This is a genomic window from Clostridium sp. N3C (genome assembly GCF_900095445.1).
In the GTDB taxonomy this organism is placed as follows: domain Bacteria; phylum Bacillota; class Clostridia; order Clostridiales; family Clostridiaceae; genus Clostridium_AU.
On the sequence record NZ_FMJL01000031.1, the window covers coordinates 1 to 42,479 of the forward strand.

Genomic DNA, 42,479 nt, shown 5'->3' on the forward strand with positions numbered 1-42,479 from the left:
ATTAAAGATATGCTCTCGCATATCTTTAGGTAGCCTATACGAAAGTTTTTCCCAAAATTCTTCAAATTTATCTTCAAGTATACTTTTAATAGTTATCTTACTCATAGAAATAATCACCCAATTTAATACTCCTATAGGTAATTTATCGAACTTATCCACAATTTCTTAAATATATAATTTCCTATAGAGTAAAAAAATTGCTGCAATTTCTTAAATTGCAGCAATTTCTGATTTTATAATCACCTTGTCATCTACTACATCAACAGTAACCTCTGAGCCTTCCTTTATCTTTTTCATTAAGTATGCATCGGTAATTTCATCTTCTACATACTTTTCAATAGTCCTTCTTAAAGGTCTTGCTCCATACTTTGGATCATATCCCTTTTCTAATATAAAGTTCTTCAAGGCCTCTGTAAAGTTCACTGCTATTTTTCTTTCTCTTGCTTCTTCTGCCACTTCTTTTAGCATTAAGCCAATAATTTCGTACAATTCCTCTCGCTTAAGAGGATTAAATACTACTATATCATCCACTCTATTTAAGAATTCCGGCTTAAATATTTCTTTCAAAGCATCCTTCACTTTAGCTTCTATAACAGAGTAACCCTCTTGAGCAAATCCTATACCATAGGACTTATAGTTTGTGCCAGCATTAGAAGTCATGATTATAATAGTGTTTTCAAAATATACAGTCCTACCCTGACCATCTGTAAGCCTTCCGTCTTCTAAAACCTGTAAAAGCATATTAAAGACATCTGGATGAGCCTTTTCAATTTCATCCATTAAGATTACAGAATAGGGCCTTCTTCTTACCTTTTCTGTGAGCTGTCCGCCTTCATCATAACCTACATATCCTGGAGGTGCTCCAATTAACTTAGAAACGGTATGCTTCTCCATGTACTCTGACATATCTACCCTAATCAAAGCATCTTCGGTACCAAATAGTTCTATAGATAAAGCTCTTGCTAATTCTGTCTTTCCTACCCCTGTAGGTCCTACAAATATGAAGGAGCTAGGCTTTTTCTTCTTTCTGATTCCAAGACGATTTCTTCGGATTGCTCTAGAAATATTATTTACTGCTTCATCTTGGCCAACAACTCTACTATGAAGCCTTTCCTCTATATTCATGAGTCTTTGAGCTTCTTCCTCTGTAATTTTTTGCACAGGAATCTTTGTCCATGCCTCTATAACATAGGCAACATCCTCTACAGTTAAATCAACAAAGGCACTTTCCTTCTCAATAGCAGCTATTTTTTCTTCTAACCTACACTGATCCACCTTATATTGAGCCGACTTTTCAAAATCATTGTTAAGAGAAGCTTCTTCAATTTTTGCAGTTATCTTTTCTAGCTCATCCTTTAAGGATCTAAGCTCAACTAAGCCCTTGTTCTTTAGGTTAGCTCTTGAACTAGCTTCATCTATAATATCTATAGCCTTATCAGGTAAATATCTATCATTTATATATCTCTTTGATAAATTAACGGCAGCTTCTATAACCTCATCAGAAATTCTTACCTTATGATAATCCTCATAGTAGCCTCTAATACCCTTTAATATTTCTATAGCTTCTGGTACAGTAGGCTCTTCTACTATAATAGGCTGGAATCTTCTTTCTAAAGCAGTATCCTTTTCTATGTGCTTTCTATACTCCTCCAGGGTAGTAGCACCAATTACCTGTATCTCTCCTCTAGCTAAAGCGGGTTTTAATATATTAGCAGCATTTAAAGCTCCACCTTGAGCCTCTCCAGCGCCTATAATGTTGTGAACCTCATCAATAACTAGAATTATGTTCCCAAGTTCCTTAGCTTCATCAATAATAGCCTTCATTCTTCCTTCAAACTGTCCTCTGAACTGAGTACCTGCCACTACTGCTGTTAAATCAAGCAAATACACCTCAACATCATAGAGTTTTTCAGGAACTTGTTTTTCCGCTATACGAACAGCTAAACCTTCTGCAATAGCAGTTTTACCTACACCGGGCTCACCAATCAAAATAGGGTTGTTTTTTGTTCTTCTATTAAGTATTTGAATTACCCTATCAATTTCTCTATGTCTGCCTACAACTATATCTACTTTTTTATCTAAGGCCTTCTGGGTTAAATTGATACCATACTTATCTAAGTTCTTTTTCTTTCCCTTAGCTCTACGGTTCCACTCTTTAACCTCTTTTTCTGAACCTTTGTTAGAATTAATGTCTTTATTGCTATCTAAGGACTTATCTGCGAAAGAATCTTCTATTTTCTTTTCCATAGGCATTATAGCGCTGAAGGCCTCCATCATGGTATTGCTATTCATGATGTCGTCCATATCTATATCTTGAAATATACTATTCATCTGCTCACTTAAATTTTCTAACTCCTCAGGAGTTATTCCCGCTTGCTGTACCAATTGATCTACTACTGGAAGACCCATCTTTTTTGCACAATCAAGGCAAATTCCTTGAGTTTCAGTTTTGCCACCTTCAACCTTTGTTGTGAAAATTACAGCTAAGTTTTTATTACAAATCGAACATCTCTTCATATAGAATTTCCTCTCTATCCTTATCATAAATTGCTTATGAAATATACATATAAATATAGTATACCATAATGTAAGTAATGGTAGTATTTAAATATTTAAAAATATTGATATCTTACAATTTAACTTATCCATAACTAGTTAAAAAAATGTCCTGAAAAAGCAATTTATTTTTAAGGAAAATTCTTGCTTTTACTTATTATATATGGCAATATAATTAAAAAAAGAGTATAATAGACAAAATAACAGAAAAAACATTAATATTTTTAAAAGGGGGCTATTTTATGCGTGCTGTCATAACCGTTATAGGTAAGGACAAAAAAGGAATCATCGCATCAGTAAGCAGTGAATTATCCAACTGTAATATTAATATTCTTGACATCAGCCAAACTATACTACAGGAATATTTCACAATGATTATGCTTGTAGACCTAAAAGAAATGAACGTGAATTTTGACGAATTAATTGCACGTCTAGAAGCAAAGGGCAAGGAATTGGAAGTATCCATAAAGGCCCAACACGAAGACATATTTAATTCAATGCATGAAATATAAAGGAATGAGGCAGAGTTATGAATATAAATAAGGATAAAATTATCGAAACTATCGAAATGATAGAAAAAGAAAAATTAGATGTACGAACCATTACTATGGGTATATCTTTGCTTGATTGCTGTGATTCCAATGGTAAAAGATGCAGAGAAAAAATCTACGACAAGATCACAAAAAAAGCTGAAAATCTTGTAAAGGTTGGAGAAGATATTGAAAAGGAATTTGGTATTCCAATAATTCACAAAAGAATATCTGTAACTCCAATTTCTATTATAGCTGGTTCTACTGATGATACTAACTACGTAGAGTTTGCTAAAACCTTAGATGAAGCGGCAAAAGCTGTTGGTGTAAACTTTCTAGGGGGATTCTCAGCCCTAGTACATAAAGGTTATACTAAGGGTGATAAAATCCTTATAAAATCAATTCCTGAAGCTTTAAGTATAACAGAACGTGTTTGTTCTTCCGTAAATATAGGTTCCAGTAAAGTGGGCATAAATATGGACGCTGTAAAAGAAATGGGACATGTAATTAAGCAAACTGCTGAATTAACTGCAGATAGAGATGGCATAGGCTGTGCTAAGTTTGTGGTATTTGCCAACGCTGTGGAAGACAATCCCTTTATGGCCGGCGCCTTCCATGGTGTAGGAGAAGCAGATTGCGTTATTAATGTAGGGGTAAGCGGTCCCGGTGTTGTACAAAAGGCTTTAGAAAAGATAAAAGATGCTCCCTTTGATGTAGTAGCAGAAACAGTAAAGAAAACTTCCTTTAAAATTACAAGAATGGGTCAACTTGTAGCTAATGAAGCTTCCAAAAGACTTAATGTTCCTTTTGGAATTGTTGATCTATCATTAGCTCCTACTCCTGCAGTAGGAGATAGTGTGGCCCATATATTAGAATCAATGGGCCTTGAACGCTGTGGAGCTCCAGGTACAACTGCAGCTCTAGCTTTACTAAATGATGCAGTAAAAAAAGGTGGCGTAATGGCCTGCAGTCATGTAGGAGGCCTAAGTGGAGCTTTCATACCTGTTAGTGAAGATATTGGGATGATAAACGCCGTTGAAGCCGGTGCCCTTACTCTAGAAAAGCTGGAAGCTATGACTTGCGTATGCTCCGTAGGTCTTGATATGATAGCTATCCCAGGCAACACCTCTGCTGCTACTATTTCCGCAATCATCGCTGATGAAGCGGCTATTGGGGTAATTAATAATAAGACTACAGCTGTAAGAATAATTCCTGTTCCTGGTAAGAATGTAGGAGATACAGTTGAATTTGGGGGACTCTTAGGATATGCTCCTATAATGAAGGTAAATTCCTTCTCCAGCGAAGCTTTCGTTGAAAGAGGCGGAAGGATTCCTTCACCTATTCACAGTTTCAAAAATTAGTAAAGCAAAAATCCAGCCTTGGGCTGGATTTTTTTATTATGCTACTTTCATCAAAAACATAAGATGTTGCTTCACATATCTTTCATATTAAGATAAAATTAGATTATAGTAAAGACCAATAGATTTCTAAGGGGGCATGGCTCATGGAATGGAAGGATAAAAAAAGAATTTTAGGAATGCCTATATCTTTTACCCGCTATAGACTAGAAAACAATAGACTCTATGTTAGTAAGGGCTTTTTTTCTACTGTAGAAGATGAGTTAGTGGTTTACAGAATACTAGATGTAAGACTAAACAGAACCTTTTTAGATAAAATATTAGGAGTTGGTAGCGTAACCCTTTATACCGCTGATGAAACACATAAGGAACTTGTTTTAGAAAAAATAAAAAATCCAAGCCAGGTTAGAAACCTTCTAAGTGAAATGGCAGAACAGGAAAGGGCTAAGCTAGGCATAAAAGGTAGAGAACTCTATGGAGTATCTAATTTATACGGTAAAGATTACGATGATGGCGATTATGATTTCTAGAATAATAACAATTTATATAGATTAATTTTTTAGGGCTTCAGATATACTGAAGCCCTTTACTTTAGCTACTTTCTCATCACAGTATAGCCCTTATCTTTCAACATCTGAACAATACCATCTTGTCCTATAAAATGAGCTAAACCTGCCACCACAAAATAAGTTTTTTCCGTATTTAAATATTCTTCTATTTTCAAGGTCATATTTTTATTTCTATCTAATATCATCTTTTTATAATAATTACTACTTCTATCTTCTTCCCCTAGGGCCTCTATCATAGCTTCCTCGTCACCTTTCTTATATATATCAAAAATCTGATCCAAAGAAGCCTTTGTCTCTTCAATAGTTCCTATACTCATAATGAAATTCTTTTCTTGTTCTTCATCAGAAAAGCTATTTAATAAATCAATCTGAAACTTAGCACTTTCTAATTCTTCAATTTCTTTTTTACCCTTTGCTTTATTAAAAAAATACTTATCTATACCATAATTAGCCTCGTATCCAGCCTTTTTCATCTGATAACTAGATAAAATTGATCCTACATACCAAGGCTTATATTTTATTATAAATTTATAATTAAAATCTAATTCTTTACTCACTTCGTTAAGCTTATTCTTACCTTCCTGTGACAAATGATCTAGGGCTGTATCTCCATTGGTGTATATTGAATCGAAAGCGTAATTGGTAGCATCTTCCGTACTTATATTATTGATATCAATTTCACCTACTAATACATCAGCACCGTCAAAAGCATCCTCAACGGTCTTTTCTAAAGGATAAATATCCTTGCCTCCCACATGTATAGAACCATACATATATACAGTAGCATTACCCTTTTTTACTTCCCAAAGAAATCCCTTAACAGATCCATACTTTTTCTCTACATTACTTTCCCCATTCTTTTCTTCTTTAGCAAAGGTTTCTTTGTGCTTTTTATTAACAGATACCTCTTTAGATGCTTTTTCTCTTACATTATTATCTTCCTTTTTGCAAGCAGTAGATAAAAGCATAGTAAAAATTAACATTACTAATAATAGAGCATTACTGACCTTAAAAAATCTTCTCAATTTCATACCTTCCATAAAATTCTCCTTTTACTCCATATTAAATTTATTTCTTTGCAAACCTCTTTTTAAATTCATATTTTATTATTAAAAAATCCTCTAAATCATTTAAAAACTGAAATAGCATGGCCCTATTTTCAAATTCCTCTCTATCCTTAGGTAATTCCATAGTTCTAAAGCTTTCTCTTAAAGTTTGCAAATTTGCAAGTAATCCTTCCGCTGTATTCTCCTCATGAAAGGATCTACCTACCTCTGCAGTAAAGTCTGATACCATTATGGTTTGTTCATAGGTCATAAAAAATCTTCTAAAATGTTCTCGTAGCCTATTTAACACATGGAATTGCTGCGTTCTCATTTCCATATATTCTACATAATAATTAGTCTCTACAAAAAAGTAATTATTTAGATTCCTATAGGATCTTTTTCTTGCCTCTTCTAACCTTTTCTCTAGTGCTTGGAATAAATCCTCTTCCTTAATGGAAACGTAGTTTTTCTTTAAAGCATCCGCCATGCTTAATAAAATAGTTCTAATTGCATCATCAATATACTTCTGATCTTCCTTTATCTTGCCTTCTATACTAGGCATATATAGATTTAAAATCAAGGCTACCCCTGCACCTACTAACATTAGTAATAGCTCATTAAGTAACCAAGTTGAATGTACTGTTTTTTCCACTAATAGGTGTGTAACCAAAACAGAACTTACTACAATACCTTCAGCCAGCTTTAATTTTGCAGCAGAAGGAATGAAAATTAATAGATAAAGACCAAAGGTAATTGGACTATAGCCAAATAAAGAAAATATAATTGTCGCTATTGTTAAAGCTAAAAGGCTTGAACATATTCGCTGCACCGCTATTTCTACCGACTGTCTTCTAGTGCTTTGAGTACTTAAAATTGTAATAACACCAGCAGCTACTGTATATTTTAATCCTAACATTTCTGCTATAATTATGGCCACGGCTGCTCCTATTGCTGTTTTAATTGTACGATATCCTATAAATTTCATATATGCTCCTTTCAAAATTTTATACTTAGCACAATTGTACTTAGTAAAATGGCTTATGTCAAAGCGTAGGGTATAATTTCTTCATTTAAAAAAGTGGCCCTTCTGAGCCACCTTACTATATACTATTTATAAAGTTTTTCTAGTTATTGGACTTTCCTTGAGCTAAGCCTTAAATCCTTGGCTTAGAAACCTCTATTCTTACCTTTCTACCACACAATCTCTTACCACTACATTTTTTAATTATATCATCCGCTACTTCCTCTAATACATCAGCAAAGGTAAATTTGTCTAGTATGTCAATGTCTCCAACTTCTTCCTTATTCACATCTGCATTGTTATTGAAGAACTTCAATAAGGTCTTAGGATCAATTCTGTCCATACGACCAACACTTATAAATAATCTTACGTAACTAGGAGAGTTATCGATAATATTGCTATCATAGTCATAACTAACTTCCTTACTGTAAATTATATCCATTAAAGCCGCAGCCACATCTACTAAATTAAATTCCTCATCTAGTTCTGCAGCTAAAGGAACAAATCTTTTATAATTGTCCTTTTCTAAAGTTGTCTTCACCCTTGAAAGTATATTTTTGTATTTTGTCAAGAATATATCATCTACACTAGGTATCTCTCTTCTTTTTATCTTACCCTTTGTCACTGCTTCAATATGCTTAAGAGTTCTATATTCCCTAGCGGTTACTAAAGTATAAGCAACTCCCTCTCTATTGGCTCTTCCTGTTCTTCCTATTCTATGTACATAAGATTCTATATCCTGAGGCATATCATAATTGATTACATGGCTTACATTTTCCACATCAATTCCTCTAGCAGCTACATCGGTAGCTACTAAAAACTCTATGCTACCTTCCTTAAACTTTCTCAAAGTGTTAAGCCTTTGATTCTGACTCATATCACCATGCATACCTTCCACATTATATCCGCGTGCCTGCATGGCTTCCACTAACTCATCAACACCTTTTTTAGTCTTGCAGAAAATAATAGCTGCCGTAGGCTCATCTGCATCTAGAATTCTACAAAAAGACTCAAATCTATCTTTTTGCTTAATCTCATAGTAATATTGCTTAACAGTAGATACTGTTAAGGTACTTTTAGCTATAGTTACATGCTTTGCATCCTTCCTCATATACCTTTGTGCTAGTTTTCTTATTTCACTGGGCATAGTAGCAGAGAATAACATAGTTTGCCTGTCACTACTGCAATTTTTTATTATCTCTTCTATATCATCTATAAAGCCCATATTTAGCATTTCATCCGCTTCATCTAAAACCAGGAATTTAATTTCGCTTAAATCCATAATATTTCTTCTTATTAAATCTAGAACTCTTCCTGGAGTTCCTACAATTATATCTATTCCTCTTTTTATAGCTGCTATTTGCCTTTCTATAGGCTGACCTCCATAAACCGGTAGAAGCTTTACTCTAGTATATTTAGCAATACGGTTTAATTCATCATTAACTTGAATAGCTAATTCTCTTGTAGGAGTAAGTATGATACTATTTATCTTTCCTTGTTTTCTTTCCATTTTACTCAATATAGGCGCTCCAAAGGCTAAGGTTTTTCCTGTTCCTGTCTGAGCCTGGCCAATAGCATCATATCCTTCTAATAATACAGGGATTACTTCTGCTTGTATACTTGAAGGTTCTTCAAAACCCATATCATCTATAGCTTTTAGCACTTCCTTTGATAATCCTAATTGATGAAACTTATTTCCTTCCATCTGCTTCCCTCTCTTTCACTAATTAATTTTATGCAATCTATCAAAGATTCACAACTAATTTTTGGTTCTTTACGAATATTATACCCACAAACAAAAACTCTATAAGAATGAATTCTTATAGAGTAATTTCTAATGAAAAACATCTTGTAGAAACCTTATTCTTATTATCTATATCATATATTCCAACTTCACAGAACCAACTAATAAACTTAAAACCCCTGTAAGTATACCATCTACATTAAATTTATGCAACAAATTATTATTATCTTGGACGTTACCTAAAGCTTCTGAACGTTTATTGCCATAGGTCCCTTTTCCTTCTCCACTACATCAAAGATAACTTGGGTTCCCTCGTGAAGCTCCTTATCATTAGCTTCACCCCTAATACTGTTTTTATGCACAAAGACATCATTTCCTGAATTAGCGGATATAAAACCATATCCCTTTTCATTATCAAACCATTTAACTACACCTGTATACATAGCCATAGGCAACATCTCCTTAAATATTAGATTGGTTAGTCATCCTTATTATTAGCCAAGTTCCCTATCTATATTCAACTATTACTTTAAGGTATCATCAATATACTTTATATATTCCTTAATTCTTTCATCCTCTTCTGGTGCCCCATAGTACCACTTTTCATTATCCTTTTCTTTTCCACCAAAATACTTTGCCTTCAATATTATTTCTGGTCTATATTCAAAGTGTAAAATATCAAAATGTCCCCATTTACCGCCCCAGACAAAATTATTTTTTTCAAAGACCTCTACCAATTCCTTAGGATATGTAGATAGTCGCTTTTGCCCTTGCTCAGCAGTAGCCCACTTCCAATAGTCCCACTTGCTTCCTGCTAAATCTATAGCTATACCGTAGGAATGGGCACTTAGCCTGTTAGTTCCTGCTATCCTTCGAAAATTAAAGGTACCACTGGTAGGATATACAAAAGCTGCTATTTGCTTATTATTTTTAATTAGTTCATTTATTTCTTTTATAGCCGCACTTAAAAACTCTGCTGCTTTATTATTTTTATTAAATTGACAATATCTACCACCTATTGCTACATTAGTAAGATTCTTTTTTATATTGGCCTCATTAGATCCATATACTTCCCCCATTAATTCATATACTCTACCCCGTCCAGGGTCAAAGTTTTTATCCATTAGCTTTCTTGTAGTAGTAAGAGGATATATCTGTTCTAGCATATCCTGCAAATCTGGGTTGGCAATTTTCTCTTCTTGACTCTTTTGCTTTTTATCATCATATATTATTTTTTTACCAGATTTCATAACTATATAAACTTTGCCATCTTCTTTCACTTCAATGCCAACTATGTATTCTGGATAGGCCATCTTTAAACATAGTAAGTCCTGCTTCATAGTTTTTACATAGTCCTTATCCTCCGCTTTAAAAACCGCTCTTATTTCCATAATTGCTTTAGAAGTTAACCAGGTACTTCCAATAACCCCTAAGACTAAAAGTATTATTATAATCTTTTTCAAGTTACTCACCTCTAGGTATTAGAGTTACCTTGCTTTTAAAAAAATATGTAAAAAAACAGTTTCAAATTATCCAAAATAGCATATAATATTTATGATATCCTCTCCCATGATTTACCTTTTAATGATGTTTGTGTTATATTAATAATATACTTTGAATTTTTTGTGAAAAAGGTATATTATAATATTTGATATTTATAGATATCTAACTCCAGCCATCAATTGGAATATATAAAAAGCATGATTGAAATTGGATATTTATATTGTGATGTAATATTCATTAAATATGATGATAATTATTATTTTTATGGGAGGATGAAATGTTTACCAAATTTAGGTCTTTTGTATTTAATAACTGTAGAAACTTTAGTTTTAAAAAAATTAAACAAAGTAAATTAGCTAAAGCTATATTAATTTCCTTTGTTTTCGCTTTAATTACAACTTTTTTTCTACAATTCTTTCAAATGTCTCAAAACTTTATGCCTACCATATGGTGGATATCAGAAAATTATAAAATATTTCTTTTAAGCAGTCTTTTTATTTTCTGCTTATATCTTCTGTTATTCTCCATAATAGGAAACCCATATGTTAGCTCAATTATAGCTTTGGTTATACTAGAACTTATAGGGTATTCTAACAGCAAGAAAATATCTATATTAGGTGAACCACTATACCCTGTAGATTTTTATCAAATTAAAAATGTAAAATCTCTTGTTCAAATGGTAGGTGGAAATCTTTTAATTCTTTTAATTGCAGCAACTGTAGTATTCATTTTGTTATTAGTATTTGCAGTTAAAAAGCTTCCAAAGGTAAAGATAGGAGCTAAATCTAGATTAGCTTTATTTACTTTATCTAGCTTTATAATCTATTGTTATTTATTCTTTAGCCATAGTTTTATAAATGTGCTGGCTGCCAATGCTGGAGTGAACATAGTTTTATGGAATCAACCTCGTAATTATGAATATAACGGATTTGTTTTTGGACTTTTATCTAACCTTCAAAATGATATTATGAAAGAGCCAGAGGGTTACTCTGAAGAAACAATTCAAGAGATAGTGGATAAATACACCGAAAAGGCTATAGAAATTAACAAAGAAAGGAGCACTAATAGCTCTGAAATACAGCCTAACATAATCACTTTTATGGATGAAACCTTTTGGGATCCAACGACACTAGAAGCTGTAACTTTCAGCGAAGATCCTATGAGCGCTTTAAGAGATGTAATGGCTAATTCATCTTCAGGCTGGATGTTATCACCAGGTTTTGGCGGAAATACAGCTAATATAGAGTTTGAAGTTCTTACAGGACTATCTATGTACAACTTAAACCCTGGATCAATACCTTATCAACAGGCTTTTGATACTAAATCCTTCTTCCCTTCCCTAGTGAATATGTTGGAAGAAAGGAACTATGATACCCTTGCTATTCATCCATATAAAAAACAATTTTACAAGAGAAATAAAGTTTATTCTGCTATGGGCTTTAATAACTTTATAGGCGAGGATGATTTAATTTCACTTAATAGATTGAGTGAGAATGCTTATGTATCAGACCAATCTGTTGTAACAGAAATATTGGACAAACTTCAAAATAATGATTCTCCTATGTTTATTCACGCGGTAACAATGCAAAATCATAGTCCTATAGAAGAAGGAAAACACGGGGAAAACTCCATTACTGTAGAAGGATTAACCGGTGAGGCAAAGGATCAAATGGAAATCTATGCTGAAGGTATAAAGCAATCCTCTATAGCTGTAAGAAATTTGATAGACACTTTAGAACAGATGGAGGAACCGACAGTGGTTATATTCTTTGGAGACCACCTTCCATCCTTTAAAAGCGATCTATATGAACAGGCTGGATATGATAGTGAAACCTTTGATAGCCAGAGATTAAAGTGGCAAACTCCTTTGTTTATTTACTCAAACTTTGATATGAAGAAAATAAATTTAAATACTATGAGTCCAGCATTCTTCGGTGTAACCTTGTATGATCTTCTAAATCAACCGGTTACCCCTCAATACGCTATGTTAGAGGAAATAAAGAAAACTTTTCCTGGTCTAAAGCCAAATATGATAATAGATGCCCAGGATAATATAAAAACAACAGAACTTTCAGAGGAAGAAAAAGCATTGCTAGAGGACTATATGTTAATTCAGTATGATTTATTAAAGGGACAACAATATTCACAGGAGCTCTTTTTCAAGGTACCTACTGAAGATCAATAATATGATGTATTTCATAAAAATAGTTAATTATTAATGAAACTATAAAACTAAGGGCTGTGGCACTAAAACAATGCCACAGCCCTTAGTTTTTAATTATATTTCACACTGTTCAATTTCTATAGCATAATTACCACAATTGTCACAAACCATAAGGCTTACAATATAACTATCATCTACTAGACCTCTGTTAAGAAGTGTGCTGAAATTATCTTTTCTATCTTTAGAAATATTACTGATAACATAATTACCATCTTTAGTATAAATGAAAAAGTGATACTCTAAGAACTTAAAATATTTTTGTCCATAAACCTTTCCATTTAAGCAATTGCCGCAAGGTTCATCGTAATATTCCTTGCTAAAGCTTACTTCTTCTCCTTCAAGAAGCAGTTTTATAATGCTTTCTCTATCTATACCCCTTACAGGCTTTTCCTCATCATTTAAGAAATACTCTAAGTTATTTTCTCCTAACTCATAGGCTTTATCCATATAGGTAAATTTAAAATTCTCCATCTTATTCCTCCAAACTTAATCACGATGGAACTCTAAGACCTTACTCAAGTCTCCATCCCAAATTTCATAGGTGCTATCCACTTCAGTAATGTCTCTAGATTGATTACTATGTATATAAATACAATCAAGTCCTACACTCTTGGAACCTTCAACATCTGCAATATGATCGTTACCTATAAATACACTTTTAGAAACATCAATATTATGTTCCTTAATTAAATGTTGGAAAAAGGCTGGATCCGGTTTGCATATTCCTATATCAGAAGAACTATGTAAACCATCAAAATAATCATATATTCCTAGGTACTTTAATTCTGGAACAGTGAAACTACGCTGTCCATTGGAAAGCATATATATTTTCTTCCCTTTAGCCTTTAAATTTTCTAACAGCTCTATAACTCCAGGATAAAGCTTTATATAGTTTACAGATAGAACTCTAAATAGTTTTGCAGTTTCAAAGATAAGTTCCTTACTGCAATCTACCCCTTTATTGTTATAAAGCCTTTGAAAAACAACCGTAATATCTATGTCTGGATATTCTGTTTTAGTATTGCTATCTAATTCCTTTTTTACTTCTTGCAAATAAGCCTTCTTAAGTTCGGTAGACTTATAGATTGCCCCATTGTAACCATAAAATAAAGCAAACTTTTCCCATAAACCTCGTCGTGATTCGTTTGTATTAATATCCACTAATGTTCCATACAAGTCAAAAATATAATTTTCGTACATATCTCTTTACCTCAATTACCAAATATTTTTTAGTCTTTTAACCTGCTAATTGCTTCGCTGGCAGAATAATCATTAGAAGTGAAAGCATTTCTTATATATTCGCTAATCTCACTGCCTGCCTTCTCTTTTACAACGCCTAAGAAACCTTCCAAAGTTGCATTTTTGTACCTATACCTATTGTAATATGTTTTAAATATATCGTCAAACATTTCATCTCCAACCTTGCTTCTAAGATCCTCTAATACTACAGGACCAATATAATAAACAATTATTGAGAACTCCCTCCAGCTATACTGATCAGTACTTCTATAAATTGGTGGTTTATATGGATAATTATTGTTTAGAAAAGTTCTTTTTATTCCGTACTGATTATCTTCTCCATATAAGTTCTCAAAAAACAATGCTGTAGCATAGGAGGTAAAACTTTCGTCCAAAATAGGTTCTTTAAATTCATTGTTCCCTATAATAGAGTAAAACCATTGATGTGCAGTTTCATGAACTACAGCCTCATCTTCAAAGGATAAATTATCAGCAGAAGGAGTTGCATCCATTGTTGAATAAAAACCCATTTGGGTAATTGTAGGATATTCCATAGCTCCCCCCTCTAAAGGAGTTTCCACTACATCATATTCACTGTAAGGATATTCTCCATAGGTTTTGCTAAAGAATTCTAAAGATTTGCATGCAAGATCCAACATTCTCCTAGCTGCATTTTCATAACCTAAATGATAGCTATTCACTTTTACTCCATTTACCTCTTTAGAAATGACTTTATAATTTTCACTCATAAAGAAAACAAAATCTCTAACATTCTCCGCTTGAAAAGTAAACTTATCCATACCATTCCTAGATTCCTTATTTTTTTCAACTCCAGTAGTTGCCACTACCATACCTTTTGGTACTAAAATTTCCACTTGATAATCTGAACAATCACTGTAATTAGATTCACCTACAGGATGGAAGGGATTTTCATCCCAAAGGCCCTGTTCTTCATCATATATTGAAAGAATAGGATACCAGTTTGTAATAGAATATTTATTTTCATAATATCCTAATCTATCTCGAGACTCAGGTATTTGTAAAGTAAAATCAATTACAGCCTCTGCCTCTTCCCCAGGCCTTAGATCTTTATCTAAATTAAATTTTAATACTTGATTATCCTCTGTATATTTAACTTTTTGACCATTGTAAGTTACAGAGTTAATTTTTATATCTCCAATTTCACTTTTACTTAATACTCTTGTACTCTCCCCTATACTCGGTCTAGTTTCAGCACTATTATAAGAATCTGGATATAAATGAAAAACCACATCCTTTAAAGAAGTATTATAGTTGTTTCTAAACTTAACTCTTTCATAGCCTAAAATCTTTTTATTGTTTTCATCTAAAGAAACCTGTATTTTATAGGCGGTTCTATTATCCCTTAAATTTAACTGTTCCTGATTCTCTCCCCATTCCTTTGGATGAGGAACCTCTTTATAATTGTTACTTTTGCCAATATTATCATTACTAGCTATGTAATCTTTCTTATTTTCTGCATATATCTCCTTTGCAATAAATATACCTACTGTTACAACAAGTAAAAAGCCTATAATCAAGCCACTTATTACTTTTTTCTTATTTTTCATATTGATCACCTCACATTTTTCCATGATATGAATATATTCTTATCCATTTTATTATACAATATTGTTACAAAAAAGTATATTTATTCATTTTTCTCAAGCTAAGCTATTATATTAAATAAAAGCTTCAGCTAGGCTGAAGCTTTATAAAAGAGTTCTAGAAAATAAGATTATTCAACTACCTTTAGTATTTTGAATTCCATCTTCTTTAAGCTAATTCCATTTTTCAAGGATATAGACTCTCCAGATATAAGATCTACTGAGTCCTTTTCAAAGGAATTATTCACAACATAGTCTTCTTCATTATTATTTATAGCTATTATCACAGAACCATTGTCAGAATTTCTTTCAAAGATTATAACATTATCCTCTAAATAAAGAGGTTTATAATCGCCATAAACTAATTCCTTATTTTCCTTTCTAATTTTTATGAGCTTTTTATAAAGCTGTAAAAGCTCCTTATTTTGTTTATCTTCATCCCAAATCATGCAAGCTCTATTTAAAGGATCATTGCCACCGGTAATACCAACTTCATCGCCATAATATATGTATGGAACTCCCTCAAAGCAAAATTGGAAGACTATAGCTAACTTCATTCTATCTACATTTTCATTACATTCATATAAAAACCTTGGAGTATCATGGCTTCCAAAAAGGTTCCATAATTGCCTTGTTACACCGCTCATATAAATTGCTCTATTCATACTTACAATATTGTCAAATTCCTTCTCATTTATACTTCTCTTTGCAAAAAAGTCTACTAGAGCTCCTCTAAAAGGATAGTTCATAATACTATCTAATTGGTCCCCATTTAGAAAACTAACAGCCTCATGCTGTATTTCTCCAACTATAACTGCCTCTTTATTCACTGCTTTTATTCTCTTTCTAAAGTCCCTCCAGAATTCATGATCTATCTCATCACAAACATCTAGACGCCATCCATCTATGCCTACTTCCTTTACCCAATACTCACCAACCTTAAGCAAGTACTCCTTCACTTCTGGGTTTGCAGTATTTAACTTTGGCATATGTCTTACATTTCTAGCAAAGGTATAGTAATTAATCTTTTCTAGGCTTACAGGATATTCATCTATAAAGTACCAATCCTTATATTTTGACTTCTCTTGCTTTTCTAGCAGATCTTTAAAAGCAAAAAAGTCGCTTCCTGAGTGATTAAACACTGCATCAAAAATAATTCTTATACCTCTTTCATGGCACTTTTTAACCAATTCCTTTGCTAGTTCTACCGTACCAAATTGAGGATCTATCTCATAATAATCCGCAGTATTGTACTTATGATTTGAGGTAGACTTAAAAATTGGAGTAAGGTAAATTAAATCTATACCTAAATCTTGAAGGTAATCTAATTTATCTATTATACCTTGAAGGTCTCCCCCAAACATAGATTTATGAGAAACAGGTTGTCCCCACTCCAAGGTATTTTCTGGATCATTGCTTATATCTCCGTTACAAAATCTATCAGGGAAAATTTGATAAACTACAGCTTCCTGCATCCATTTACATTCATGATAAACATCTGCCTCCCCAATATAGGCATATTGAAAACCGGTAGCCTCTGGAATTTCCATAGGCTCTTCCTTTAATCCTCTTTCATCTAAGTATATTTTCTTTCCTTTTCTATCAGTGAGCTCAAAATAATATTTGTATCTATTTTTCTCCACTTGTACATCTACTTCATAAAAATCAAAGAGATCTGTTTGTGCAAAAAGCTTCATGGTCTTTTCACAAAAAGGATTTTCCCAATCATATCTACATTTATAGTGTACCTTTACCTCACTCATGTCCTCTCTTGCTGTTCTAATTCTAATACATAGTGTATTCTTATCCTTTGCATAAGCATAGGGAACGGTAGTATTATGAAATATCGCATGTTTATTCATACTATTATCCTCTCCATAAAATTAATAATTTGTAGCTCTCCTACAAGGTCATTATATCAAAACCTTCCTAAAGCATTTGTATATAGTTGATATTTTTTGTATATATTTTAATCATTTATATTGACCGTCATTTTATATAGTGTTACATTAAAACAAAATAATCTTCTTACTAAAGGAGTGATAAGATGCCCCTAGAAGGCTTCATTTCTGACAAATACTTTTTTAGTCCTATCATTTCACTGCTTATAGAATCTAATGCTAAAGCAAACATTATAGAATTGATAAACAATAAACACAAAGAGGAACGGGAAAATAATATTCCCTTTCAGCACAAGAAAAATGACCTTTTCATGTGGAATATAGTTTATATTAGAGAGGTTCTAGCCAAAGGCACCTATAAAGAAAACTTTAGCGAACTCTACAATAAGTTTTATATGAAGATTTTTAAAGCTACCACTGTAAAAGAGCTACAGGCCTTAGAGCTAGAGATCGCTTCTAAATACTTGGACCTACTAATCTACGATGCAGAGGTTACAGACACTTTTATTGTAAACAAGCTTCTTCAATATCTGCACATTCATATTGAAAGTCATGTTTCACTAGAACAGTTATCAAAGGACATGGGTATCTCCATAAGCTATGCTTCAAAGTGCTTTAAAAATAAAATGGGTATGACCATTATGCAATATTGTAAAAAAATCAAAATAGAAAGGGCAAAGAGCTTATTATTAAGCACTACTAAGAGCATTCTAGATATTGCCCTATTGTTAGGCTTTTATGATCAAAGCCATTTCACTAGGACCTTTAAAGCCTTGACTGGTATTACTCCTACCCAGTATCGAAATAATAATTACCTGTAGAATAAAAAGGCCTTTTCACAGATATGATTTGTGAAAAAGCCTTTTATAGCCATATTCAATAACCAAGTAACGAAAACCAATAGCATTATATCAAAAATAAAAGTAAAAAACCTTTTATCTACAATATAACATATGTAAATAAAAGGTCTCCTTAATATATATTATACCACTGCCACATCATACTGGCTAGCAGTTGAATTCTTATTAACTTCTACTGGGTACTCTTTGCAAAGTAAAGCTCTTACATATCCTCTGTCCTTTGTGGTAGATTCTATATAAAATCCTCTTCCATAATAAAATCTAACTAAAGAAAACATCCTTGAGGCAGTGTGCAGATATAAGTTTTTTACTCCTAACTTCATCATATAGTTATCAACTGCATTTAATAGTATTTTACCAACACCATTGTTTTGATATGCTACTTTTACACCAAGTCTACTTAAATATGCTGTATTATCAGGATTTATTTCAACTCTAACGCTTCCTACAACTTCTCCATCTAAAATAGCTACTAAAACCAATTTAGTTTCTAAATCCCTTTTCAAATCCTCATAACTTTCCTGTAAAGGTTGCACAAATTCTGTTATACCTGCATTTTCAGCATAGGCCCAGAATGCTTCCTTTGCTTCCTCTATTATTTGAGTAATATCCTCCTCAATTGCTTCCCTAACCACAAAGGTTATTTTGTCCATCGATCTACCCCCAATCAATTAATATACTGATATTGTATAATTATACAAACATTATTATAAAAACGCAATACTTTTTTTAAAGTTATTTTGTATATATATAAAATAAGTTTTATATATATACATTGTATTACCTTATGTCATATTTAGTTCTAATTATATGCAAAATCTCAATCAAAACAACATTATGATTATATGTGTTTTTCATATCATATACAACAATATTTAATAAAAAAATATTAGCATTATTTCTGGTAGCATATTCACCTTAATCCTCATATGTTATTTATTGTGAATCAAAAATTATCTTATCTCTGAAAGGAAGTGTACTAGCTCAATGCTACATTATAATTATCCTAATGATTATTCAAATCAATATATAGATCCCTATTATTACGGACCGGATATTTATAGAAACAATCATTCTTCCGATCCTTATACCTTTACCTCTATAGAAAATGACCGTAAACAGGATGATAAAAAATCTATTATACCTACTTTGCCCAATTCTTGGTCCTTTGGTCCTTTAACCATACACTGGGATTTTGATGGACAATCTATAAACATGGTGTTAAAGGTACTGGAGGATGCTCTTGAAAATGTAATTTTATCTATATCTAAACCTACCGTTACTATAACTACAAACATAGGAAATGCCGCTGTAAATTTAAGAATAAATGCAGACTTTACAAGCAAGAAAATAGTCCTTAAGGGTACAATATGTCTTGATACTGTTTGCACCTCTTTTAACAATACCACAATTGCAAAATGGCAGTAGTAGAGAAGATGCCTATAACTTTTATAAGGAAGTTTTATATAAAAAAATATGGAGCTCTAAAAATGAGTCTCCATATTTTTTATTATATTCACTGTTCTGAAAATCCTTAGATTTAATTAGCTGCATAGTAGTTTATTAAGCAACCGCATAAAATTATAGTCTTTTCGTCCTCTGTTAATTTATTGAGCTTAAGCTCTATATTTTTATTGCCATCCTTACCTACTATAACTGCAGGAATAGTTTCCTTACCAGCCTTAACTGCTTCCTTAATATCTTCGATATAAATATATTGTCCAACTTCAAAGCTGTCTACAAGAGCTTCATCTACAACGAAAGGTAACATACCCCAGTTAATTAGGTTGCTTCTATATCTCTTTGTAGCATATTCTAAAGCTATATTTGCTGAAGCTCCTAATACTCTTTGACAGGAGGCTGCCTGTTCTCTTGCGGAACCGTCCCCTGGTCTTAGGGCAAATATAGTGCTTCCTATTTGAGTTGTGGACATGAAGCTCTTTAATTCCTCTTCAGATATATCCTCTCCCTTTAGCTTTTGTACTACAGCTTTTAATTCTTCTATATTTGCTTCTTTTCCTTCTATATATGCTCTTCTTTTCTTTTCCAACCCTTGTACCGCTTTAGCTCTGCCTACATACTGTGGATCCTTACGAGACAATGCAAACTCTGATAGCTTTAAAGGATTGGATCTATAGGAGGAAGTTTCTCCTGAAGGAATAAGTTCATCTGTTGTAGTAACTTCATCCTTAATTACAGACGCAACCTTTAGCAATAGATTATCGGTAAGCTTTGGCATCTCTGGCCAATCACAGATATTTGGACCGTATTTTAATGGTGCATCTATTTGAGCTTTCCCATATCCATAGTAAACTCTCTTTTCATAAGGAGATCTATCATATTCATAACTTGTATCTACATCTGGAATTTCTATTTCTGTAGCTGGAGTTAGGTATCCACCATTCATAGCAGTAGCTGCAATGGATAAAGCATCAACTAAAGCTACAGAAGATATTTGTCCTTCTCCTGGCTTAGAACCTTCTCTGTTAGGGAAGTTTCTTGTAGTATGTCTTATACTGAATCCATTATTATTAGGTACATCTCCTGCACCAAAGCATGGACCACAGAAAGCAGTTTTTAATGTTGCACCACTAGCCATCAAGTCACTAATAGCACCTCTCTTAATAAGCTGTAAGAAGATTGGTTGGCTTGCAGGATATACACTTAAGTTAAAGTAATCATTTCCTACAGACTTATCCTTAAGTATAGCTGCTGCCTTTAATACATTTTCAAACATACCACCAGCACAACCAGCTATAATACCTTGATCTACTTTTACTTTTCCATCTACTATCTTATCTGTTAGCTTAAAGTCTATCTTAGGATTATCTAAAGACTTCTTAGCCTCTTCTTCTACATGTTTTAATATTTCATAAGGATTGCTGTTTAATTCAGAAATCTTATATACATTGCTTGGGTGGAAAGGCAAAGCAATCATTGGTTCTACCTTGCTTAAGTCTACCATTACTAAACCATCATAGTATGCTACCTTTCCTGGCTGCAATTTTGCATAGTCCCTTGATCTGCCATGAATCTTGTAGTATTCTTCAACCTTTTCATCAGTAACCCAAATGGAGCTTAAGCAGGTAGTTTCCGTAGTCATTACATCTATACCGTTTCTAAAATCAACAGATAGGTTTCCTACTCCTGGTCCTATAAATTCTAGTACCTTATTCTTAACAAAACCGTTCTTAAATACCTCACCAATAATAGCTAAAGCTACGTCATGAGGTCCAACACCCCTTTTAGGCTCCCCTTCTAAATAAACTGCTACAACCTTTGGATAAGTAAAGTCATAGGTCTTACCAAGAAGTTGCTTAACTAACTCTGGTCCACCTTCACCTATAGCCATTGTTCCTAGTGCACCATATCTTGTATGGCTGTCAGAACCTAAAATCATCTTTCCACAGGCAGCCATCTCTTCTCTCATATAAGTATGTATTACTGCTTGGTGAGCAGGTACATATATTCCACCATACTTTTTAGCTGCCGATAAACCAAATACATGGTCATCTTCGTTAATAGTTCCTCCTACAGCACAAAGGCTATTATGACAGTTAGTCAATACATATGGTATAGGGAATTCCTTTAAACCACTAGCTTTAGCCGTTTGAATTATACCTACATAGGTAATATCATGGGAAGCCAAAGCATCGAACTTAATTTTAATAAAATCCTCGTTATTTGAAGTATTATGTTTTTGAATAATGCCATAGGCTATGGTCTCTCTTTTAGCCTTTTCTGGATTTAAATCCTCGGGACTTAAGTCACATTCTTTTAAGTCTGCTGCTGAAATTTCATCCACAGCCCCTAGAATTTTGTCCCCATTATACACAAATACGCCTTTATCAAAAGCTGTAACCATTAATATCCCCCCAAATCACATGAAAATCTAGATTATAGATACTTATTCTAGTATAATTATAACAACTTAAGATATATATTGGAAATATTTAAATCATATATTATTCATACTTTTATCATATAAATCCATTTAGAAAGTGAGATAGACTTATGGATATTAAGCAATTAAGATACTTTATTGCCATTGCCGAAGAGGGCTCCATTTCTAAAGCTGCCAAGAGACTGCATATGGCTCAGCCACCGCTAAGTCAACAGCTAAAAGCCTTGGAAGAAGAATTAGGCATAGAGCTATTTGAAAGAAATACTAGAAAATTAGAAATCACAACTGCTGGACAAACTTTGTATCATAAGGCTAAGCAAATATTAAAACTTATGGACATAACCATTAAAGAAGTTAAAGATATTAACGACGGTCTTGCAGGAAAACTATCAATAGGCACTGTTTCTGCCGCAGGGGCTACCTTTTTACCTCAACTCATTTCAAACTTTCACAGGAAATTTCCTAATGTAAGTTTTGAAATAATTGACGAAGATACTTCTAGTATTATTGAATTACTTTCTAAGGGCTTCATTGATATAGGTATAATACGAACTCCTTACAACACAGAAGGTTTTGAAGTTATCAATCTACCGGAAGAGCCTATGATTGTGGCAAGCAAAATAGACTATTGGGATAAAAGAAAAAAAGTTATAAGTTTAAAGGATCTAAATCAATTACCTATAGTACTACATAGGCGATATGAAAAAACTATAGGAGAACTATGTAACAAGAAAGGTTTTTCTCCTAATATAATTTGCAAAAGTAATGATGTCCGTACTATTCTTTTATGGGCCAATGCTGGTATTGGTGTTGCCATAATCCCAAAAAACTGCTTAGATCTAATTCCTAATAGCAAGCTTTATTATAGAGAATTAAAAGAGACTGAACTAAGAGTAGGTACTGCAATAATATGGCCTAAAACAGGATATCAGTCTTCAACTACTAAGCAGTTCATAAAATTGCTAAAAGACTAATTATACTTATAGTTTTATTACATAAAAAAGTGAGCTGCAAAAGCATTATATTTTTGCAGCTCACTAAATTAATATTTATTCTTAAATTTATTACTTTAAGATGGCAGTTGACATTGAAGGCATAGTCAATTTACCCTTCTTCAAGGTAATCTTTCCGTCACTGGTTTTTAGCTCTCCCTTAACCTTAAGCTTAGAATACTCATCACCGCTTAAGTCTATGTCTACTTGCTCATCGCCTAGATTATGAATAACATATACCTTAGAGTTATTATATTCTAGACTATAAGCACATAGAGCCTCATTTCCCAAATCTATAGAAGTTACCTTTCCTCTTTGAATTTCAGGATTTTCATTTTTTATTCTTATAATATCTTTATAAAATTGAAGCAAGGAATTTTTATCTTTTTCCTGTTCTGCAACTCCAGCCTCTATAGTACTAGTATAATCAGCGTTAGGTGGCGCTTGGGTAATTCCTTTTGTATCGCTAGTAGACCACAACATTGGTAGTCTCTTATTTTCGTCCTTACCGGAACCAACCATTCCTATTTCTTCACCGTAATATATAAAGGTGTTTCCTGGCATCATCTGATAAAGACTAGCAGCCATTTTCATTTGAACAAGATTTTGCCCTAAAAATCCTGCACTTCTTCCCTGATCATGGTTAGATATAAAAGGTGCATCAATGGCATCTTCATCAATGTTTTTGATTTTATTCTGCCATTCTTCCAAGGACTTACTAAAACCAAGGCCATCTTTCTTTCTTATAGTAGTAACTATTTTTCCTGTAGTATCTGAAAATGGGAAGTTAAAGAAGCTATCTGCTCCAGTCTTATAGTATTCAGATACAGTCCCTGCATCTGACCATACTTCTCCAACTATGTAGACATCCTTTTTATAAGCTTCCATTCTTTCATTAAAATCCTTTAAGAATTCCACGCTCTTTGTAGTATTGCCAGTATAGTAGGAAGTGCAAGCATCCATTCTGAAACCAGCCACACCTTTATCTAGCCAGAACTTACCTATCTTTTCGATTTCCTCTCTAACCTCTGGATTATCCAAATTCAAGTCTGGCATCTGATCCCAGAATTGACCTTCGTAATACCATCCTGAAGGCATACCTACTGAATGATAACCGGACTTTTTCTCCTGAGAAAAGTTATAATATTTAACATACTTATTATGTTCCCTGCATAATTCAGGGTGAGTGCATACCTCTTGTCCGCAAGGTTCTATCGCTAAACTTTTCTTAGCAGATACAAACCATGGATGCTGTGTAGAGCTATGGTTCACTACTAGGTCAATAATTACTTTAATTCCTCTTTCATTACACTTTTCTATTAATTCTTCAAAATCCTCCATAGTGCCGTATTGAGAATCAATAGAATAATAATCTGTAACATCATACTTATGATAGGTAGGAGATGGCATTATAGGCATAAGCCATATGCCATCTATGCCTAGGTCATTTTGGGTTTTAAAATCATTATCCTTCAAATAATCTAGTTTTTCTATTATGCCTTTTATATCTCCAATTCCATCTCCGTCAGAATCGTAAAAAGAACGAACAAAAATTTCATAATAGTTTCTATAATCATCATCTATTACATTAATCTTCTGTTCTTCACTGCATCCGCCCATAAGAAGCATAGTAAAGATTAACATAATTCCTAGGACTTTTTTCATACTTTAATTCCTCCAATAAAACTTAGCCCTTTACAGAACCTCCAGTTATACCTTCTACATAGTACTTTTGCATGTAGATAAATAGAATTGTTATAGGTATAGCAACTAATACAGCACCAGCACAGAATTGCGTAAAGTAAGCATTAACATTTTCTCTTGTAAGCATCTGATATAATCCAAGAGCAATAGTGTAATTCTGATAATTATCCTTCATAATAACGCTAACAAATATAAAGTCTACCCAAGGAGCTAAGAAGGATGTCAAAACTGTATAAGTAATAATTGGCTTTGAAAGAGGCAATGTGATCTTCCAGAATATCTGGCTTTTAGTTGCTCCATCTATAGTTGCAGCCTCATCTAAGGCCTTAGGAATAGTATCAAAGAATCCCTTTGATATCATAAATCCTAAAGCAGATCCACCAGAATATACTATAACTAAAGCTATAAGAGATTGATCCAACTGCAGTGACTTTAATATATGATAAACTGCTGTCATTGACATAAAGCCTGGGAACATACCTAAAATCAATGCTACATTCATCATAGGTTTTCTTGATTTAAATCTCAATCTACTGAAAGTATAGCTAGTACCTAATATCATTAAAGTAGATAGTATACAGGTGAATATTGCTACTACTAAGGTATTCATGAACCATCTAGGATAGTTAAACAAGTCTGTCTCAGTAAATAATTTAATATAGTTATTGAAAGTATAATTTTTAGGCAAAATATAAGTTGTATAGGCACCTTTTTCTGCTCTAAAGGACTGCAGAATAAGCCATACTAATGGAAAGATCCATATTAAAGCTAATACTGTTAAAATAACATAGATTATAGCATTAGCTATTTTAGTTCTCATCCCATAACCTGTCTTTATATTTTTATTAGATTTATTCTTATCTATCATTGGAAAGTATCCTCCTTTTGAACAGATGCAGATCTATTATATGCAATAAGTGATAATGTAGCACTTATTACAAATATAATAATTGCTATAGTAGAAGCCAAGGAATAGTTCTGCTCATTTACAGTAAGTTTATAAAGCCAAGTTACAAGCAAGTCTGTTTCCCCTGCCTGGAAGTAGTTTAAAGAGTTTGGTCCTCCTCCAGTTAACAAGTATATAACGTTAAAGTTATTTATATTTCCAACAAACTGAGTAATTAAATATGGAGTGGTTACAAATAGCATATATGGTAAAGTTATTTTCATAAATGCTGTTACAGGTCCAGCACCATCTATCTTTGCACTCTCATACAAATCCTCAGGAATATTCATAAGGATACCTGATGTGATAAGCATAGTGTATGGGATACCAACCCACATATTTACTATAATTACAAATATTTTAGCATTAGTTCCATCTGTTATAAACTTAATGGCTTGAGAAGTAAGCCCTAATTTTTGAAGTAATATATTTATTGGTCCTACATCTTGGAACATTCTTGACATAAGTAGTAAAGTTACAAACTGAGGAACGGCAATAGTTAATACAAATATAGTTCTCCAGAATCCCTTGAACTTAATCCCCTTCTTATTGATAAGAAGAGCTAAAATCATACCAAGTAAGTAGTTTGAAAAAGTGGCAAAAACCGCCCATACGAAAGTCCAGATTAAAATCTTAACAAATGTTCCAGACATCTTAGAATTAGAGAAGAATAAATTTTTAAAGTTTTCAAATCCAACCCAAGTAAATAGCTTTCCTGGTGGTTGATGTGTTTTATCAAAGTTTGTGAAAGCCATTAAAATCATAAAAATAAGTGGCATAATTACTGTTAATACTATTCCTATAGCAGGTAAAGTTAATAATGTTTTATGGAAGTTTTTATCAAATAAATTCTTTACATCATCCTTGAAAGTAGGAGGTCTATTTCCTGCCTTTCTTATTAACTCACAGTTATAAGACTCTTTTACACTTTTTACATACATCAAAATTATTGCGCCAATAGCAAATATAGTAACAACACCAAAAAGCAAAATCAACATAGAGTTATCTCCAGGTTTATACTCATAAATCTGAAGTTCCTCATTCCATACCTGGCGTTGTACTTCTTTACCTAATGTTGGTAAATTACTCAAATAATACCATCCACTGTTAAGTATGTACACTATAAAGCTTACTTGAAGAGCAAGAAAAATTAATCCTTTTACTATCTGTCCTCTTAAGATACATCCTAAGCCCATAATAATGAAGCTTAATTTAGTTATAAGATTACCTTTTTTCAAGGCATTAAAAAAGAGGGATTTATCATTCTTTAATTCCTTAGATACATTGATATCTTCCATATATACCTCCATCATAATTAAAATCTTATAGAAAAACAGCTAGAAATACTTCCAGCCGTTTTTCTTACTTTATAGGCCTATTGTTGAATTTGAGCTACCATTTCATCTAATTGTTCTTGAAGTGACTTTGAATAGTCCTTAGCTTCCATAGCTGTTCCGAAAGCTTCAGCTGGTGTCCAGTAACTGTTAAGTACATCCTTCTGAGAAGTAGCAAACTTACTTTGTTCTGCTAATGCTGCTAAAGGAAGATTTGCCTTAACTTCGTCACTTTCAGCAACTTTTACGTTTGATGGTCCCATTGCTCTCTTCTGGAATCTTAAAAGCTGATTTTGTTCGTTAGTTAACCATTCAGCTAATTCCATAGCTTCTACTGGATTCTTAGTTTGTGCTTTTACACCAACTAGTTTGTAACCTGCAAAGCTTCCCATTTGAACCTGTTCTCCTCCACAAGTAAATGTTGGAAGTTTTGCTGCTCCAAAGTTATCTCCTAACTTTTCCTTTATAGCATCTGCAACCCAAGTACCGCAAACACCTGCTGCTATTGTATCGCCTATTCCACCAGGTAATACTTCGTTAGCGTCACCAGTCATGAAGGCTTTATCAGCTGTAAATGCCTTTATAGCTTCTGCAGCCTTAAGTCCCTTTTCGTTGTTGAAATCACAAACTTGCTTTCCGTCTTTTATTGATAATGTACAACCTGCTCCTAAGAAGAAGGAAGCTATGTACCATCCATTTGATACATCCATGAATACTTTCTTATTAGCCTTGTTAGCTGCTGCTAAAATACCGTCTAGTGTCTTAGCATCTTCATCGCTTACAACGCTCTTGTCATAGTACAAGAAATATCCGTTATCAGCAGTCATTGGATAAGCATATAATTTACCATCTATTGTAGCTGCTTCTATTGAACCTTCAGAGTTAGCTGAGATAATTTGATCCTTATTTCTAGTAATTTCATACAATGCACCTGCATTATATAAGTCCCAAATCTGGTCATTTGAGAAAGCAAAAACGTCAGCTGCAGCTGCTGGGTCTTCTAATACCTTACCTTTAGCATCAGCTTCACTTACAACACCAAAAGAAATGTCATACTCTTTATCCTTATGAGCTTCCTTAAAGGATTCAACCATTTCCTTTAATAATGCTTGGTCATCTTGTGCTCCCCAAACCTTTAATGAAACTTTTTTAGAACCACCCTTGTTGTCACTCTTTGCATTGTCGTCCTTCTTATTACCGCATCCTGCAAGTAATGTTGTTGACATTGCAGCAGTAAGAAGCAAGGCCATTGCCTTTTTTGAATTTTTCAACATAATATTCCCTCCATTTTTATCATTATTTATTATTTAAAAATCTCCTTCGAGATTTTTTTTACAAATTAATCTAACAGAATTACCTTTTAGTAACTTGCCTGGAACTATTAAATGTTGAGAAAACTTCTTGTTTCGAATGCTCTTAACTAATAGATCCACACTTTTTTTGGCTATATCCATAGAAGGTTGCTTAATAGTTGTAATAGTCGGATTATAAAACCAAGCCTGTTCAATGCCATCAAAACCTATAATAGATATATCTTCAGGCACTTTAAACCCATTATCTATAGCACATTTTGCAATGCCTATAGCCATAACATCCGACATAGCAAATACTGCTGTAATCATTTTCTTTCGCTTCAAAAACTTGGCCATATTTTCATAAGCAGATGCACAGGAAAACTTGGACTCTAAATACATATTTTCCTTATCAAAGAACATACCTCTCTCTTCAAAAGCCTCAAGTACACCCTTATATCTGCTATATATCAAATCCTTCTGATAAATAGCTCCTCCTACAATTAAGATGTCTTTGTGGCCTAAATCAAGAAGGTAACTAACAGCGCTTTTAGCCTCCAGTTTATCGTCAATAGATACGCTGCTAACGCCTGAAACATCACAGCCACTAGCACTAGAAGTTGCATATACACAAGGACTGTTTAATTTATGTAGTTCCTCTTCTCTGTCTACGGCACTACCTCCTAAAAAGATAATGGCAACTGCTTTCTTTTCTTTTATTAACTGACTTGCATATCTTATCTCGTTTTCCTCTTCATCTATGTAACTAACTACGGGAATATAACCTTTAGCTTCTACACATTTTTGCAACTCTATAACCATATCATGAAAAAAAGGATTAAATGTACCTTTTACAATAATACATATTATTTGGGAAGTAACTTGTTTTAAATTTTTTGCGTTAGAGTTAGGAACGTAATTGCATTTTTCAATCACTTCCATAACCTTAGTTCTAGTTTCTTGACTGACACCATAACAATTATTAATTACTCTAGATACAGTTGCTACGCCAACTCCCGCAATCCTCGCTATGTCCTTTATAGTATAGTTGCTCATCCCTTCACCTAGCTTCTATTGAAAGGTAACGTTACCAAGATAAAGTAGGAAACGTTTCCGATATATAAATAATATCATAATTACAAAACAAAAACAATAGTTTCGTTAATAATTTATTAATATTTTATTTTTACTATTTTTGCTTTATTTTCCCATTGCAAAACTATTATATGCTTTATAAACGAATAGATTTCCATTTTTCCAAATATGATAAAAATTTTTCTACCTTCTTTCCAAGAAATAATAAAAATTTTTCTACCTTCTTTCCAAGAAATAATTATATCATTTATTTCTTGGTTAATGGTTTTTATAGTAGGTTCTCATCATATGCTCTCCAGTATACATGGAAAAATTTTGATATTTTTAATAATATCAAGTCTCCGGACAGGATCATCTTGATTTCGCTATTTTAAGGCTTTGTAACCATGAATTACAAACCTTTATCCAAAACTATTTCCTTAATTACCTTTCCATCCAATCCTTTAATCCTAAAAACATTGTCTTTTAAGACTCCATAACTATTAGGACTACTTTCCTTGGGTATAGACACAGAACCAGGATTTATTATGTATATGTGGCCTCTTTTTTCTGCCCTTGGTACATGGGTATGTCCATAGATTAAAAGGTCCCCCTTACTTAAGTTAGGTATATTATCAGCATTATAAATATGTCCATGAGTTAAGAATAATCTTCTTCCTTTGTATAGAATATTAGAGTAATCCGCCATTATAGGAAAGTTAAGCATCATTTGATCAACTTCACTATCACAATTGCCCCTTACCGCTATAATCTTATCCGCATAATTATTAAGAAGATTTGCTACTTCCTTTGGATAATAATCCTTTGGTAGCGGATTTCTTGGTCCATGGTACAATATATCCCCTAAAAAAATAATATGCTGGGCATTTTCATTATGGAAGCTTTCTATAGCCTTATGGGCATAGAATAAGGAACCATGGATGTCTGATACAAATAGTAACTTCATAAAGTAAATACATTCCTTTCTTATGTTTGTAATAGTATTTATATTTTATAGCAATAATATTATTACTGAAAATATTATTTATATTATCTAAATTTAATTTTTTCTCTTGAAATTCCTTCTTCTTATCTGTTTAACCTGCTACTGCTCAGCAATTTCTTCTAGACTGGCTAACTCTTTTCCATATTAACTAAATATTCCCATCAAAATATGTGATTTATTTTGTAATGCCACAAAACGTTCAAAAAGTTTCCATGTGCACCACAATTATATAAATATCATAAATTTCATAACAATGCTACCTTTAAAAATAATTGAAAAGGAAAAGCTCTATAGATTTGCTTTCTCAAATCTATAGAGTCTTCCAAACATATAAGTAACAGTGAGTATTCTAAGACAAATCAACCCACTTATCCTTTGCCTTTTTTACATCCTTTTCTGATAGATTTGTTTCCTCCATTATTTTCCCCATTCCAATGCCCTTATCAATCATTTCTTTTGCCTTTTCCATTGCTTTTTCATGTTCACCTTTTTTCATTTTTTTACTTTCACTCATAGAAGGCAACCTCCCTTTTTATTAAGCTCTATAAATTAGTCTATCCTTATATAAACTTTTTATTAGATAATCTAGTAAACCTTCATATTTGCATAATTCAATAAAACTATTTATTCCTTGCCATTATTATCTTGTGAATATATAACTTTTTACTATAATGCTTTATTAAAAAAAAGTGTTGACGTATATATCTATACCATCAACACTTCTTTGAAACAAAGCAACACGAAATAAAAACTAATATCAAATACCATTGTCCCTTTCTATATATACTACAATATTTTCATTTTCTTTGGCTGCTCTCTCTAATAGATTGATAATCCTTTCTCCATAGGAACCTAAATTATCTACCATCGGTCTAATATTATATAAGGTAATTTTTTTAGCAGAAGAGTCTTCCAGAAGGCAATCCCATAAAGCATCTAAGTTTTCGCCATAATAATCAGGCAAGGATAGTTTTTCTTTCAAATAAGCATGAGCTACTGCCCTATCTATCATCTTTTCTCCATTTAATTTAATCTCTCTCATATATACACCTCTCTAATACAACCTTTGGAAAGTTTTATAGTGATCATTTGTATAATAAATAAGACCGTCATTGGAATATATCAATCGCTCAGCTCCACGATAACCACCATTATAGTTTATATCACATTCATAGTATATTCGGCCTTCCGCTTCCGGCAATAAACTTTCATAGTTGCCAAAAACATCTCCACCGATAGACTTTTTATCCGTCACCTCCCAAAGGTTACCTTTAGAACTATCCCAGCCAGACTTTTGGGCTTCTTTTTTAGTAATATAATTAGGAGGTAGTTCCTTAAATTCATGAATATAAGCTGCTACTTCATCCTTAGAAGTATAACTTTGTCCCTTCTTAACTTTAACCTTAGTAGTGTCAGTTTTACTCGGTGACTGCTCCTTATCAGTGGGACTTTCATTTGTACTCTCTTGGGAAATAGATTGATTTATGCCAGGTGACCGCGGAGTAGTTATCTCATCAGTTACTTCACATCCTGCAAAAAGGAATAAGAATATAATTGTAAATATTCTTATTAACCAATTACTCCATTTTTTATTTTTTATCATATATATTCTCCTCTATGTTTTTTGATTATTATAGCCATAATAATTAATTATTACAATTGAATATCTGTATTTTTAGTTTAAAACTTATATCCTTTTTTATTATTTAGACTATAGAATGCTAATTGTGTTAAAATTATTTTGGGTGATAATTTTTATGATAAAAAAAGCAAATATTTTAATAGTTGAAGATGATAATGAAATAAATAATATGCTAGCCTTACTTCTTAGCAAAAACGGTTATAATGTAAGACAAGCCTATTCAGGAACTGAAGCTAAGCTCTACCTAGATCAGATGGAATTTCACTTGGTATTACTAGATTTGATGATACCAGGTGTAAATGGTGAACAGTTGCTTTTAGATATTAGAGCTACTAATCAAATGCCTATAATCGTTATTACAGCAAAGCTAGACAAGCAACTAAAATTAGACTTGTTAAGAGCAGGAGCAGATGATTATATTATAAAACCCTTTGACTTGGATGAAGTATCTGCAAGAGTATATTCAAATATAAGAAGATATCTAGAGTTTAGTAATGGTAATAACTCAAGCGAAAGGCTTACCTACAAGGATATAGTTATGTATAAAAACACTAAAGAGGTTTGGGTAAATAGCAAGCTTGTAACCCTCACTGCTAGAGAGTTTGCCATCTTAGAGCTGATTCTCAGCCATCCGAAAAAGGTATTTACTAAAGCTAATCTATTTGAAAGTGTCTGGGGTGATGAATATTTAGGGGATGATAATACGGTTAATGTTCATATTAGCAACCTTAGGCATAAGCTTACCAAGGCTAATCCTAATGAGGAGTATATAGAAACCATTTGGGGAATGGGTTACAGGATAAAGGGATAAACTTAAGGTTTTCTTAAGGATTTCTTTAACTTCTCTTATGCGTTGCTTTGTAAGCTTATAATATAAAACTTACTACTGTATAAGGGAGGTAATCTAGTGGAGAATATTATTTTGAAAAGCTATAATTTAAGTAAAACCTATAATAAGATTAACGCATTGGAAGATGTTAATATCACTATAAAGAAGGGGCAAATATACGGTTTTATAGGTCAAAATGGAGCTGGAAAAACTACTCTCTTTCGAATAATATCTGGCCTTTCCTTTCAAAGCAAAGGTGCTCTTGAACTCTTTGGCGAAAGTGAAGGGAGGAAGCTTGAACTAGCACGAAGGAGAATGGGTTGTATTATAGAGTCCCCTGTATTTTATCCTTTCAAAACCGCTTACGAGAACTTAGAAATAGACAGAATACAGAAAGGTATTCCAGGAAAGGAATGCATAGAAAAGGCTTTGACCATGGTAGGTTTAGATAAAGTAAAGAACAAAAAGGTACGAAACTTTTCTCTAGGCATGAAGCAGCGCTTAGGTATTGCCATGGCACTCTTAGGAGATCCAGAATTTCTAATTTTAGATGAACCTATCAACGGTCTAGACCCTACAGGCATTGTGGAAATACGTGAGATTCTCAAAAAGCTAAATACAGAGTATGGCGTTACCATTCTCATATCAAGCCATATTTTAGCAGAACTCTATCAGTTAGCTAACTGCTACGGAATTATTCATAAGGGTAAGCTATTAGAAGAAATCACTGCTGAAGAATTAGCAAACCGCTGTCAAAAGTTTTTATATATCAAAGTTGATGATGTAGCAAAAGCATCGGTAATAATCGATAAAAAACTGAACAGCTCAAATTTTAAAGTATTACCTGGCAACATTATAAGGCTCTACGACTATTTAGATGCGCCAGCAAAGGTTTCTACCACCTTAACTATGGCTGGTATAGCTGTAGAACAAATCACTCCAATGGGTGATGATTTGGAAACCTACTTTTCAAAATTGATAGGAGGTGGTAGCAATGCTTAGTTTGTTAAAGGCTGAATTTCATAAGCTAAAAACAAGCAAAATATTCTGGCTTATGGTACTAGCAGGAGTAGCTCAAGGTATAGCTGGTCCCATACTTTCCTATATATTAAGAACAAAGTCCGGAGAAGATATGCTGCTATTTTCCATTCAGATACAGCAATTCTTAGTATATATGCCTATACTAGCTATTTTCGCATACTTTATTAGCAGTGAATTTCACACCGGTAGTATAAAAAATTTAGTTACCTATGGCCATAGAAGAAGGAATATAATTATTGCAAAAAGTATAGCCTTCTATGTAGGAACAGTAATTATTAGTTTTGCTTTCCCCCTTGTAATTACCTTAATCAACACTGTTATAAACGGATATGGAAGGTCCTTTGATTTACAAGCTCTTTTACTTATTTTACGGGTGACCTTTTTAATGACCTTAATATATATTAGTATGGCCAGCATAATTGTAATGTTGTGCTTCCTAACTAAAAATGCCGTTGCTCCTAGTGTTATATTTTATCTTTTTGATACAGTATGCAGAGTAGGCCAAGCATTATCTATGAAAAATAACACAGTAAAAGCGATCTATGGAAAAACAGTCTTCTATCAGCTAAATACAGCAACCTTAAGAAATATTAATTTTTCACAGGGGCTTGAAGTAGTAGCAATATGCTTGATTACAATAACACTTTCAACAATAATAGCTATGGCTGCCTTTAATAAAGCAGAATTAAAGTAAGGAAAGGATCTGGTAAGTAGTGATTTTGCTTATAATTATCTTATCCCTGGCAGTAATCATTTTACTTGCCAGACTCTTATATATAGAACATGAAATTATAGATGCAACAAATCAACTAAAAGAATTTAATAAAAATAAATCAGATAATAAATTGACCGTTGGACTTTTAAACAAGAATTTTGAGAAACTTGCCTGGGCAATAAACGAAAATATTGAAATAAGAAAACATGCTGAAGCAAGTAGACTTAAAACCGAAAGAGCTCTAAAAAGCGCCATTGCAGATATGTCTCACGACTTAAGAACGCCCCTTACAACGGTAATTGGATACTTACAGTTTATGAAGAAGGATAACTCTACTGAAGATGAAAGAAGACAATATCTTAATATAGCCTATGAAAGAGCCAAAACTTTAGAAGATTTGCTAAATGACTTTTATACCCTGTCCTTAATTGATTCTGCAGAATATGAAATTAATCTTGAGAAATTAGATTTAAGCAGAGCTTTAAAGGAATCTTTAGTAGATAAGCATAATGAATTTCTAGCAAGAAATCTGGAAATAAGCTTTCAAATACCGGATAAGAGCCTATATATAATCGGTGATAAGCAATCCCTTGATAGGGTTATTGGGAATTTACTAAACAATGTTCTAAAATACGCCAAGAGTAGAGCGGTTATATCTTTAAAGGCAGAAGAAGATATAGTTACTTTAAAAATTAATAATGATGTATCAAATTTAACTCCTAATCAATTAGAAAGATTTTTCGATAGATTCTATAGAGCGGATAATACACGGTCAGAAAAAGGCTCAGGATTGGGTTTGGCAATTTCTAAATCTCTTATAGAAAAAATGGGCGGCAATATTAAAGTGTCAATGGTTGGAGATATGCTAAGTATGTGCTGTGAATTCAAAAATTATAAAAAAATATAATATAAAAGGGTATTATTGTTATAAAAACATAGCCTCAGACTTTTTTGTGAAGGTCTGAGGCATTAAAATTTATTCATTTCTAACTAACAGGTTTTTATAAGTTATCTTCACTTATAAGACTTTTTAGCTCATTACTTGATTTTTTAATGTTTTCTACCGCTTTATACAAAATATCTATATTAGACTTATTCTCTTCTGTAGTAGCTGTTAACTCTTCCGCAGAAGCAGTATGTTCTTCTGAAATCGCCGCCATACTTTCAGTTTCCTGACGTATATCAGAGAACAGCATCACAGTATTATTTAATCTATCAATACCCTCAGATAAATATTGATCAATATTATTAAAGGAATCTTGTATTTCTTTGAAATTGTCACTTACCGCTCTTGTAATTTCCTTTCCTTCTTTAGTTACCTTATTTCCTTTATTAGCTTCATCAGAAACCCTTTCTGTTATATCCCTTATTTCCTTTAAGATTTCATCAATTTCTTTTACTATTTCTCCGCTTCCTTCTGCTAACTTTCTTACTTCCTCTGCCACCACAGCAAAGCCTCTACCGGCCTCTCCTGCTCTTGCTGCTTCTATAGATGCATTAAGAGCTAATAAATTGGTTTGATCAGATATTTGATTTATTTTAGAAAGAAATTCAGTAACTCTATTCATTCTATTGCTAAGTTCTTGAGTAGCTATATAGGAATTAGTGGCTACTTCATCAATAATCTCCATTTGCTTAGACATACTGTTGATTTTTTCATATCCTTTTAAAACAACAGTATTAGTATTTCTTGATATCTCTGATAATTCTTTGTTAAAACTATTAACCTCTGATATTTTTTGGTCTGCCTCATTCATCATATCACTAATTTTTGAAATGCTCTTTGTTTGTGTTAATATACCCGTTGCCATCATTTCCACTTGTGCAGACATATTATTGCTTATCTCATGTATAGCACCTAAATTATTATATGAATTATATCATTGTCCAATGCAGAAGTATTTTTACTGATAACTTTAATGGTTTTGCCCATATTTTCCAGAAGAGCTTTTGCTTCATTTTCTTTATTATTAGCATCTTGAATCAGTTCACTTCCCCATTTTGTAACATAAAACAAAATTATAGAAGCAAATGCTATACATAGCAAACCAAGTATATAAACATCAGAATCATAGCCTTGATTTACAAAATAAATATAGCTTAAAACACCAGAAACGCCTACCCCATATATTATAATAATCCATTTCCTAAAATATATTGCCGCAGCACTTATAGCCAAACACCCCTCTGCTATGGCTACTGAAGGCCTACTAACCATAATGGCAGAAAAGTGCATAAATACGGACAACAAAAATATCCATTGAATAATTTCTTCATTATTTTTTTTACTTTTTAACACCAAGGATAATACTACGCCAAAAATTAATGCTATGGTTGGAGCAAGTGTATCAAATATACCCAACAAGCCAAAGGGTAACATTACAAATATTCCAAAAACCATAATTTTAAATACAGCTTTATTAACTTTTGATAAATATGTCTCCATGTTCTTATACCTCCTCTTTAGTATATATAAATCTCATTTATACACTATCTCAACTCTAAATCTATAGTCGTTATTCGATATTTTTCATCTTTTTCTACACCTCAATTTCTATTGTAATTCTCTTTTCATACTGATGTCAAATTATTATAAAGAAGAATAAGATTATGATCATCTAATCTCCACTTATAAGCACACCAAATACAAGTAATTCTTTACAAACAAAAGGACTGTGGTGTTAGAAATAAAATTCTAATACCACAGTCCTTATATTATTTTGAAGTAATCTTTAACCAAGCATCATTATATGCCTTTCTAAAATCACCAAGATCTATATAAACCTCGGACTTTTCAATTACTTCTTTATCTGGATATGCAGACTTATCATTCTTTACTTCATCGTCAAGCAATTCTAAGGTTGCCTTATTTGGTGTAGCATAACCAATATAGTCTACATTCTTCTTATTAACCTCCGCATCAAGAAGATAGTTCAAAAACTTTTCTGCCTCGGCCTTATGCTGTGCATTCTTAGGAATAGCAAAAACATCAAACCATAGATTTGTACCTTCTTTAGGTATTACATACTCAAATCTATCTGGCTCTTGCTGTTTTAGTACAGCAGCATCACCGGAATATATAACAGCTATATTTCTCTCACCACTTAGCAAGGAATCCTTAACCTGATCCCCTATATATACAGCATTTAATTCGTTACGCTGCTTAACTAACTCTTCTGTAGCCTTGTCAATTTCCTCTTGACTTGTAGAATTTAAAGAATAGCCAAGTCTTTTTAAGGATACACCTATTGAATTTCTCATGTCATCAGACATAAAGATATCATTCTTATATTTAGAATTCCATAAATCATCCCAACTATCAATATTATCTGTTATCTTTGTTTTATCATATATTATGCCTATTGTTCCCCACAAATAAGGTATTGAATATTTATTTTCAGGGTCATAGGACATATTTTTATAGGTATCATCTATATTTTTATAATTAGGTATGTTATCAAAGTTAATCTCCTGAACAAGGTCTTCCTTAATCATTCTCTCAAGCATATAGTCTGATGGCACAATAAGATCATATGCTGTAGTTTCTGACTTTACCATCTCATACATTTCTTCATTAGTAGCATAAGTCATATAGTTAACCTTTATACCAGTTTCCTTTTCAAAGTCCTTTAAAATGCTTTCATCAATATACTCTCCCCAGTTAAATACATTAATTGTAACCTTGTCTTTGTCGCTGCCACAGCCAGTAAATATTGATGCTGAAACTATGAGTGTAACAGCTAAGGATAAAAGTTTCTTAACTCTAGTCATCTACCTTACCTCTCTTCCTTTCATTTTTAATTAAGTCCTTTTTATTTGCAAGAAATATAAGTATAAAAATAGATATAAACATCAAGGTTGATAGGGCATTTATTTCAGGGCTTACGCCTCTTCTTGCCATTGAATAAATTTCAATAGACAAGTTTGTTACCCCAGATCCAGTGTTAAAAAAGCTTATTACAAAATCATCTATGGACATTGTAAAGGAAATTAGAAATCCTGCCAAAATACCTGGTGCTATTTGAGGCAATATAACCTTCCTTAAGGTATAAAAAGGTGTTGCACCTAAATCCTGAGCCGCCTTTACCAAATCATCAGGCATTTGCTTAAGCTTTGGAAGTACTGAAACTATAACATAGGGTGTGGAAAAAACCACATGAGCTACTATAAGTGTTTTAAACCCAAAGGTTAATCTAAAAAATATAAATAAAGTCATTAAAGAAATTGCAGTAACTATATCTGGGTTCAATACTGGTAAATAATTGATATTTAGTACAGCCTTCTTCTTCCATCCAGTCATTTTATCTATTCCTATAGCACTTATAGTTCCTAAGATTGTTGAAACCAGAGAGGAAACAACTGCAACAAGTACAGTATAGTACAAAGCCTTTAAAATTCTCTGATTATCAAAAAGGGATACATACCATTTTAAAGAAAAACCTTGCCAGCTTGCTGAACTTTTTCCGGAATTGAAAGAAAAAATTATCAGGAATACTATTGGAGCATACAAAAATATATATGCTAATGATAAATAAATTCTTTTAGCCCACTTGCCTACCATAGTATTCCACCACCTTCCTTCTCATCCTTATCTTCATATTTTGAAAGTATAGCCATAGATATAAGTATAATTACCATCATCAAAATTGATATAGCAGATCCAAAATATCTATCTCCTACAGTAGTAAACTGAAGTTCAATTAAGTTACCTATAAGCATATACTGTCCACCGCCAAGGAGCTTTGATATTACAAAGGTTGAAACCGCTGGCATAAATACCATAGTTATACCGGACATAACCCCTGGTATACTTAAGGGAAAAATTATTCTTCTAAAAATCACAAACTTGTTAGCTCCAAGATCCGCCGCAGCCTTTATAACATTTTGATCTATTTTTATAAGCACTGTATATATAGATATAACCATAAAGGGTAAAAAGTTATATATCATACCAAGAACAACAGCTGTATCTGTATATAATATATTCATAGTCGGAAGACCTATAGCTTTAAGAATAGTATTTATAATTCCATTTCTTCCTATGATAGACATCCATGCATATGTTCTTAAAAGAAAGTTCATCCACATAGGAACAATTAAAAGTAACATAAGTAAAGTTCTGTACTTTGGGTCCAGCTTTGAAAGAATATATGCTATAGGATAACCCAAAATAAGACATAATACAGTAGATATAGCTGCCAGCTTAACTGAATTATAAAACACCTTCATATAGTTAGGTTGAAAAAGCTTCTCATAATTTTCTAAAGTGAAAGCACCACCACTGTTAGTAAAACTAAAGTAGAGTATAAGAAATAGAGGAACAACAATAAAAATTATACTCCATACAATATAAGGATATTGAGCTATTGATTTGCTTTTTTTCATTCCATATCCCTAGCCTTTCTCATGATATGGATATCCTCAGGATATATGTTCATACCAATCTTTTCATCAATTTTAACTTGCTTAGTATTGTGTATGAGCCATTTTTTATTGTTTGCTTCCACCTCAATTTCATAGTGAACTCCCTTAAAAATAACAGAAGTAACTATACCATTAATCATACCTTTGCCATATTCCTCAAGCTTGATATCTTCAGGTCTTATTACAACATCTACTTTTTCATCCTTATCAAACCCCTTGTCTACACACTGGAACTCTCTGCCTTCAAAAGAAACTCTATAATCATCATGCATTATACCGTCAAAAATATTACTTTCCCCTATGAACCTTGCCACAAATTTATTTTTAGGTTCATTGTAAATATCCTCCGGTGTTCCTATTTGCTGAATCCTTCCTTTATTCATAACCACAATAGTATCGGACATAGTTAAAGCTTCCTCCTGGTCATGAGTAACAAAAACAAAGGTTATTCCTAAACTTTGTTGGATTCTTTTTAATTCAAGCTGCATTTCCTTCCTAAGCTTTAAGTCTAAAGCTGCAAGAGGCTCGTCCAGTAACAAAACCTTAGGTTCATTTACTAAAGCTCTAGCTATGGCAACTCTTTGCTGCTGACCACCACTTAAAGAGTCTGTCGATCTTTTTTCATAACCTTCAAGATCAACTAGCTTAAGAATAGCCTTCACCTTTTCTCTTATTTCCTTCTCAGGAATCTTCTTTATTCTAAGGCCAAAAGCCACATTTTCATATACATTCATATGAGTAAATAGCGCATATCTTTGAAATACAGTATTTATCTGTCTTTTATGAGGAGGAACTTCATTAATAACCTTACCTTCAAATATTACGTCTCCATTGTTAGGTTCTTCAAAACCAGCTATTATATTTAAGGTTGTTGTTTTTCCACAACCACTAGGACCTAATAATGTTACAAATTCATTCCTTCTAATATATAAATTCAAATTATCAATAACGGTATTGTCACCATACTTTTTGGTTATGTTCTTAAGATCTAAAATTATATCTTTATTAGAATCCTGCAAATTAAACACCTCTTTCATAAACTTTAAAAGGATGGGGGCGTACTAACCCAAATAACTTTGGCATTGCTCTTTCCACTATTAGATATATAATGATTAATGTTAGGTTTAAAGTAGAAACTTTCTCCCTTCTTAACCTTATATTTCTTACGACCTAAGTGAAGTATTATTGAACCTGATAATACATAGCCAAATTCCTCACCCTCATGGGGCTCATCTTCAACATATTGTCCGCCGGGTTCAAGGGTGATTAGAATTGGTTCCATAGAGTTTTTCTGCGCATTAGATACTAACCAAATTAAATTATATTTTAGTTTTTCATCAGCCTTTTCAAACATATCATCCTTCACAAAAACTACTTTTTCTTCCTTTTCCTCCCTAAAAAACTCATTTAAGTTTGTTCCTAGGGCATCTAATATATCCTTTAAAGTTGCTATAGAAGGCGAAGTTAGGTCTCTTTCCAATTGAGATATAAACCCCTTAGATAGTTCACATCTATTGGCCAATTCTTCTTGAGTAAGCTGCTTTTCAATTCTTAATCTTTTGATCTTCTCTCCAATTTGCATACTCCACCTCTTAAATTATATTGAGCAATAAGTTTACTAATACTAATCTTCATCATTATAAATTTAGAGTTTAGATTTACTAAACTCACAATATATAATTATACAATTTTTTATTAGGAAATCAATAGGGATTTTTATTTTTTTTAGCTGTAATTATCTTCTCCTTTCAATGCATCCTCCAAGCCCATGAAAACTTACTGCGATACCAAAGCCTTATACATAAAACCACTATTTAAATTCTCTCATAAAAATCTAGTTTTAATTATTCAATTTCAGTTATTAAATTCCTAATTAAAAAATAAAAAAGCCCTTGGAATCAAGAGCCTTCAACCAACACTTTAGCTATTTAAGATATAATTTTGCCTCCAACTCATTTGAGATAGCAATATTATATATGTAGACATTACTTATTTCTATAGCAAATAGATTTTCCATATGTTCAGATAAATTTAATTTCTCGAACTTTTTATGATATTCCATTACATAATCTCTAATGTTTCCAATGTCTGGTTGAGCATAATAGTTTTGCGCCTCTTTAGGAATATCATAACTTTTTGTCAGTACCTCAGGGAATATTCTGCCACCAAACAAATCTGCAATAAATCTAACATAAGCATAAGTTGAAATCAACTCTGGATGCTCTTTATCTATTTCATGGATTCTTGCTACACAGGCTTGTGTAGAAGGTAACAATTTCATTTCAGATAGTTTATCTCCAGCCAGCACTTCTAAATCCTTCTTTATCAATTCAGCTCTATATAATTCTTTAGTGGCAAAGTGTTTAATACCTTCATGATCTAAATGTTTCTCAATAGTAT

General features: G+C 32.6%; 40 protein-coding genes. 11 read left to right on the plus strand and 29 right to left on the minus strand.

Annotated elements, in window-relative coordinates; translation table 11 throughout:
- Positions 1-210 precede the first annotated feature (210 nt).
- Complete coding sequence (locus tag N3C_RS09235; RefSeq protein ID WP_074365747.1) at positions 211-2,517, minus strand: ATP-dependent Clp protease ATP-binding subunit; 2,307 nt, start codon at positions 2,515-2,517, stop codon at positions 211-213.
- Positions 2,518-2,798: 281 nt separating this feature from the next.
- Here N3C_RS09235 and N3C_RS09240 point away from each other — a divergent pair, with 281 nt between their 5' ends.
- The 3 genes from N3C_RS09240 (at position 2,799) to N3C_RS09250 (ending at position 4,974) form a co-directional block, all read left to right on the plus strand.
- Entirely contained in the window at positions 2,799-3,068 is a 270-nt protein-coding gene (locus N3C_RS09240; RefSeq protein ID WP_074365748.1) for an ACT domain-containing protein, read from the plus strand.
- 17 nt (positions 3,069-3,085) lie between these two features.
- Positions 3,086-4,447 (plus strand): PFL family protein, encoded by a 1,362-nt coding sequence (locus N3C_RS09245; protein WP_074365749.1) that lies wholly within the window; start codon positions 3,086-3,088, stop codon positions 4,445-4,447.
- Positions 4,448-4,590: 143 nt separating this feature from the next.
- The gene (locus N3C_RS09250; protein ID WP_074365750.1) at positions 4,591-4,974 is read left to right on the plus strand and encodes a PH domain-containing protein; all 384 of its coding nucleotides are present in this window, start codon (positions 4,591-4,593) and stop codon (positions 4,972-4,974) included.
- Between the two features lie 65 nt (positions 4,975-5,039).
- Here N3C_RS09250 and N3C_RS09255 read toward each other — a convergent pair whose 3' ends face one another.
- The 5 genes from N3C_RS09255 to N3C_RS09275 form a co-directional block, all read right to left on the minus strand.
- A complete protein-coding gene (locus N3C_RS09255; RefSeq protein ID WP_074365751.1) occupies positions 5,040-6,053 on the minus strand; it encodes a TraB/GumN family protein in 1,014 nt (337 codons plus the stop codon).
- Positions 6,054-6,081: 28 nt separating this feature from the next.
- The gene (locus tag N3C_RS09260; protein WP_074365752.1) at positions 6,082-7,044 is read right to left on the minus strand and encodes an aromatic acid exporter family protein; all 963 of its coding nucleotides are present in this window, start codon (positions 7,042-7,044) and stop codon (positions 6,082-6,084) included.
- Positions 7,045-7,213: 169 nt separating this feature from the next.
- A complete protein-coding gene (locus N3C_RS09265; RefSeq protein ID WP_074365753.1) occupies positions 7,214-8,785 on the minus strand; it encodes a DEAD/DEAH box helicase in 1,572 nt (523 codons plus the stop codon).
- Between the two features lie 278 nt (positions 8,786-9,063).
- Complete coding sequence (locus N3C_RS09270; RefSeq protein ID WP_074365754.1) at positions 9,064-9,273, minus strand: cold-shock protein; 210 nt, start codon at positions 9,271-9,273, stop codon at positions 9,064-9,066.
- Between the two features lie 75 nt (positions 9,274-9,348).
- Positions 9,349-10,287, minus strand: coding sequence for a M15 family metallopeptidase (locus N3C_RS09275; protein WP_074365755.1), 939 nt, complete (start codon positions 10,285-10,287; stop codon positions 9,349-9,351).
- A 317-nt stretch (positions 10,288-10,604) separates the two neighbouring features.
- On the opposite strand from N3C_RS09275, the gene N3C_RS09280 reads away from it, so the two are divergent.
- Positions 10,605-12,512: an LTA synthase family protein gene (locus tag N3C_RS09280; RefSeq protein ID WP_074365756.1), complete on the plus strand. Its 1,908-nt coding sequence runs from the start codon at positions 10,605-10,607 to the stop codon at positions 12,510-12,512.
- 93 nt (positions 12,513-12,605) lie between these two features.
- On the opposite strand, the gene N3C_RS09285 is transcribed toward N3C_RS09280, so the two are convergent.
- The 4 genes from N3C_RS09285 to N3C_RS09300 all read right to left on the minus strand — a co-directional run bounded on the left by N3C_RS09285 (position 12,606) and on the right by N3C_RS09300 (position 17,277).
- Positions 12,606-13,022: a DUF3785 family protein gene (locus N3C_RS09285; protein ID WP_074365757.1), complete on the minus strand. Its 417-nt coding sequence runs from the start codon at positions 13,020-13,022 to the stop codon at positions 12,606-12,608.
- A gap of 15 nt (positions 13,023-13,037) precedes the next feature.
- On the minus strand, positions 13,038-13,751 hold the full coding sequence (locus N3C_RS09290; RefSeq protein WP_074365758.1) for an HAD family hydrolase: 714 nt from the start codon (positions 13,749-13,751) through the stop codon (positions 13,038-13,040).
- A gap of 29 nt (positions 13,752-13,780) precedes the next feature.
- Positions 13,781-15,379 carry a M1 family metallopeptidase gene (locus N3C_RS09295; protein ID WP_074365759.1) on the minus strand — a complete coding sequence of 533 codons (1,599 nt, stop codon included), beginning with the start codon at positions 15,377-15,379 and terminating at the stop codon, positions 13,781-13,783.
- Positions 15,380-15,546: 167 nt separating this feature from the next.
- A complete protein-coding gene (locus N3C_RS09300; RefSeq protein ID WP_074365760.1) occupies positions 15,547-17,277 on the minus strand; it encodes a glycoside hydrolase family 13 protein in 1,731 nt (576 codons plus the stop codon).
- Positions 17,278-17,462: 185 nt separating this feature from the next.
- Here N3C_RS09300 and N3C_RS09305 point away from each other — a divergent pair, with 185 nt between their 5' ends.
- A complete protein-coding gene (locus N3C_RS09305; protein WP_074365761.1) occupies positions 17,463-18,137 on the plus strand; it encodes a helix-turn-helix domain-containing protein in 675 nt (224 codons plus the stop codon).
- Between the two features lie 161 nt (positions 18,138-18,298).
- Here the strand turns inward: N3C_RS09305 and N3C_RS09310 are convergent, their stop codons facing one another.
- Positions 18,299-18,829 (minus strand): GNAT family N-acetyltransferase, encoded by a 531-nt coding sequence (locus N3C_RS09310; RefSeq protein ID WP_074365762.1) that lies wholly within the window; start codon positions 18,827-18,829, stop codon positions 18,299-18,301.
- 334 nt (positions 18,830-19,163) lie between these two features.
- Between N3C_RS09310 and N3C_RS09315 the strand changes: the two genes are divergently transcribed.
- Positions 19,164-19,604, plus strand: coding sequence for a hypothetical protein (locus N3C_RS09315; RefSeq protein ID WP_074365763.1), 441 nt, complete (start codon positions 19,164-19,166; stop codon positions 19,602-19,604).
- Between the two features lie 112 nt (positions 19,605-19,716).
- Here N3C_RS09315 and N3C_RS09320 read toward each other — a convergent pair whose 3' ends face one another.
- Positions 19,717-22,041, minus strand: a complete 2,325-nt coding sequence (locus N3C_RS09320; protein ID WP_074365764.1) for a hydratase — start codon at positions 22,039-22,041, stop codon at positions 19,717-19,719.
- A gap of 149 nt (positions 22,042-22,190) precedes the next feature.
- Between N3C_RS09320 and N3C_RS09325 the strand changes: the two genes are divergently transcribed.
- Positions 22,191-23,054, plus strand: a complete 864-nt coding sequence (locus N3C_RS09325; protein WP_074365765.1) for a LysR family transcriptional regulator — start codon at positions 22,191-22,193, stop codon at positions 23,052-23,054.
- A gap of 90 nt (positions 23,055-23,144) precedes the next feature.
- Here the strand turns inward: N3C_RS09325 and N3C_RS09330 are convergent, their stop codons facing one another.
- From N3C_RS09330 to N3C_RS09365, 9 genes are all read right to left on the minus strand, one after another.
- Positions 23,145-24,737, minus strand: a complete 1,593-nt coding sequence (locus N3C_RS09330; RefSeq protein ID WP_074365766.1) for an alpha-amylase family glycosyl hydrolase — start codon at positions 24,735-24,737, stop codon at positions 23,145-23,147.
- Between the two features lie 22 nt (positions 24,738-24,759).
- Positions 24,760-25,644, minus strand: a complete 885-nt coding sequence (locus N3C_RS09335) for a sugar ABC transporter permease (protein ID WP_083604500.1) — start codon at positions 25,642-25,644, stop codon at positions 24,760-24,762.
- A complete protein-coding gene (locus tag N3C_RS09340) occupies positions 25,641-27,020 on the minus strand; it encodes a carbohydrate ABC transporter permease (RefSeq protein WP_074365767.1) in 1,380 nt (459 codons plus the stop codon). Before N3C_RS09340 ends, N3C_RS09335 begins: the two co-directional genes overlap by 4 nt.
- A gap of 77 nt (positions 27,021-27,097) precedes the next feature.
- A complete protein-coding gene (locus N3C_RS09345; RefSeq protein WP_074365768.1) occupies positions 27,098-28,330 on the minus strand; it encodes an extracellular solute-binding protein in 1,233 nt (410 codons plus the stop codon).
- A 33-nt stretch (positions 28,331-28,363) separates the two neighbouring features.
- Positions 28,364-29,404: a LacI family DNA-binding transcriptional regulator gene (locus N3C_RS09350; protein ID WP_074365769.1), complete on the minus strand. Its 1,041-nt coding sequence runs from the start codon at positions 29,402-29,404 to the stop codon at positions 28,364-28,366.
- Positions 29,405-29,834: 430 nt separating this feature from the next.
- Positions 29,835-30,389, minus strand: coding sequence for a phosphodiesterase (yfcE, locus tag N3C_RS09355; RefSeq protein WP_074365770.1), 555 nt, complete (start codon positions 30,387-30,389; stop codon positions 29,835-29,837).
- Positions 30,390-30,777: 388 nt separating this feature from the next.
- Positions 30,778-30,942, minus strand: coding sequence for a hypothetical protein (locus N3C_RS15055; protein ID WP_178377801.1), 165 nt, complete (start codon positions 30,940-30,942; stop codon positions 30,778-30,780).
- A gap of 243 nt (positions 30,943-31,185) precedes the next feature.
- Positions 31,186-31,470, minus strand: coding sequence for a barstar family protein (locus tag N3C_RS09360; protein WP_074365771.1), 285 nt, complete (start codon positions 31,468-31,470; stop codon positions 31,186-31,188).
- A 12-nt stretch (positions 31,471-31,482) separates the two neighbouring features.
- Positions 31,483-32,031 (minus strand): ribonuclease domain-containing protein, encoded by a 549-nt coding sequence (locus N3C_RS09365; RefSeq protein ID WP_074365772.1) that lies wholly within the window; start codon positions 32,029-32,031, stop codon positions 31,483-31,485.
- 154 nt (positions 32,032-32,185) lie between these two features.
- Between N3C_RS09365 and N3C_RS09370 the strand changes: the two genes are divergently transcribed.
- The 4 genes from N3C_RS09370 to N3C_RS09385 all read left to right on the plus strand — a co-directional run bounded on the left by N3C_RS09370 (position 32,186) and on the right by N3C_RS09385 (position 35,562).
- Positions 32,186-32,881 (plus strand): response regulator transcription factor, encoded by a 696-nt coding sequence (locus N3C_RS09370; RefSeq protein ID WP_074365773.1) that lies wholly within the window; start codon positions 32,186-32,188, stop codon positions 32,879-32,881.
- Between the two features lie 96 nt (positions 32,882-32,977).
- Positions 32,978-33,901 carry an ATP-binding cassette domain-containing protein gene (locus tag N3C_RS09375; RefSeq protein WP_074365774.1) on the plus strand — a complete coding sequence of 308 codons (924 nt, stop codon included), beginning with the start codon at positions 32,978-32,980 and terminating at the stop codon, positions 33,899-33,901.
- Positions 33,894-34,634 (plus strand): ABC transporter permease, encoded by a 741-nt coding sequence (locus N3C_RS09380; protein ID WP_074365775.1) that lies wholly within the window; start codon positions 33,894-33,896, stop codon positions 34,632-34,634. The genes N3C_RS09375 and N3C_RS09380 overlap by 8 nt, the downstream gene beginning before the upstream one ends.
- 25 nt (positions 34,635-34,659) lie before the next feature.
- Positions 34,660-35,562: a sensor histidine kinase gene (locus N3C_RS09385; protein ID WP_373432804.1), complete on the plus strand. Its 903-nt coding sequence runs from the start codon at positions 34,660-34,662 to the stop codon at positions 35,560-35,562.
- 94 nt (positions 35,563-35,656) lie between these two features.
- On the opposite strand, the gene N3C_RS14740 is transcribed toward N3C_RS09385, so the two are convergent.
- The 8 genes from N3C_RS14740 to N3C_RS09420 form a co-directional block, all read right to left on the minus strand.
- Complete coding sequence (locus N3C_RS14740) at positions 35,657-36,487, minus strand: methyl-accepting chemotaxis protein (RefSeq protein ID WP_083604501.1); 831 nt, start codon at positions 36,485-36,487, stop codon at positions 35,657-35,659.
- A 26-nt stretch (positions 36,488-36,513) separates the two neighbouring features.
- Entirely contained in the window at positions 36,514-37,101 is a 588-nt protein-coding gene (locus N3C_RS14745; protein WP_083604502.1) for a hypothetical protein, read from the minus strand.
- A gap of 269 nt (positions 37,102-37,370) precedes the next feature.
- Complete coding sequence (locus tag N3C_RS09395) at positions 37,371-38,426, minus strand: ABC transporter substrate-binding protein (protein WP_074365777.1); 1,056 nt, start codon at positions 38,424-38,426, stop codon at positions 37,371-37,373.
- Positions 38,419-39,216: an ABC transporter permease gene (locus N3C_RS09400; protein WP_074365778.1), complete on the minus strand. Its 798-nt coding sequence runs from the start codon at positions 39,214-39,216 to the stop codon at positions 38,419-38,421. Before N3C_RS09400 ends, N3C_RS09395 begins: the two co-directional genes overlap by 8 nt.
- Positions 39,210-40,040, minus strand: a complete 831-nt coding sequence (locus tag N3C_RS09405) for an ABC transporter permease (protein WP_074365779.1) — start codon at positions 40,038-40,040, stop codon at positions 39,210-39,212. Before N3C_RS09405 ends, N3C_RS09400 begins: the two co-directional genes overlap by 7 nt.
- Complete coding sequence (gene potA / locus N3C_RS09410) at positions 40,037-41,098, minus strand: spermidine/putrescine ABC transporter ATP-binding protein (protein ID WP_242944072.1); 1,062 nt, start codon at positions 41,096-41,098, stop codon at positions 40,037-40,039. The genes N3C_RS09405 and potA overlap by 4 nt, the downstream gene beginning before the upstream one ends.
- Positions 41,099-41,121: 23 nt before the next feature.
- The gene (locus N3C_RS09415) at positions 41,122-41,661 is read right to left on the minus strand and encodes a helix-turn-helix domain-containing protein (RefSeq protein ID WP_074365781.1); all 540 of its coding nucleotides are present in this window, start codon (positions 41,659-41,661) and stop codon (positions 41,122-41,124) included.
- 342 nt (positions 41,662-42,003) lie between these two features.
- The coding region (locus N3C_RS09420; RefSeq protein WP_074365782.1) for a biliverdin-producing heme oxygenase at positions 42,004-42,479 on the minus strand (476 nt) is incomplete at its 5' end.

Coding starts and splice junctions, on each gene's coding strand:
- N3C_RS09255 (WP_074365751.1), bottom strand. CDS start 6,053: ATGGAAGGTATGAAATTGAGAAGATTTTTTAAGGTCAGTAATGCTCTA.
- N3C_RS09395 (WP_074365777.1), bottom strand. CDS start 38,426: ATGACTAGAGTTAAGAAACTTTTATCCTTAGCTGTTACACTCATAGTT.
- N3C_RS09315 (WP_074365763.1), top strand. CDS start 19,164: ATGCTACATTATAATTATCCTAATGATTATTCAAATCAATATATAGAT.
- N3C_RS09405 (WP_074365779.1), bottom strand. CDS start 40,040: ATGAAAAAAAGCAAATCAATAGCTCAATATCCTTATATTGTATGGAGT.
- N3C_RS09280 (WP_074365756.1), top strand. CDS start 10,605: ATGTTTACCAAATTTAGGTCTTTTGTATTTAATAACTGTAGAAACTTT.
- N3C_RS09240 (WP_074365748.1), top strand. CDS start 2,799: ATGCGTGCTGTCATAACCGTTATAGGTAAGGACAAAAAAGGAATCATC.
- N3C_RS09340 (WP_074365767.1), bottom strand. CDS start 27,020: ATGGAAGATATCAATGTATCTAAGGAATTAAAGAATGATAAATCCCTC.
- N3C_RS09285 (WP_074365757.1), bottom strand. CDS start 13,022: ATGGAGAATTTTAAATTTACCTATATGGATAAAGCCTATGAGTTAGGA.
- N3C_RS09370 (WP_074365773.1), top strand. CDS start 32,186: ATGATAAAAAAAGCAAATATTTTAATAGTTGAAGATGATAATGAAATA.
- N3C_RS09290 (WP_074365758.1), bottom strand. CDS start 13,751: ATGTACGAAAATTATATTTTTGACTTGTATGGAACATTAGTGGATATT.
- yfcE (WP_074365770.1), bottom strand. CDS start 30,389: ATGAAGTTACTATTTGTATCAGACATCCATGGTTCCTTATTCTATGCC.
- N3C_RS09325 (WP_074365765.1), top strand. CDS start 22,191: ATGGATATTAAGCAATTAAGATACTTTATTGCCATTGCCGAAGAGGGC.
- N3C_RS09245 (WP_074365749.1), top strand. CDS start 3,086: ATGAATATAAATAAGGATAAAATTATCGAAACTATCGAAATGATAGAA.
- N3C_RS09335 (WP_083604500.1), bottom strand. CDS start 25,644: ATGATAGATAAGAATAAATCTAATAAAAATATAAAGACAGGTTATGGG.
- N3C_RS14740 (WP_083604501.1), bottom strand. CDS start 36,487: ATGTCTGCACAAGTGGAAATGATGGCAACGGGTATATTAACACAAACA.
- N3C_RS09360 (WP_074365771.1), bottom strand. CDS start 31,470: ATGAGAGAGATTAAATTAAATGGAGAAAAGATGATAGATAGGGCAGTA.
- N3C_RS09235 (WP_074365747.1), bottom strand. CDS start 2,517: ATGAAGAGATGTTCGATTTGTAATAAAAACTTAGCTGTAATTTTCACA.
- N3C_RS09295 (WP_074365759.1), bottom strand. CDS start 15,379: ATGAAAAATAAGAAAAAAGTAATAAGTGGCTTGATTATAGGCTTTTTA.
- N3C_RS09300 (WP_074365760.1), bottom strand. CDS start 17,277: ATGAATAAACATGCGATATTTCATAATACTACCGTTCCCTATGCTTAT.
- N3C_RS09270 (WP_074365754.1), bottom strand. CDS start 9,273: ATGGCTATGTATACAGGTGTAGTTAAATGGTTTGATAATGAAAAGGGA.
- N3C_RS09350 (WP_074365769.1), bottom strand. CDS start 29,404: ATGAGCAACTATACTATAAAGGACATAGCGAGGATTGCGGGAGTTGGC.
- N3C_RS09265 (WP_074365753.1), bottom strand. CDS start 8,785: ATGGAAGGAAATAAGTTTCATCAATTAGGATTATCAAAGGAAGTGCTA.
- N3C_RS09330 (WP_074365766.1), bottom strand. CDS start 24,737: ATGAAAAAAGTCCTAGGAATTATGTTAATCTTTACTATGCTTCTTATG.
- N3C_RS15055 (WP_178377801.1), bottom strand. CDS start 30,942: ATGAGTGAAAGTAAAAAAATGAAAAAAGGTGAACATGAAAAAGCAATG.
- N3C_RS09260 (WP_074365752.1), bottom strand. CDS start 7,044: ATGAAATTTATAGGATATCGTACAATTAAAACAGCAATAGGAGCAGCC.
- N3C_RS09320 (WP_074365764.1), bottom strand. CDS start 22,041: ATGGTTACAGCTTTTGATAAAGGCGTATTTGTGTATAATGGGGACAAA.
- N3C_RS14745 (WP_083604502.1), bottom strand. CDS start 37,101: ATGGAGACATATTTATCAAAAGTTAATAAAGCTGTATTTAAAATTATG.
- N3C_RS09310 (WP_074365762.1), bottom strand. CDS start 18,829: ATGGACAAAATAACCTTTGTGGTTAGGGAAGCAATTGAGGAGGATATT.
- N3C_RS09365 (WP_074365772.1), bottom strand. CDS start 32,031: ATGATAAAAAATAAAAAATGGAGTAATTGGTTAATAAGAATATTTACA.
- N3C_RS09305 (WP_074365761.1), top strand. CDS start 17,463: ATGCCCCTAGAAGGCTTCATTTCTGACAAATACTTTTTTAGTCCTATC.
- N3C_RS09380 (WP_074365775.1), top strand. CDS start 33,894: ATGCTTAGTTTGTTAAAGGCTGAATTTCATAAGCTAAAAACAAGCAAA.
- N3C_RS09400 (WP_074365778.1), bottom strand. CDS start 39,216: ATGGTAGGCAAGTGGGCTAAAAGAATTTATTTATCATTAGCATATATA.
- N3C_RS09345 (WP_074365768.1), bottom strand. CDS start 28,330: ATGTTGAAAAATTCAAAAAAGGCAATGGCCTTGCTTCTTACTGCTGCA.
- N3C_RS09415 (WP_074365781.1), bottom strand. CDS start 41,661: ATGCAAATTGGAGAGAAGATCAAAAGATTAAGAATTGAAAAGCAGCTT.
- N3C_RS09250 (WP_074365750.1), top strand. CDS start 4,591: ATGGAATGGAAGGATAAAAAAAGAATTTTAGGAATGCCTATATCTTTT.